Source organism: Anabaena sp. CA = ATCC 33047, from assembly GCF_963870205.1.
Classification (GTDB): domain Bacteria; phylum Cyanobacteriota; class Cyanobacteriia; order Cyanobacteriales; family Nostocaceae; genus Trichormus.
Genome location: NZ_CAWMSA010000005.1, coordinates 143,415 through 186,431, shown reverse-complemented (window position 1 = coordinate 186,431; position 43,017 = coordinate 143,415). Strand labels below are relative to the sequence as shown.

36 protein-coding genes (1 of these 36 cut by a window edge) are annotated in these 43,017 nt (G+C 42.0%); 15 read left to right on the top strand and 21 right to left on the bottom strand.

The genetic code is table 11. The annotated features are described in order from the left end of the window. The first annotated feature begins 148 nt into the window (after positions 1 to 148). From groES to AACS98_RS02355, 4 genes are all read left to right on the top strand, one after another. Positions 149 to 460 carry a co-chaperone GroES gene (gene groES, locus AACS98_RS02370; protein ID WP_066375868.1) on the top strand — a complete coding sequence of 104 codons (312 nt, stop codon included), beginning with the start codon at positions 149 to 151 and terminating at the stop codon, positions 458 to 460. A 79-nt stretch (positions 461 to 539) separates the two neighbouring features. Beyond that, entirely contained in the window at positions 540 to 2,177 is a 1,638-nt protein-coding gene (gene groL / locus AACS98_RS02365) for a chaperonin GroEL (RefSeq protein WP_066375864.1), read from the top strand. 143 nt (positions 2,178 to 2,320) lie between these two features. Then, positions 2,321 to 2,608, top strand: a complete 288-nt coding sequence (locus AACS98_RS02360) for a hypothetical protein (protein ID WP_066375862.1) — start codon at positions 2,321 to 2,323, stop codon at positions 2,606 to 2,608. Beyond that, complete coding sequence (locus AACS98_RS02355; protein ID WP_066375860.1) at positions 2,609 to 3,013, top strand: PIN domain-containing protein; 405 nt, start codon at positions 2,609 to 2,611, stop codon at positions 3,011 to 3,013. Between the two features lie 181 nt (positions 3,014 to 3,194). Here AACS98_RS02355 and AACS98_RS02350 read toward each other — a convergent pair whose 3' ends face one another. After that, positions 3,195 to 4,025 carry a hypothetical protein gene (locus AACS98_RS02350; protein WP_066375859.1) on the bottom strand — a complete coding sequence of 277 codons (831 nt, stop codon included), beginning with the start codon at positions 4,023 to 4,025 and terminating at the stop codon, positions 3,195 to 3,197. A 159-nt stretch (positions 4,026 to 4,184) separates the two neighbouring features. Between AACS98_RS02350 and AACS98_RS02345 the strand changes: the two genes are divergently transcribed. Further along, positions 4,185 to 4,532, top strand: coding sequence for a DUF4351 domain-containing protein (locus AACS98_RS02345; protein WP_084386866.1), 348 nt, complete (start codon positions 4,185 to 4,187; stop codon positions 4,530 to 4,532). 283 nt (positions 4,533 to 4,815) lie between these two features. On the opposite strand, the gene uvrB is transcribed toward AACS98_RS02345, so the two are convergent. Next, positions 4,816 to 6,813 (bottom strand): excinuclease ABC subunit UvrB, encoded by a 1,998-nt coding sequence (uvrB, locus tag AACS98_RS02340; protein WP_066375858.1) that lies wholly within the window; start codon positions 6,811 to 6,813, stop codon positions 4,816 to 4,818. A 258-nt stretch (positions 6,814 to 7,071) separates the two neighbouring features. Between uvrB and AACS98_RS02335 the strand changes: the two genes are divergently transcribed. Then, positions 7,072 to 8,667, top strand: a complete 1,596-nt coding sequence (locus AACS98_RS02335; RefSeq protein WP_066375855.1) for a tetratricopeptide repeat protein — start codon at positions 7,072 to 7,074, stop codon at positions 8,665 to 8,667. 149 nt (positions 8,668 to 8,816) lie between these two features. Here AACS98_RS02335 and AACS98_RS02330 read toward each other — a convergent pair whose 3' ends face one another. Both AACS98_RS02330 and AACS98_RS02325 read right to left on the bottom strand, forming a co-directional pair. Continuing rightward, the gene (locus AACS98_RS02330; protein ID WP_066375853.1) at positions 8,817 to 9,239 is read right to left on the bottom strand and encodes a hypothetical protein; all 423 of its coding nucleotides are present in this window, start codon (positions 9,237 to 9,239) and stop codon (positions 8,817 to 8,819) included. Between the two features lie 167 nt (positions 9,240 to 9,406). After that, positions 9,407 to 11,044: a CTP synthase gene (locus tag AACS98_RS02325; RefSeq protein ID WP_066375851.1), complete on the bottom strand. Its 1,638-nt coding sequence runs from the start codon at positions 11,042 to 11,044 to the stop codon at positions 9,407 to 9,409. Between the two features lie 98 nt (positions 11,045 to 11,142). On the opposite strand from AACS98_RS02325, the gene AACS98_RS02320 reads away from it, so the two are divergent. Beyond that, positions 11,143 to 12,921, top strand: a complete 1,779-nt coding sequence (locus tag AACS98_RS02320) for an N-acetylmuramoyl-L-alanine amidase (protein ID WP_066375849.1) — start codon at positions 11,143 to 11,145, stop codon at positions 12,919 to 12,921. A 79-nt stretch (positions 12,922 to 13,000) separates the two neighbouring features. Here the strand turns inward: AACS98_RS02320 and AACS98_RS02315 are convergent, their stop codons facing one another. From AACS98_RS02315 to AACS98_RS02285, 7 genes are all read right to left on the bottom strand, one after another. Beyond that, positions 13,001 to 13,222, bottom strand: coding sequence for a type II toxin-antitoxin system HicA family toxin (locus AACS98_RS02315; RefSeq protein WP_066375847.1), 222 nt, complete (start codon positions 13,220 to 13,222; stop codon positions 13,001 to 13,003). Beyond that, on the bottom strand, positions 13,222 to 13,461 hold the full coding sequence (locus AACS98_RS02310; RefSeq protein WP_066375842.1) for a type II toxin-antitoxin system HicB family antitoxin: 240 nt from the start codon (positions 13,459 to 13,461) through the stop codon (positions 13,222 to 13,224). Before AACS98_RS02310 ends, AACS98_RS02315 begins: the two co-directional genes overlap by 1 nt. Before the next feature lie 216 nt (positions 13,462 to 13,677). After that, on the bottom strand, positions 13,678 to 14,187 hold the full coding sequence (locus tag AACS98_RS02305) for a DUF2085 domain-containing protein (protein ID WP_066375839.1): 510 nt from the start codon (positions 14,185 to 14,187) through the stop codon (positions 13,678 to 13,680). Positions 14,188 to 14,219: 32 nt separating this feature from the next. Next, positions 14,220 to 16,331 (bottom strand): bifunctional arginine dihydrolase/ornithine cyclodeaminase, encoded by a 2,112-nt coding sequence (gene argZ, locus AACS98_RS02300; RefSeq protein ID WP_066375836.1) that lies wholly within the window; start codon positions 16,329 to 16,331, stop codon positions 14,220 to 14,222. Positions 16,332 to 16,837: 506 nt separating this feature from the next. After that, complete coding sequence (locus tag AACS98_RS02295) at positions 16,838 to 17,563, bottom strand: Uma2 family endonuclease (protein ID WP_232317101.1); 726 nt, start codon at positions 17,561 to 17,563, stop codon at positions 16,838 to 16,840. Between the two features lie 165 nt (positions 17,564 to 17,728). Further along, positions 17,729 to 18,160: an NUDIX hydrolase gene (locus AACS98_RS02290; protein WP_066375833.1), complete on the bottom strand. Its 432-nt coding sequence runs from the start codon at positions 18,158 to 18,160 to the stop codon at positions 17,729 to 17,731. 403 nt (positions 18,161 to 18,563) lie between these two features. Beyond that, positions 18,564 to 19,781 carry a TetR/AcrR family transcriptional regulator gene (locus AACS98_RS02285; protein ID WP_066375830.1) on the bottom strand — a complete coding sequence of 406 codons (1,218 nt, stop codon included), beginning with the start codon at positions 19,779 to 19,781 and terminating at the stop codon, positions 18,564 to 18,566. Positions 19,782 to 19,961: 180 nt separating this feature from the next. On the opposite strand from AACS98_RS02285, the gene AACS98_RS02280 reads away from it, so the two are divergent. The 4 genes from AACS98_RS02280 (at position 19,962) to AACS98_RS02265 (ending at position 23,861) form a co-directional block, all read left to right on the top strand. Further along, positions 19,962 to 20,804, top strand: coding sequence for an acyl-CoA desaturase (locus tag AACS98_RS02280; protein ID WP_066375827.1), 843 nt, complete (start codon positions 19,962 to 19,964; stop codon positions 20,802 to 20,804). Positions 20,805 to 20,913: 109 nt separating this feature from the next. After that, positions 20,914 to 21,615, top strand: a complete 702-nt coding sequence (locus AACS98_RS02275; protein WP_066375824.1) for a serine/threonine protein kinase — start codon at positions 20,914 to 20,916, stop codon at positions 21,613 to 21,615. Positions 21,616 to 21,859: 244 nt separating this feature from the next. Continuing rightward, entirely contained in the window at positions 21,860 to 22,780 is a 921-nt protein-coding gene (locus AACS98_RS02270) for a 3'-5' exonuclease (RefSeq protein ID WP_066375823.1), read from the top strand. A gap of 238 nt (positions 22,781 to 23,018) precedes the next feature. Beyond that, a complete protein-coding gene (locus AACS98_RS02265; RefSeq protein WP_066375821.1) occupies positions 23,019 to 23,861 on the top strand; it encodes a tetratricopeptide repeat protein in 843 nt (280 codons plus the stop codon). Positions 23,862 to 23,918: 57 nt separating this feature from the next. Here the strand turns inward: AACS98_RS02265 and AACS98_RS02260 are convergent, their stop codons facing one another. After that, positions 23,919 to 25,301, bottom strand: coding sequence for a hypothetical protein (locus AACS98_RS02260; protein ID WP_066375814.1), 1,383 nt, complete (start codon positions 25,299 to 25,301; stop codon positions 23,919 to 23,921). A gap of 341 nt (positions 25,302 to 25,642) precedes the next feature. Between AACS98_RS02260 and AACS98_RS02255 the strand changes: the two genes are divergently transcribed. After that, the gene (locus tag AACS98_RS02255; RefSeq protein WP_066375812.1) at positions 25,643 to 27,454 is read left to right on the top strand and encodes an aspartate kinase; all 1,812 of its coding nucleotides are present in this window, start codon (positions 25,643 to 25,645) and stop codon (positions 27,452 to 27,454) included. A 117-nt stretch (positions 27,455 to 27,571) separates the two neighbouring features. Here AACS98_RS02255 and AACS98_RS02250 read toward each other — a convergent pair whose 3' ends face one another. Further along, entirely contained in the window at positions 27,572 to 28,447 is an 876-nt protein-coding gene (locus AACS98_RS02250) for a hypothetical protein (protein WP_066375810.1), read from the bottom strand. A gap of 389 nt (positions 28,448 to 28,836) precedes the next feature. Here AACS98_RS02250 and smc point away from each other — a divergent pair, with 389 nt between their 5' ends. From smc to AACS98_RS02235, 3 genes are all read left to right on the top strand, one after another. Next, positions 28,837 to 32,433 carry a chromosome segregation protein SMC gene (gene smc / locus AACS98_RS02245; protein ID WP_066375807.1) on the top strand — a complete coding sequence of 1,199 codons (3,597 nt, stop codon included), beginning with the start codon at positions 28,837 to 28,839 and terminating at the stop codon, positions 32,431 to 32,433. A gap of 58 nt (positions 32,434 to 32,491) precedes the next feature. Then, positions 32,492 to 33,469: a PRC-barrel domain-containing protein gene (locus AACS98_RS02240; RefSeq protein WP_066375804.1), complete on the top strand. Its 978-nt coding sequence runs from the start codon at positions 32,492 to 32,494 to the stop codon at positions 33,467 to 33,469. Positions 33,470 to 33,734: 265 nt separating this feature from the next. Continuing rightward, on the top strand, positions 33,735 to 34,127 hold the full coding sequence (locus AACS98_RS02235; RefSeq protein WP_066375907.1) for a GxxExxY protein: 393 nt from the start codon (positions 33,735 to 33,737) through the stop codon (positions 34,125 to 34,127). A 467-nt stretch (positions 34,128 to 34,594) separates the two neighbouring features. Here the strand turns inward: AACS98_RS02235 and AACS98_RS02230 are convergent, their stop codons facing one another. From AACS98_RS02230 to AACS98_RS02195, 8 genes are all read right to left on the bottom strand, one after another. Then, positions 34,595 to 35,488: an ROK family protein gene (locus tag AACS98_RS02230; RefSeq protein WP_066375802.1), complete on the bottom strand. Its 894-nt coding sequence runs from the start codon at positions 35,486 to 35,488 to the stop codon at positions 34,595 to 34,597. Positions 35,489 to 35,870: 382 nt separating this feature from the next. Beyond that, the gene (locus tag AACS98_RS02225; RefSeq protein WP_066375801.1) at positions 35,871 to 36,071 is read right to left on the bottom strand and encodes a hypothetical protein; all 201 of its coding nucleotides are present in this window, start codon (positions 36,069 to 36,071) and stop codon (positions 35,871 to 35,873) included. A gap of 101 nt (positions 36,072 to 36,172) precedes the next feature. After that, positions 36,173 to 37,069, bottom strand: a complete 897-nt coding sequence (locus tag AACS98_RS02220) for an ABC transporter permease (protein WP_066375799.1) — start codon at positions 37,067 to 37,069, stop codon at positions 36,173 to 36,175. Between the two features lie 206 nt (positions 37,070 to 37,275). Next, positions 37,276 to 38,643, bottom strand: coding sequence for a thioredoxin-disulfide reductase (trxB, locus tag AACS98_RS02215; RefSeq protein ID WP_066375797.1), 1,368 nt, complete (start codon positions 38,641 to 38,643; stop codon positions 37,276 to 37,278). Positions 38,644 to 38,814: 171 nt separating this feature from the next. Beyond that, positions 38,815 to 39,435: an exopolysaccharide biosynthesis protein gene (locus AACS98_RS02210; RefSeq protein ID WP_084386865.1), complete on the bottom strand. Its 621-nt coding sequence runs from the start codon at positions 39,433 to 39,435 to the stop codon at positions 38,815 to 38,817. Positions 39,436 to 39,644: 209 nt separating this feature from the next. Then, the gene (locus AACS98_RS02205; protein ID WP_066375904.1) at positions 39,645 to 40,520 is read right to left on the bottom strand and encodes a lipid kinase; all 876 of its coding nucleotides are present in this window, start codon (positions 40,518 to 40,520) and stop codon (positions 39,645 to 39,647) included. Between the two features lie 499 nt (positions 40,521 to 41,019). Continuing rightward, positions 41,020 to 41,889, bottom strand: a complete 870-nt coding sequence (locus tag AACS98_RS02200) for a nitrate ABC transporter ATP-binding protein (RefSeq protein ID WP_066375789.1) — start codon at positions 41,887 to 41,889, stop codon at positions 41,020 to 41,022. 169 nt (positions 41,890 to 42,058) lie between these two features. Beyond that, positions 42,059 to 43,017 carry the 3' portion of an ABC transporter ATP-binding/substrate-binding protein gene (locus tag AACS98_RS02195; RefSeq protein WP_066375787.1) on the bottom strand. 1,045 nt of this gene lie beyond the right edge of the window, so 959 of the gene's 2,004 nt are visible here — the last part of the coding sequence; the start codon falls outside the window, past its right edge; the stop codon is at positions 42,059 to 42,061.

The following is a 43,017-nucleotide window of genomic DNA, read 5'->3' as shown; positions in this document are numbered from 1 at the left end:
AATTTTGAATTTTGAATTTTGAATTGATTTGCTCCCCTTCCCTTCCTAGTTCGGAAACCCGTACACCCCGCATTGTTGCCATTGTTGGCTTATCTTCGGTAAATTAGCACTCAGGAGTTGAGAGTGCTAACTCTGGAGAAATTGAAATATGGCAGCTGTATCTTTAAGCGTATCTACAGTTAAACCTTTAGGCGATCGCGTGTTTGTCAAAGTAAGCGCGTCCGAAGAAAAGACCGCAGGTGGTCTGTATTTGCCCGACACCGCTAAGGAAAAACCCCAAGTAGGCGAAGTAGTTGCCCTTGGCCCTGGCAGACGCAACGACGACGGTAGCCGTCAAGAATTGGAAGTTAAAGTTGGCGATAAGGTGCTGTACTCCAAGTACGCTGGCACTGACATCAAACTCGGCACTGAAGAATACGTACTGCTGTCCGAAAAAGATATTTTAGCAGTCGTTGGCTAATCAGTGATGGCAACAGCCGTTACAAATAACCCAATTTAACGACAAAAAACTGACTTAACTACCTGAGATTGAGACAACTATGGCAAAGCGCATTATCTACAACGAAAACGCACGTCGCGCCCTTGAGCGTGGTATTGACATTCTAGCTGAGGCTGTAGCTGTTACCCTTGGCCCCAAAGGTCGTAACGTAGTATTAGAAAAGAAATTTGGTGCGCCTCAAATCGTTAACGACGGTGTTACCATCGCTAAAGAAATCGAATTAGAAGATCATATTGAAAACACTGGCGTTTCTTTGATTCGCCAAGCCGCTTCTAAAACCAACGATGCAGCAGGTGACGGTACAACCACCGCTACCGTTTTAGCTCATGCGATTGTCAAAGAAGGTTTGCGTAACGTAGCCGCAGGTGCTAACGCAATTCTGTTGAAGCGGGGTATTGATAAAGCTACCAACTTCTTGGTAGAAAGAATTAAAGAACACGCTCGCTCTGTAGAAGATTCTAAGGCGATCGCTCAAGTTGGTGCAATTTCTGCTGGTAACGATGATGAAGTCGGTCAGATGATTGCCCAAGCTATGGACAAAGTGGGTAAAGAAGGTGTAATTTCCCTAGAAGAAGGGAAATCCATGACCACCGAGTTGGAAATTACCGAAGGTATGCGCTTTGATAAGGGTTATATCTCCCCTTACTTTGCTACCGATGCAGAGCGCATGGAAGCAATTTTTGATGATCCTTACATCCTGCTCACCGATAAGAAAATCGCTTTAGTACAAGATTTAGTACCTGTTCTAGAGCAAGTTGCCCGTCAAGGTAAGCCCTTGGTTATCTTAGCTGAAGATATTGAAAAAGAAGCTTTGGCAACCTTGGTTGTTAACCGCTTGCGTGGTGTACTGAACGTAGCTGCTGTGAAAGCTCCTGGTTTTGGCGATCGCCGCAAAGCTATGCTGGAAGATATCGCAGTTCTCACCGGTGGTCAAGTCATCACCGAAGATGCTGGTCTGAAGCTAGAAAACACCAAGATTGATAGCTTGGGTAGAGCGCGCCGCATCACCATCACCAAAGACAACACCACAATTGTTGCTGAAGGTAACGAAGCCGGCGTTAAAGCTCGTTGCGAACAAATCCGTCGTCAGATGGATGAAACCGAATCTTCCTACGACAAGGAAAAACTGCAAGAGCGTTTAGCTAAATTGTCTGGTGGTGTAGCTGTTGTGAAAGTTGGTGCAGCTACCGAAACCGAAATGAAAGACAAGAAACTGCGCTTAGAAGACGCTATCAACGCTACCAAAGCTGCTGTAGAAGAAGGTATCGTTCCCGGTGGTGGTACAACCTTAGCTCACCTCGCTCCTGAGTTGGATGCTTGGGCTAACAGCAACCTGTCTGGTGAAGAGTTGACTGGTGCTTTAATTGTCGCTCGTGCATTACCCGCACCTCTGAAGAGAATTGCTGAAAACGCAGGTCAGAACGGTGCTGTAATTGCTGAACGTGTGAAAGAGAAAGAATTCAACGTTGGCTTCAACGCTTCTAGCAACGAATTTGTAGATATGTTCGATGCTGGTATTGTTGACCCCGCGAAAGTAACCCGTTCTGCGCTGCAAAACGCTGCTTCTATCGCTGGTATGGTGTTGACAACCGAGTGCATCGTTGTTGACAAGCCAGAACCCAAGGATGCTGCTCCTGCTGCTGGTGGTGGTATGGGTGGCGGAGACTTCGATTACTAAAGTCTTGACCTAGTTTAAAAAACAGTCGCTTCCGCAAGGGGGCGGCTGTTTTTTTGTCAATTCCTACCTTTCCAGAAAAATTGTAGCTGTTAACATAGGATTTAGATTGCCTAACAACAATATTATTTTGAGGAAGTTTAACTATGACGCTGATTAATTATCAATCTAATTCTCAAAAATTAACCGAAATTGTCAAAACTTTAATTGACAATAATCCGATTTATCAAGAAAACTTAGATAAACAGGAAATGATAGAAGTAATTAACCATACTTTTGATCCTGCTGCTGTTCCTGATTTGGAAAGTATTTCTGAGGAAGAATTAACTAAACGGATTAAGAGAATTTTGTCTTTACATTTAGTATCAGGAATGCTAAATGATTTGACTCCAGAGCAAATGCGACTTTTTGATGAATCTGTAAAACGGGGTTAGATGGGTTATTTATTAGATACTAATATTGTTTCAGCAGCACTAAAACAAAATGTCCAAATAAACTTGAAATTGCAAGAGGTAAGTAGTTTAGATATGGACATTTTGATTAGTGGCATAACTTACTATGAAATTCAAAGAGGACTCTTGAGGAGCAATGCCACTAAAAAACTAGCTTTCTTTCAACAATTTTGCCAAGATTATCCCATTTTATTCTTAGATGATATTAGAATTTTTCAAAAAGCTTCAGAAATTCATGCTGATTTAACAAACAGAGGTCAAATTATTCAGGATGCAGATATTTTGATAGCTGCTACCGCTATCATTCATAATTTAATTTTAGTTTCTCACGATTCTGATTTAACTAGAGTTAAGGATTTACATTTAGAAAATTGGTTAATTTCTTAGGTTAATTATTGATTTAAATATAATTTAAGTTTACTGGTGGTTTAATTGTGGCTTGTGTGTTACCTGCACTTCTGAAGAGAATTGCTGAAAATGCAGGTTATAACATTTATAAATATATGCTGTATTCCTGGATATGGAGACGTTATATATAACGTCTCTATATAATTTATTTAGCGCAGCTTCACATAGAATTGGTATTAGCTGAGACTATTGTTGAAATTTCCTGTAGAATATCATTCTGTTCTATCTTAATAGCTTCTAGTCGGCTTAAAAGTTTGCTGAGTCGGGCTTGTTTATCTTCAGAGTTAACAGTCTCTGCGTCTTGATAATTACCTAGTAGAAAAGTTCCGGGCTTCCAGCTAAACTTAAATAATCTGGTTAATAATTTAAAGGGGGCTGTTAATGTAGCTAGTAAGCCTTTCTCTAAGAGACGACTGAAAGCTTTAAATAATTGCCAAATACTAAATAGTATTAACAAAATAGCGATTAAACCGATAAGAGGATGATTGATACTCCAAGTTAGGAATTTTATCATCCAAGATATCACAGGATGAACATCAATCCAATGTCTGATATTTTCCAATTGATGATTAATTAACGAATTAATACTACGTTCGATTTCTGTTGAAATAGTAGTACCAAACTGCTCTACTTTTTGCAGCTTATCCTCTACAGAATTTACCAAATTCTGTCCTGTAGCTGACAAAGAATCTCCTGCCTGTTTTGCTTTTTCAGAAAGTGCGCCTACGGTGGTGTTAGTAATTTGGCTGACGTTATTAGCTGTCTTACCTAAACTGTCAGTTAGAGATTGTTTGGCTTCATCAGTTAGTTTGCTGAGAACATGATTAGCTTGATCTACTGATTCTGTAACACCATTGATAGATTTATTAGTTATGTCTGTGAAACTGTTAATAGTTTGATGAGTTGTTTCGTTTATGGTATTTATGAAACCTTGTGCCGCTTGTTCAGGTAATTTGATTGTCAGAATTGTGTGAATTTGTAGAATATCCATGTTATTTCTCCTGTGTTTACTTAACATAACTAAATAATTTTTACTTTTGTATCCGTATTAACACTGTTTTTCTTTAAACTTTTATTCATAAAAATAAGTACAATAATCAATATTTCGATAAAGTAATGTAGAGTGGACAAAGCCCACCAAAACCTATATATGGCGAGCAAAGCTGAACAAGTCGCTACAATTTCTGATAGGGAACAAAGACAAAATATTGCTGGTTGTACAGAAATTCTTGCGGGTTTGCGGTTTGAAAAGGATTTGATTCGCCAATTACTACGGGAGGATATTATGCGCGAGTCTGTAATTTATCAAGACATCGTTCAAAAGGAAGCATTGAAATTGATTAGCCGCCAGCTTAGACGGCGTTTTGGTGATATTAATACTGCATTACTTGAACGGGTTCAGAATTTATCTGCTGAACAGTTAGAAGATGTAGGAGAAGCGTTGTTGGATTTTTCGGATGTTGCTGATTTAGAAGTTTGGTTAAACCAGCAAAGTTAGTAGGGTGTGTTACGGCTAATTTTTACAACGAAAATGCTCAACTCTTTACATGGTAGTAATTTATATCTTGCAGCATTCTTAATAGGCGTAAGGTGGGCATTGCCAACAACATAAAATTAAGGGTATTAGCAGCAACCAAGCAATGCCCACCCTACCAAAATTGTCATTAAGTCATAGGTGCAAGATGTCACGTAACACACCCTACTTAATATTTACTGAAAACAGGACTAAAGTCCTTACTACGAACTTTAAAAAGTATGGTAGTTGAGTTGAGTATATAACTTTAGCGTCCTAGGATTTTATCGCGTAATTGTTTGATACGATCGCGCAATTTTGCTGCCTCTTCAAATTCTAGTTTTTTCGCAGCTTCTTTCATCTGGGTTTCTAGTTGCGTAATCAATTCGGGAATCTGTTCTAAAGGTAATTCGCCAATATTCTCCTCGACTGTTTTTAAATCTGCTGCGTTCAATCTTCTAGAAATATCTAAAAATGATAAAATCGCATTACTCGATTTCTTCACAATCGGTTGCGGTGTTATTCCGTGCATCCGGTTATACGCCATTTGAATACCTCGCCGTCTATCTGTTTCTTCAATGGCTTTAATCATGCTGTCTGTTAAATTATCAGCATACAAAATCGCCTGTCCCCGGACGTGACGCGCGGCTCTACCTATGGTTTGAATTAAGGAACGTTCGGCGCGTAAAAAGCCTTCTTTATCTGCATCTAATATTGCGACTAAAGAAACTTCTGGTAAGTCTAAACCTTCTCTTAATAAATTCACACCCACTAACACATCAAAGTTACCATCGCGCAAATCTTGTAAAATCTCTATGCGCTCAATGGAATTAATTTCTGAATGTAAATACCGCACGCGAATACTATGGTCTTGCAAATATTCTGTTAAATCCTCCGCCATGCGTTTAGTTAAAGTGGTAATCAATACCCTTTCTTGACGCTCTACTCTATCTTTAATTTCTCCTAACAAATCATCAATTTGTCCTTCTGTCGGACGCACAAAAATCTCAGGGTCAATTACCCCAGTCGGTCTAATGACTTGCTCAACTATTCTGTCTTCTGAAATTTCTAATTCCCAATTTCCTGGGGTGGCGGAAACAAAAATACATTGGTTGACTTTCTGCCAAAATTCTTCCGCTTTTAAAGGACGATTATCCGCCGCACTGGGAAGTCTAAACCCGTGTTCAATTAAGACTTTTTTCCTGGCTTGGTCGCCGTTATACATCCCGCGAATTTGCGGGACGGTAACGTGAGATTCATCTATTACTAATAGCCAATCTTTGGGAAAATAATCAATTAAACATTCTGGCGGTTCTCCCGCTTGTCTTCCTGCTAGGTGACGGGAATAATTTTCTACGCCGTTACAATAACCTACCTCGCGCAACATTTCTAGGTCATAGCGGGTACGTTGGTCGATACGTTGCGCTTCTACTAATTTCCCAGTCGCTTCTAATTCCGCTTTGCGCTGCTTTAATTCGGCGGCGATATCTTCGCAAGCAATTTCTAACCGTTCCTCTGGGGTGACAAAGTGACGCGCTGGGTAAATATTCACAGAGTCTAAACTTTTGAGAATTTCACCGGTTACTGGGTCAATGTAGCGAATTGCGTCAATTTCATCGCCAAAGAATTCTACTCGAATTATTCTATCTTCGTAGGCGGGGCCGATTTCTAAGACATCACCCCGGACACGGAAACGTCCCCTTCCCATTTCCATGTCGTTGCGGTTGTACTGGACTGAAGTTAATGCTCGCAAAATTTGACGCTGGTTAACTTCCATGCCAATTTGCAAGGGAATTGCGGCTTTTAGGTATTCTGCGGGAATTCCTAAGCCGTAGATACAGCTAATTGATGCTACCACAATCACATCACGCCGTTCAAAGAGCGATCGCGTGGCTGAGTGGCGCAACATATCAATTTCATCGTTAATTGCTGCTGTCTTCTCAATGTAGGTGTCGGTAACGGGAATATACGCTTCCGGTTGATAGTAGTCGTAGTAGCTGACGAAATACTCAACGGCGTTTTTCGGGAAGAACTCCCGCAACTCATTACAAAGTTGTGCAGCTAAAGTTTTGTTATGCGCTAAAACTAAAGTCGGTTTCCCCACCTTCTCAATAACTGCGGCGATGGAAAATGTCTTACCTGTTCCCGTTGCACCTAGTAAGGTTTGATAACGGTTATTTGCTTTAATACTAGCAGCTAACTGCGCGATCGCTTGCGGTTGATCACCTGTGGGACTAAAGGGAGCTTGTAGACCAAATTCTGACATACATTTGTACTAAGAAAGACCCTATATTATGGTAAGACATTAGTCATTAGTCATTAGTCATTAGTCATTGGTCATTAGTCATTAGTCATTAGTCATTAGTCATTAGTCATTAGTCATTAGTCATTAGCTTCCTCATCTCCCTCATCCCCCTCATCCCCCCCTACACCCCTACACCCTTACACCCCTATTTCCCAATCGCTTTACTCTCAACCCAAATCTTAATAAAATATTCTCATCCAAAAACCAGCACAATTGTAGATGGACTGGATTACGCTACTGCGATCGCTACAGTCTGATTTTATTCACAGGATATCATCTGGTCGTCTTCTGCATTGCGAAACAGAAGGTCAATATAGTGAGTTAACTGTCATCTCCGGCGAAAGGTTAAACACTCTCCGGGATTTTTGCTGGCGCATGGCTGAAAAATATAAGCGGGTTTCGCCAGTGCGTGACGTTTTTCTTAGCTATCTCAAAGGTAAGTTGGGTGAGGAGGTTATTAAGGAACGTTTAGCAGATTTAATTACAGAAGTCGATTATGAACAGCGTTTTGGTGGTGATGGTCAAATAGATTTTACTTTAATTGCTGACCCTTCTATTGGGATTGAGGTTAAATCCCGTCACGGTAAAATTGATCGCGTCAAATGGTCTATTAGTGCGGAAGCTGTGGCTAAAAATGCTGTTGTCGCTTGTATTTTTATTCAAGAAGAAGTTAACGAAGCACAATCAGCATATCATTTATTGTTTGCGGGTTTTCTGCCGACTCGCATGATTAAATTAAAAACTGGCAAAATCTCTTTTGGTATCGAACAATTACTTTATGGTGGTGGTTTACGATGCTATTTAGAACAGTTACAATCTTCTATAGTTGATTACCCTTCTCAACAGATAATTCAGCCAGTATTACCACCTCAGTTATCTCAAAATCAGTTATCTAGTCAACTTAACAATAATCTGGCGATTTCTCAAAATCTAGATTATTCTAAGCTGGGTGATGAATGTTTTGCTCAAGGTGAATATGTTGCAGCAATTAATCATTACAACCAAGCTGTAAAACTTAATCAAAGTGATACTGAACTATATTATAAACGAGGTTTAGCTTATTATCAAATAGGAAATTATGAAGCGGCAATTAATGATTATTCTCAGGTAATTAAAACTAATATTTATGATGCGAAAGCTTACCATAAACGAGGTTTGGCTTTAGCTCAATTAGGAGCTTATGCAGCCGCAATTGATGATTATTCCCAAGCTATTAGACTTAATCCTCATGCTGCTATTGTTTATAAACATCGTGCGGAAGCACGTTATTATTTAGGTGATCATCAAGGAGCAATTGAAGACTACACCCAAGCAAGCAAAATTAATCCGCAATATCTAGATACATATAAAAATCGTGGTATTGCTCGTGATATTTTAGGAAATCAGCCAGGGTTTACGCCAGTAATTCCGCTTAATCCCCATGATGCGAATGCTTTTAAAAACCGTGGGAATGCGCGTGCAGATATTGGTGATTATGCAGGAGCAATTGAGGATTATACGCAAGCAATCCAGATTAATCCTCATTTAGCTGATGCTTATTATAACCGGGGAAATGCTCGTTATGATTTAGGCGATGAGCAGGGAGCAATTGAGGATTACACCCAAGCAATAAAAATTAATGTTAATTATGCCGATGCCTATTATAATAGAGGTAATATTTACGCGAATCTGAAAAATACTCCAGGTGCGATCGCTGACTTTCAAAAAGCAGCAGATATCTATCGCCAAGCGGGTAAACTAGAAGCTTTGCAAGACGCAAAAGATAGAATTTTTGAGTTAGAAATCGTAGAATCTATAGATATTTTAAATTTTTAGTTGCTGATTATGTTTGTAGAGACGCAATCATCACGTCTCTACTAAGTAAACTTATGGCAATTTAGTTCGTAGTAAGGACTTCAGTCCTTATTGTAGGACTAAAGTCCTTACTACAAACCTTTAATTATTTACGCTGTGCTATTTAATAACTAAGAAAAAGTATATCCGGTAGTTGTCTGCACGTACTTTAACACTTTTTCATAAGAATCTGGATTGCTGAGGGGGTTAATCACAATGGGGATTGTACCATCAGGCAACCAAAAAGTTATTCTACCATTGGGTTCATGACAAAAGGAACTAATACAATTAAGATTAATTACATATTCATTTCGATCATAGATAATTTTGACCCAGTAGGCATTTTCGGCGGTAAATTCAGTCACTTTTTCTAGATAATCTAGAATCTTTTGATAATCTCCTACATTATTTTGGGGGTTAATGACAATGGGAATGGCACTATCAGGCAACCAGAAGGTAACTCGCCCGTTTTTTTCATAACAAAAAGCATTCACACGGTCAAAATTAATCACATATTCATTCCTCTCATACAGAATCTTTACCCAATACGCCACAACCTCTCCTCAAGTCCCAAGTTCATGATTAATGCTTACCCTGAATATTCCGAAATCTACTGATTTCATAAGTTAGTGTTGTTGTTTGTGGATCGAAAATTCCCAAAATTAATTTTGAATTTGGTAGATGCTGTTGCCTGGGATACCTGTAGGGGATGGTAAATGGTTTAAGATACCTCTACGGGTGTCTGGACATTAGCTGTAGGATGATTCTGAGCGATCGCCGCTTGCATAAAGCCTTTAAATAAAGGATGGGGGTTGCTAGGACGAGATTGAAACTCAGGATGGAATTGACAGGCGATAAAAAATGGATGTTGAGGTAATTCTACAATCTCCACTAACCGTCCGTCAGGAGAAGTTCCACTGATTACATAGCCAGAATCTAATAACAACTGACGATATGTGTTATTAAACTCATAGCGATGACGATGACGTTCATCAACTACTTCTGCTTGATAAAGCTGAGATGCCAAGCTATTGGGGAGAATATTACAAGGATACACACCTAAGCGCATTGTCCCACCTAAATCGATCACATCATGTTGATCTGGCAGTAAGTTAATAACTGGGTATTTGGTGGATGGGTCAAATTCTGCGCTGTTAGCACCGGTTAAACCACCGACATTTCTCGCCCATTCAATTACAGCACATTGCATACCCAAGCATAAACCTAAAAAGGGAATTTGGCGATCGCGGGCGTATTTAATCGCGGCAATTTTACCATCTACCCCACGAGTCCCAAAACCGCCAGGTACAAGCACACCATCAACACCAGCCAGATACTTTTCTGCGGGTTGGGTTTCCAAGTCTTCCGAGTTCACCCACCGGAGACGTAAATCCCCATGAGTGGCAAATGCAGCATGACGTAAAGCCTCAACCACGGATAAATAGGCATCACTCAACCGGACATATTTACCGACAATGGCAATTTCTACAGGATGTTGAGGACTGTACAATCTATCTACCATTGTTTGCCATTTTTCCAGATTAGGCTGGCGTTGTTCCATCTGCAACAAATCTAAAGTTTGTTGTGCCAGTCCTTCCCGTTCTAGAATCAGTGGAACTTCATAGATACTGCTAGCATCTTGAGCAGTAATCACACATTCCACGGGAACATCGCAGAATTCCGAGAGTTTTTGTTTTAAACCCACAGGGATGGGGCGATCGCTCCGGCAGACTAAAATATCTGGTTGAATGCCAATTGATCTCAATTCCTTCACCGAGTGTTGCGTCGGCTTAGTTTTCATTTCCCCTGCCGAAGCAATATAAGGTAGTAAAGTAACGTGCATATACAGGACATTTTGCCGTCCTACCTCTTTGCGTAACTGGCGAATAGCTTCCAAAAATGGCAGGGATTCAATATCGCCTACCGTCCCACCAATTTCTGTAATTACCACAGATGGGTTTGTTTCCTTAGCTACTAACAAAATCCGTTTTTTGATTTCATTAGTAATATGGGGAATTACCTGTACAGTCCCACCATTGTAGTCACCCCGGCGTTCTTGGTTAATCACGGCTTGATAAATTGAGCCAGTGGTGACACTGTTGAGCCGAGACATCAAAGTATCGGTAAAGCGTTCGTAGTGTCCCAAATCCAAATCTGTTTCTGCACCATCTTGGGTAACAAACACTTCCCCGTGTTGAAAAGGACTCATTGTTCCTGGATCAACATTAATATAAGGGTCGAGCTTTAAAATCGACACCGAATAATCTCGTGATTTTAGTAAACGGCCTAGACTTGCTGCTACAATGCCTTTGCCTATACTGGAAACCACACCTCCAGTTACAAAGATAAATTTAGTCATAGTAGTTTGAATTGCTATCAACTGCGAAAAATCTCTACCCAAAGGAATATCTCGTCATTGTCCCACAGTCACATAGTTAATTTTTCTGTGATCCTGCTGTGAAAAAATTTTTAGTTCCAGTTATCTCCAGCTGCTTTATCACCTCCTCTGTAGCATTGGCACAAGCAACACCATCACTAAAAGTTGTTTATCCTCGAACCAACCACCAGACGAGTGCGGAAAAAATCTTCTTTATTGGTACAGCACCACCCAATGGACAAGTTTTCATTAATGGTACGCCAATTACCCGCAGTCGATCTGGTCATTTTGCACCCAGTTTCCCGTTAAAGTTGGGAGAAAATATTTTTCAAATACGTCACCAAAATCAAGTGCTTCAGATTAAAGTGACGAGAATCAGCACTCAGCCTGAGATTCCACAGGGTTTAGCTTTCGCGCCAGGTTCTCTGACTCCAGCCGCCGACATTGCTAGACTACCAGAAGAACTAATTTGTTTTAGCGCAGTTGCACCCCCAAACGCCAGTGTTTCTGTAAAACTAGCTTCTCAGACTGTGGTACTTTCCCCTCAACCACAACAAGCACAACTACCCAGTAATTTGGCAGCGTTGACGGGGCGCAATCAACCTACTACCCAGTCTAACGTGGGAAAATATCAGGGTTGTACTTCTGGTGTTGTTGCCTCAGAAATTAAAAAAGCGGTAGATTTAGGACAGCCAGAATTCCAACTCACACTCAATGGTCAGACGGTAACTCAACTAGGGACTGGTAAGATAACCATCCTATCACCTGCCCAGTTACCAGTGGCTGAAGTCACAGCAGATGCAGGTGTGGCTCGCACTGGCCCTACTACAGATTATTCTCGACTGACTCCTCTACCCAAGGGAACAAGAGCCACTGTCACGGGGAGGGAAGGCGAATGGTTACGTTTAGACTATGGTGCTTGGATTAATAGCAAAGAAACCCGCACCCTTCCGGGAGCAATTCCCCCACGCGCAATTATTCGCAGTGTGGGATCTCGAAAACTTCCCGGTGCAACCGAGATGCTTTTCCCGCTTACAACCCCTGTACCTGTGAGTGTGCAGCAAGGTAATCAAAATTTTACCCTGACACTTCATAACACCACTGCCCAAACTGATATTATTCGCCTGGATGATAACCCCTTAATTTCTCGCCTAGATTGGCAACAGGTAGCCCCAGGACAAATACAATACACCTTTAACCTCAAAAAAAATCAACAGTGGGGATATAAGCTGAGATACGACGGTACAACCCTGGTTTTAGGCTTGCGTCATGCGCCTGTGATCAAGGCAAATAGGCAGAAGCCCCTATCTGGTATCAAGATTTTACTCGATCCTGGTCATGGTGGTAAAGAATCCGGTGCGGCTGGCCCGACTGGATATTTAGAAAAAGATGTGAATTTGATTGTTTCTAAGTTGCTGCGGGATGAATTAGTTAAGCGGGGTGCCAACGTGGTGATGACAAGAGAGACGGATAAAGATGTGTCTCTGGCAGAACGTCAAGCAATTATCAATCAACAAGAACCTGCGATCGCTCTTTCGATTCATTACAATGCTTTACCAGACAACGGCGACGCAGAAAACACTAAGGGTGTGGGTATGTTTTGGTATCATCCCCAGGCGCATAATTTAGCCGTGTTCATGCAAAATTATCTAGTGAAAAAACTCGGTAGACCTTCCTACGGAGTATTTTGGAATAATCTAGCACTCACACGTCCAGCTGTTGCCCCCTCAGTATTATTAGAATTAGGCTTTATGAGTAACCCTAATGAATTTGAGTGGATAACAAATCCCCAGGAACAGAAAAAGTTAGCTAAAGCCTTAGCAGAGGGTATTACAGAGTGGTTTAGAAGCGTGAGGTAGAACAAGTTTGTAGTCAACACTTTAGTCCTGATTTTTTCAGTTAGGGTAACGCATCAAACTGTTTTCATAAGGTGCGTTACTAAACATCAAGAAAAATATCAACATCAACTTGAGCTTGTTTTAAAATACTTCGCAGTGTTCCCTCATTAATCTCCCGATGATGAGGAATAGTTGTTTTTTGATTGGTTTCTGGATTAAACCAAATTTCATGATTTCCTTTAGCTGCACGGTAAAACTCAAAACCCAACTTTCCTAACTTCCGAGTCACTTCTCGATAAGAAAAACCCGCCAGTCTTCCCATCACACTTCCATGATTAAAGGATATTCAAATTGAGAAGGCAAATCTTGCAGATGAAAATCCTGATTTTTTTCTTTCTCTAATTCCAATAATACCTTAGCTACATCTTCAGCAATTTCTATAGCTTCTTGTACTGTTTTCCCTTCTGCAACCAACCCTTGTAAATCATCACTCGTAGCTACAAAATACTCTTGTTCATCTTCAATAAATCTTTCAATTTTGAGTCTGATTAGCGTTTGCATTTACTTAACCTGATCAGATTGAATTAGTTTAAGAAAAATTCCCTAATTTTCATGTTAACTTATCTTTAAACTAGGCTGCAAAAACAAAAAATTTGCGTGTTAAATAAATCAAAAGACATAAATATATCTACTAACTGCGCTGGAATGGGGGAATGTGTAGAGACATTGCATACAACGTCTCTACATTTGTAAAAAAAGGTTTTTAAACGGCATTTTCTAAGCCATTCTCTTTTCCGATTTATGCAAAATCGGCATTGTAAATAAACCCCAAGCCAAACCTGTAATCAAACCAAAAGGCGTAACTAAATAATTATTAAAATCCCACAGACCAAAAATTTGCGCTGCTAATTCCACAGGATACGCCATCATCAACACGCTAGCTAACGCCGCACCATTCCAACCATATTGACTCAGCCAATAAAATCCTTTACCACCAGTCGCAGCATACAGCAAACGAGTAATTAACAAACCTGTGACAGTACCATAGCAGCGCATACACACAGCCATAATAAACGGGGGTGCTAAATCTAAACCCATGTCTGGTTGCGGACATACATGATTACCCATAAAGTAAATGATGTCCGCAATAACCCCAAGTAACCAGACACCAGACGCAGCTAGAAAAGGAGCAACAGGTGGGCCGAATACCATTCCCACCAGCATAAAGTCAGCAATGAAGCTAACCCAGTTAATCTGCAACTCTCTTGTTAAAGCTACTCTTACCATTTCCTTTCTGTGCGTCTTGTGTAGTCCGTTGACTAACCTACCTTAGATACATAGGGGCTTGTCAACTTATCTAACTGTTGAACTAGCAGACTGAGGAATAATCCCACATCTGTCACCACACCCACTGATTCTATTGAACCGCGATCGCTCAGTTTAGTCACGACAGCCGGGTTAATATCCACACACACCATTTTCACACCAGCCGGGGTCATATTCCCCACCCCAATCGAGTGCAGCATCGATGACAACATTAAAATCATCTCCGCACCTCCCAGAAGTTGGGCGTATTCCTCCTGCGCCTTAATTAAATCCATTTGCGTATCAGGTAAGGGGCCATCATCCCGTATCGAACCCGCCAGCACAAACGGAACTTGGTTACGGACGCATTCATACATCACACCACTATTAATTACCCCCGCCTCGACAGCTTTGGTAATACTGCCATGACGACGAATGCTATTAATTACCTTGAGGTGATGGCGGTGTCCACCACGCACGGCGACACCCCGCTTCATGTCTACGCCGAGGGATGTACCCATGATATTTTGTTCGATGTCGTGGACTGCGATCGCATTTCCACCCAGCAAAGCTTGTACATAACCTTCTCGAATTAGTCGCGCCAAGTGTTCGCCACCACCTGTATGAATCACCACAGGGCCAGCCGTGACAACTACTTTACCGCCAGCGTCGCGGATTTTCCGTAATTCCCACGCCACTTGTTCCACCACCAATTCTACCCGGCGTTCACTGGAAACACCAGCCGACATAAAGCTGAATTCTTGGGCGTTGCGTTGTTCCCGCGATTCAGTTTTACGAATGGTGCGGATACCTTGCACATCTACAACTACTTGCTCACCAACTTTGAGGTCGCGTAGGATTTTACACCGGGCATATAAACCATCGGGGGTGTGAGTAATGGCGATCGCCCCATCCATCCGTTGATTATGTACCTTCACCCACTGCCCATTAATCCGCACTTCAGTAGGATAAATCGTACTTACATAGAAATCATCCGGGGCGACACCATCCTGAAGCACAGGCTCAAGCTTGACATCTCGCTCATCTTGTGGTAAGTCTACCGCACCTAAATCAATCAATTGAGAGATGATTTCTTCCATCACCTCATGGGAAGGTGCAGAAACCTTCACCTCGGCGGCGGAGGTGCTTTGGCGTTGTTCTCCCAAGTTAAAATTGAGAACTTGGAAACTACCGCCAGTATCGACAATCAAATCTAAGGCGCGGTTAATTAAACCAGAGTCTAGTAAATGCCCTTCTATCCGAATGATACGGCTTTCTACTGATATGTTGGCATGAAGTTCTGTCCTGACTGGTTCTGTTACCCGCAAAGTCAGACATTTCGCTGCACCACCAGCTTTGAGAAATTCGGTGAGTGGCGTTTCTAAAACTCGGAAACCAACAGCAGCCAGACGGGCTTTTAAACTATCGCTGGCTTTGTTCATAATCACGATGCTGTCTACATTCACCGCATTACAAGCAAAGTTAACAGCATCAGTTTCGGCTATGGCGATGCGCTTCTCGGCGGCTACGCGCATTTCTATTAAGCGGTTGGAATAGGAATCAAACGCGCCTGGATAATACAGCAAATAGCCGTTTGCTAAGGGACAAAAACAAGTATCTAAATGGTAGAAACGCTCATCGATTAACCGCAGGGATAATACTTCAATATCTAGCCATTTGGCGAGATATGGGTGAGAATCTAATTCTGAACGGAAACCGTAACCAGCCCATAACCAACGCCCTTCTCTGTCTAGGAGTGCGTCACCTGCGCCTTCAAAGGGTAAGTCTTTGGGTAATTCATAAACTGTGTAACCGTTGTCTTCAAACCATTTCTTAAAATATGGTTCTTCTCCCTGACGCTCTTTGTGTAAAAAGCGACTGAGAACAACGTTATCCCCCAAGACTAAACCAGCGTTGGCGGTGAAAACCATGTCTGGCCAACCTTTTTCCGGTGTTACTAAATCAACAATTGCGTGTTCTTTCAGGGTGCGGTGTAGTCCTTGCCACTGTTCAACCGCGCGATCGCGTGATGATTTGTGAATATTCCCTTCCATCCAGGGATTAATCACATAGTCTACATCGTAGTGGTCGGGGGGACACATCAAAAAACGAATCAGAGAATTCATAAAAATATTACAAACGTTACAGGTTTAATTTGGACACAAGTATTTACTTTTCCGGGTCAGTATCTTCTGTCACAGCATATCTATCTCAAGATAGTAGGCAGATTGACAAAGGTTTGGCTTTTATTCTATTACCGGAAAAGCCAAAGTAATGGTAACAAACCTATAGAGTGATTAAAGGTTAAGGAGTGATTAGTATAACGCTGAGGCTGGCAGTTACGGTGATTTTAGCGTTATTTAAGTTGAATAATTTCAAGAAAATATGAACAATTTAACCTTCACAGTGGAAGATAATCCTGATCCCGAAGATATTCTTATATTAATCAGCAAAATTATGGAATATAAGCCCAGTATTTAGCAAAATCAGGATACTGCTTATTCCTTAAGCGGTTTCAAAACCAATAGCGTTCAGTTAAGGCGGCAACAAGTTCGTAGTCAGGACTTTATTCCTGAGAAAATAAGGACTAAAGTCCTTACTACAAACCAGCCTCGCTTACTTCCTCTGTTGTTCACTCTCGCCTCATCGCTGCCACTTCTGCTATTGTCAAACTCAATGAGTCGGCAACTTGTTCTACACTTAGTCCCATATCTAGTAACCGAGAGACAGCATTTAACCTAGCTTGTCGTTCAGCGTCAGCCCGTTGTTGATTTGCCTCCTCTGGTAATAAAACTACGTTACCAGCTTGATCATAAAATCTCAGCCAAACCGCATTGTCATCTTCTACTGTGCCGTTCCAAGTTCCTACCCACAACCCTAAACTGGAACTCCACAACCATCCTTGGGGATTAGGGGTGATTGGTTGGTAGCCTTTGTCACTATCTAGATGCCATCCTTGCAGGGAATTCACTTTAAAGGGATGAAAAACAAAATAGTCTTTAGTTTTAAATACTTGTTCGTAAAGACGTTTTTTCATGCCCAAATCTTTGGCTTCTGTTGAATCTGAAAGTAATTCAACAATCATGTCGGGATAACGTCCATTTTCTTCCCATACTACCCAACCTAACCTTGTGGGGTCATTTTCTACATCTAAAACTACAAAGAAATCTGGCCCTTTAAAATCTTGATTTTTCGCTTGCTTACTGCTGTAATAAATAAACATATTACCGCCAACGAAATAGTTAGTTCGTTCTGCCCAATCATGTTTTAGTGAACGAATTAATACATTCATGGTGATACGGTGGCGGTTACTTTCCAAGGGTTCTCCGTCATCAAAAATTAAATCTGTGGGTGGCATGGGAGGTTGCCATTCCAAAGATTTGTTAGTTGTTTCTTCGGATAATTGGGTACTTTCTATTGACACAAAGTCCGCTCCCATGAATCTTAACTTTGGTGTTTATTTTAGCGTAGGCAAAGTCTAGATGAACGGGAATAGGGAATAGGTGAGGTAGGACGGTTGTTGTTAGGAAGCACAAGCTCGTGATTTGGTTTGGATGATTGCTTTTAAGATACGTTTGAGGGAAGCTTTTTTAATTAACTTCATCGCTTGTTTAGCATCTAGCCAACGTCGATATCTTGTACTCGCTTCGGGATAATGACTACTTACTATGTCAACTGGTAATAAATACATTTTGACGCGGTAAATTTTGCCACGTTTGCGATATTTGTAACTACCGAGTTGATTAGCTTCCACCTGTCCAATGACTCCAGCTTCTTCCCAGGCTTCTTTTGCTGCTGAAGCTGGGGGAGTCATGCCGTTGACAATTCCGCCTTTAGGCATTACCCAACGCTGGCGATCGCGTGTCGTAATTAGCAATACTTCTACTCTACCATTTCTGACTCTGTAAGGAATTACCCCTGATTGTTTTAGCACTTTAGTAACTTTTCTGCCCATATTAATACTCTCATTGTGTTGTTGTATACGCTGTTTACTCCAAAATACGGCGAGTCGATACCGGATAAATTTTAATAAAGTTATGTTTTTCTTTATTACATTTGATCAATACCATAAACTAATGTGAATTGTCTGAATAAAATTACGCAAAAAATTTAGCTAGCAGTCAATTGCTGCTAGTTTCTCCGTTAAGTCACTGATGGCAGGACTACCCAAAGACAGACATTAAACCGCGATCGCCCATGAGTGTGTAACAAAAATTACTAAAATATGAAAAATCAATTCAAAATACCCTGCGGGAACGCCAAAGGCGTACAAAATTCAAAATTGTTGATGGTTGATGGTTGATTGTTGATTGTTGACTGAGAAAGAATTTCTTCCTCATCCCCCTCATCCCCAATCCCTACACGGGCTTTTGATCTAATCTTGTGGCTTGTTCTAAAGCTGCCTTTTCTTTGGCTCTGTGGGCGTAAGATTTTAATTGGGTGCGATCGCAACCTGTAAGAAGACTCAAATTTTCTAGACTAATTCCCCGCGTTAACATTTCTACACGCCAAGTATGTTGGGCTTGAGTAATTGCTGGTGGTTGCCCTTGGGGAGTTAATAAACTTGCTGTCCATTTTTCCCAATGCGTCAACACCTCAGATTCCAAAATGGGTTGACTAGCTGCATTCAAAAACATCGCTGTCTGGCTATCTTTACGACTTTTGAGCCATTTAGTTAAAGGATTATCTGTGTAAGAACCGTAGCGTTTACCCAAAATCCATTGATTGACAGGGACTTGTCGCCAGCATCCTGGGGTGGTAATTTGCAGGAAATGACCATTGGTATCGTAAATTTGATGGTTTCGATGTAAATTAACTATTTCTTGAGCAGATAAGCCAGCCGCAAATAATAAGTAAGCGATCGCATAATCTTGTAATCCTGACTTTTTGGCTTGTTGCAGAATTGTGTGAACTAACACCGCCGGTAAATCAGCTATTGCTTGGCTGTTCAAACTGGTTTCTAAGCCATTCGCCTGTGATGACATCGCACCGTGCAGAAATAACCCCACCAAATTCTCTAGAAAATCGTCTCGACTTTCCCATAGTTCATGAAACTCACTGGTGAATTCAATCACGGCATATCCCAAAATCATCCCATTGAGCAAACTAGCTAATTTTTCTGCTGGTAGATAGGTGTGCAAATCTCCCTGTTGAATTACAGTAGCTAGATACTGGGCTACGTAGCGGTTAGCCTCAGTGAATCCTCTGCCCAAAGCACGCCGATTTTCCGCCGGAAATTGGTCAGCTTCTCCGACTACAGAACGAACCAGTTCCGGTATTCTCTCCAATGCCTGTAAAGTGTCACTTGCATAATCTTTCAACGCTTGGTAAACATCACCTGGAGGAGTAGCCCGTCTGACTAAAGATTCCCCTAAATTGGTAAAAGCTGCCGATTCTTCCAGTACAGCTAACAATAAACCGTGTTTGTTGCCAAAATTGCGAAATAACGTTACTTCGTTAACTGCTGCTTTTTCAGCAATTTGGCGAGTGGTAGTAGCACTAACTCCCTGAGCCGTAAACAACTCCAGTGCAGCTTGAATTAGACGTTGACGGGTGGAAACAGGTTGAGAAGTCATAAAAAAATGTAAGTAACACTTGCAGGGAAAACAGGGAACTGTTAGCATAGCAAGTGTAAGTGATACTTGCTCTAGTCTACTGTAATGAATTCGGTTGCCGAGTAGATGAATCCCTTGTGGGCTAAGTAATGCAATAGATACCAGAGCAAATCTTTACATGAACCATCAACAGGAATTTTTATGACCGCAAAAAGTCTAGCCGCATCAGAGGGAGAAGCTTCACTGCACCTCAAGTGGACAAATGTGGCATTTTTTGGGATAATTCACGCCTTAGCACTGTTAGCACCTTGGTTTTTCTCCTGGTCGGCCTTGGGTTTGCTGTTATTTCTACATTGGTTGTTTGGCAGTATTGGTATTTGCCTGGGGTATCACCGATTACTCAGCCATAAGAGTTTTCAAGTACCCAAATGGTTAGAATATGCGATCGCTCTCATCGGTGCATTAGCATTGCAAGGAGGGCCAATTTTTTGGGTGGGAGGACACCGCCAACATCACGCCCACACCGAAGATATCAACTTAGATCCTTACTCTGCCAAGCGGGGCTTTTGGTGGAGTCATCTGTTATGGATTTTATATCCTCGTTCCGAATTTTTTGATGAACAAACCTATCACAAATACGCCCCTGACTTAGCCAAACAACCTTTTTATCGCTGGTTAGACCGCTATTTTCTCCTCTTGCAAATTCCTTTAGGATTGTTGCTTTACGCTGTGGGTGGATGGTCTTTTGTGATCTATGGTATGTTTCTCAGAGCCGTCTTACTTTGGCACTGTACTTGGTTCGTCAACTCTGCAACCCATCTCTGGGGTTATCGCACCTTTGACGCAGATGATAACGCCCGTAATCTCTGGTGGGTTTCTCTCGTCACCTACGGCGAAGGTTGGCACAACAACCATCACACTTACCCCCATGTCGCCAAAGCTGGTTTTCAGTGGTGGGAAATTGATGTGACTTGGTGGAGTATTAAATTTTTACAAACTTTAGGTTTAGCGAAAAAAGTAACTTTACCCCCCGTAGTTAGGTAGAAAGTAGGGGTTTAGCATTGCTAAACCCCCACAGGTTTAGGGGAGACAAGGATGGAATATACTGGTGAAATCTTACGGCTTCATTTCTTAAAAAACAGCCAAAACCAGTATGAATGAGCATCTACAGCGACTGATTGAGAGTATTCATCAAGAATTATTACCTGAGTTGCAAGTTGAGAGTGTCAATCCCTACGATCCTGTAGAAGTTCACTATCTCCCCCATCCTTGGCGACTGGTTGGTAAAGGTAACTATGCGGCGGTAGTTAATCACCCTGAATACCTTGATGTGGTAGTGAAGATTTATGCACCTGAAAGGCCAGGATTTGCAGAAGAAGTAGAAGTGTATCGTCGTCTTGGTTCTCACCCAGCATTTTCTCAGTGTTTATATGCAAAAGACGGTTGTTTAATCCTCAAGCGATTATATGGGGTGACTTTATACGACTGTTTCCAAAGGGGTTTGCGTATTCCCAAACGAGTGATAGAGGATATAGATCAAGCTTTAGATTATGCCCGTCAGCGTGGACTGTTTCCCCATGATGTCCACGGGCGTAATGTCATGATGTATGAAGGTAGAGGTTTAGTAGTAGATATTTCTGACTTTCTGCATCAGGATAAATGCTCTAAATGGGATAACCTCAAACGGGCTTATTATTGGCTATATCGTCCCATCCTTGCACCACTCCGGCTGAGAATTCCTTACTTTATACTTAATTTTATTCGTAAATCTTATCGCTTCTTTACTTTATTAACTGCTAGAACACAGAAATCTGTTGTTTCCAGTTCCTCTGCTTCTTTGAAAACTCGGAGTTAGCTGTCACTCAACACGGGGAGTAGGAAGCGAAGGAAGCGGAGGAGAGAAACTAATAACTAATGACTAATGACTCATAACTAATGACTTAACTGTAGCTCAAGTCTTTGCTTGGCTGAAGATGGCAAGCTAACCAGTCAAAAACCAGCAGGATTAAACTACAAAATCATAATCACGGTGGTTAATTAGGTGTCAGCAAAATGCTAATTTGGGAAACTGTCACCTAAATATCAGGAAAGTTTAACCTATGCCATACTTGAGTGACGCAAGTGCAATGCGTAGCATAGTTGCTGAATATACTCAAGCTACTACTCTTTGGATAGATACCGAAGTAGCAGAATTTAACACCCGTAATCCTAGATTGTCGCTGATTCAGGTTTTAGATGATCCTGACGATATGAGTGGCGATCGCGTTTACCTTTTCGATGTCCTGCATCAACCGCAAATCATAGCTGAGTTTATTGACCAAATTATGCTCAATCCAGCTATCGAAAAAGTATTTCACAATGCTAATTATGATATCAAATTCCTCGGCAATAAGCAAGCTAAAAATATCACTTGCACTTTAGAATTAGCCAAAAAAATTCCCTACCATATTTTACCGTTACCTAACTATCAACTCCAAACTTTAGCTACAACATTATGTAATTTTAACCATATTGATAAACAAGAACAAACGAGCGATTGGGGACGCAGACCTTTAAGTGAGACGCAAATAGAATATGCTTATTTAGACTGTATTTATCTGGCGCAAATCCATCAGCGTTTGCTAGAATTACAATTAATAAGTAACCCAGACCCACAATTAGAAGATGTCGCAGTTCTGAGTGAAAATTTTACAGAAATTGAAGAACAGTGGAAGCTGTTAAACTCAGAATATGAACATCTCAAAGAGCGTTTAAAAAGAGCTATGGAGGCTCAAAACCTATCCGAATCTGCGTTTTATAAACTGAGTAGTTCTAACCGGAAAGTAGTAAAAGTGCAGTTTTTAGAACTGGCAAGTTTGGTACAAAACCAAGGAATTAGTTTAGATTTTCCGGTAACGCTCACACAAAAACTGCAAAAAGATTTAGGGGAAAATCTCGAACAGTTATCTGTAGATATAGAAACCAGTAAATCTCTGCGACTACTTCCTAAAAAGTCTGAGAATGAAAAAGAGGAGGAGTAGAGTAATCGGTAATTGTTAATAATTGAATGACGGTATAATAAATAACCACAATAAAATTTATTTGTTAAAATTCCTGGTTGAGCAAACAGACTACTGTTAATAAAACCTAGAGGATAGCAGGTAGGCGTGTCTATGGGCTGGGTACATCTCAAAACAATGAGCATTCATGTTTAATAAAGCTCATTCACTGAATTTGGTAGTAGCGTTATCCAGTTGTCAAGACGAATGAGAGCAAGTTATGAAACAGTGGTTATTGGAGCAAAAGCGGGTGAAGTTATCTAAAATTTTGACTATAGGTGTGTTCACCGCACTGAGCGCGATTACCATTGTTTCTTGTAGTAACAACAAAGATGTTTTGGTGACAGAAATAGGGGTAAATACTCCTACTCGTCGCCCTGCGAAAAACTCTCAAGCGGGAACAGCTTACTTTGAAGGGCAGAAACAACACTCCCAAGGTAACTTACAAGCGGCGATAGACTCCTATAATAAAGCATTGAGTTTAGATTCTGAATATGCGGCAGCGTACAAAGGTAGAGGATTAGCCTACTTTGATTTGGGTGACAAGCAAAAAGCGATCGCAGATTACAATGAAGCTATCCGTCTAGCTCCCAATGATGCGGAAGCCTTCAACAGTCGGGGAAATGCTCGCGCCTCCCTAGGCGATCAACAAGGCGCAATTACAGACTACAATGAAGCAATCCGCCTGTCACCCAATTACGCCGAAGCCTATAATAATCGTGGGAATGCGCTGTCTGTACAGGGAGACAAAAGCGGCTCTATCGAAGATTTTAACGAAGCAATTCGCCTTAATCCCAAATATGCGATCGCCTACAATAACCGAGGTAACGCCCGTGCGGCTCAAGGCGACTTACCAGGAGCCATCAGTGATTATAACCAAGCTATTCGCCTCAATCGTAACTTTGCCCCTGCGTATAATAACAGAGGTAACGCCCGCGCCGCCCAAGGGGATAAACAAGCAGCCTTATCAGATTTGCGGAAAGCAGCAGAACTATTTCAAGCCCAAAGCAATAATGATTTATACCAACAAGTAATGAATAATATTCAAGAATTGGGGCAGTAAAAGTTATATCTTGCACCATTCTCAATGAGAATAGTGCAAGATGTGACTTAAGTTATATCATACAGCCACACTCACCTGCTGAGAATAATAAGCAGGTTGGGCATATACGCTAATAATGCTATCACCAACTACAAAAAACTCACCTTCTCGCTCATATTTAGAAAACTGTAAATCAGGATATTTCCGAGCAATTTCCCTTGCTGTCAGGGCTGGTACAGACATTTCTGGCGGTAGCTTACCAGTCACACCAATGTAAAAGACTAAAGGAGAAATTCTTTCTTGATAAATTTTGTCTGCATATTCTTCTAGCTTAACTTTAGCATCAGTTAAAGCTGTCACCATCGCCTCTTTACTGACACTATTACCAGAGAATTGTTTATGCAACAACTCTACTAAATTTCTAGCACCAACTTTAGATAACATTGCTGTGACTATGCCGTAATTTTCGATGCCTAAAAAGTCATCAAAAATTACTTTCATAAACTCATCGACTTTGGTGATTTTGACACGGGATGATAAGAGTTTATGTCTAAAGGCGATATTTTCTGTCAAAGCTAGACTAAAATTAGGTTTAGTGAAAATTTCGCCAGTGTCTCTGTCATATACCTGATACATTCTATCTAAAAATTTGTTGGCAGAATAAAACTTGCTCAGATTCAAAATGTCTTTACTGCCAATATCAATTTTGTAAATAGTCTGTACATCAATCGTACCATCAGCTAATGCTTGTTCACGAGTTGTATAGGCGTTAGTAGTGGGGAAATTTAGATAAACATTGCCAGAAAGATAATGAGTTTTTAATTCATCTAACTGGGGTGGCATAAATGTATCTGATTCTCCTTTGAGATGCGCCGTAATAATACTAGAAATTACCTTGACTTTTGCTAATTCATCAAACCAACCATCCAGCCGAGGACATTTGATAGCATGGTTGACTAGGGGGATATTCTCCAGGTTAAGACTGTATTCCCGATGAAAATCAAATTCTGCTGCGTCTAAAACATCTTGGAGTAATTCAAAAACTTTTTTGCTGCTAATTTTGATTTTTAAACAAGCAACATTCAGCTTACCGTTGCTAACGATGGTATAATTATTGAATGTATGTAAGTCATTAACTAGCAAACCTGCCACTTCTAAAATCGGGGTTTTATCCTCTGATTTGATTAGCTTAACTTGCCGTTTAACTAGCATATTGACTGTGGCAGTATTGCGGTTAAACTCAAACTTATCTAGGCGCACATATTCGGCATTATCTATATATTCTGTTCGTAACCAAGGCTGAATAATTTCTCCTTTGGCATCCCTGACACCACGAACCCGTTTGACACCTGTTCTGTGATAATTTTCTCGCAGATGTTTGATATTGATAATGATGTGGTTGCGGTGTTTTGTCAAAATTTCGATGAGTTCTAGCAGAGAGATTTTTTGTTGATTTGCCATGCTGCTATTCTCCTGATTTAGCGTCGAAATTAATGACTTTTGTTGATATTCCTACCTATATAGTACATTTGTATTAACAAAATGTCAAGCTTGTAGCTCTTGTGGTGCAGGCTAGAAGCCCACACCAGACGGGCTAGAGAGCTTATCCTACATTGGTGCGTGAGGCGCGATGCTGACTCTTGAAGGTGCAATCATCTCCTCTGGCGCGCCTCACACACCCTACAAATAAGTCAGTTATTGTTCTGGTTAATTTTAGGTAAACTAAGTAACGGATAAGTCTGCCAAGTTTCCGCCGAGTGAGGAAGCATTGACAGCAGCAGGCATAGGAATGAAGAGAATTTATGGCACTTATAGTTCAGAAATACGGTGGTACATCTGTCGGTTCAGTCGAACGTATTCAAGCTGTGGCACAGCGTGTATATAAAGCTGTGCAAGCGGGAAACTCTCTGGTAGTAGTGGTTTCCGCTATGGGGAAAACCACCGATGGACTCGTTAAGTTAGCCAATGAAATTTCTCGGAATCCTTGCCGCCGGGAAATGGATATGTTGCTTTCTACCGGGGAGCAAGTCACCATTGCTTTATTGAGTATGGCATTGCAGGAACTCGGACAACCAGCCATTTCGATGACTGGGGCGCAGGTAGGCATTGTGACAGAAGCGGAACACACCCGCGCCCGGATTTTAAACATTGAAACTGAACGCCTGATGCGTCATATTCAGGCTGGTAAAGTTGTTGTAGTGGCTGGTTTTCAGGGGATTTCTAGCAATGGCGAACTGGAAATTACTACTTTAGGGCGTGGTGGTTCGGATACCTCCGCCGTGGCTTTGGCTGCTGCTTTACAGGCGAATTTTTGTGAAATTTATACAGATGTACCGGGTATTTTCACTACAGACCCGCGCTTAGTTGCTCAAGCGCAGTTGATGAATGAGATTACCTGTGATGAGATGCTGGAGTTGGCAAGTTTGGGGGCGAAGGTTTTACATCCCCGTGCGGTGGAAATTGCCCGTAATTATGGTGTACCTCTGGTAGTTAAGTCGAGTTGGACTGATGATCCTGGGACTTGGGTAACGACACCCCAACCTCAAGAGCGATCGCTGATTAATTTAGAAATTGCTCGTCCTGTAGATGCGGTAGAATTTGATACTAATCAGGCGAAGGTGGCTTTGTTGCGTGTCCCAGATAAACCAGGGGTTGCAGCTAGGCTATTTGGGGAAATTGCCCACCAAAATGTAGATGTAGATTTAATTATTCAATCTATTCATGAAGGTAATAGTAATGACATTGCTTTTACCGTAGCGACACCGATATTAAAACGAGCCGAAGCCGTAGCAGAAGCGATCGCCCCAGCTTTGCGGAGTACATCTAACCCCCACACCGACGAAGCAGAGGTTATGGTAGAGCAAGACATTGCTAAAGTCAGTATAGCCGGGGCGGGGATGATTGGGCGACCTGGGGTAGCGGCGAAAATGTTCGCCACCTTAGCCGCAGCAGGGGTAAATCTGCTGATGATTTCTACCAGTGAAGTCAAGGTGAGTTGTGTGATTGAGGCGGCAGATTGCGATCGCGCCGTTGCTGCACTATGTAACGCCTTTGAAATCGTTTCCTCACCTACCTCCACACCCTCCCCCGCCTCAGTTTCCGCCCATCCTCCGGTGCGTGGTGTCGCCTTAGACTTAAATCAAGTGCGGCTAGCAATTCGCCAAGTACCAGACCACCCAGGAATGGCGGCTAAGTTATTTGGGACTTTAGCACAGCATAACATCAGCGTAGACATGATTATTCAATCCCAGCGTTGTCGGGTAATTGATGGAGTGCCGAAACGAGACATCGCCTTTACAGTTCCCCGCTTAGATGGAGAAACCGCCCAAAAATTGCTGACGGAAGTCGCCGCCGAATGTGGCTGGGGTGATGTAGTCTTAGATAGTGCGATCGCCAAAGTTAGTATAGTTGGTGCTGGAATGGTAGGACATCCAGGGGTAGCAGCTAAAATGTTTGAAGCTTTAGCCCAACATCAAATCAATATCCAAATGATTGCTACTTCCGAAATTAAAATTAGCTGTGTCGTAGCACAAGAACAAGGTGTAGAAGCACTGCAAGTCATTCATGCCGCTTTCGGGCTAGCTGGTAATCAAAAATTTGTCGTACCAGCGTAGTGGGGGCTGGGGACTTATCAATTCAAAATTCTCTCATTCAAAATTCTTGCATTAAAGAATTCTTGAATTATTGAATTTTTGAACCAATCTCCCCTGCTCCCCTGCTCCTCTGTTTCTTCAACTATTCCTAAAATGCCCATCCTCCATTTTGGCGATAAGTTCGGCAATGCGACGCTCACCACACCAGACTAAATCTAGTTTTCGCAGTTGTTCTACACTGATGTCATGCTCTATTTGGGTGAGGTTGTAGTCTTCAATTTCTTCCATTGCAATCAACAAATCATGTATAATTACTAATTCATCAAACTGGGGATTTGACTCCTCATCATTAATAATGGCTGTGACTCGTTCCTGTGGTAATCCGGCTAAAGCAGCAAAAATAAATTTTGTCGGGAAATCTACATCTTGAAGTGCAGGGTTGCGCTTGACTAAACCAGCTATCAGCACCCCCAAATAAGCGGCTGCTTGCGAATTACTTAACCAATGAACGTTTTGCGCGGCAATTGCGGTTAAATTGGCAAAAAATGGACATCCTAATTGTTTTTCAATCGCCTTTGTGATATCGGGAACGGGTGAGGTTTGTAATTGTGCCGCCAATAAAACTTGTTGTTCTGGGGGTAACTGATTAAGGATAATTTCCTGAGCGCGATCGCTGATGATAATTTCGTCATCAATGCCAAAGCTGAAGTCTTTACCCGGTTTTAAGCCCGCATTCACTAATATTTGCCACAGATGATTTTCGGCTTGTTGCTGCACTTGTTCATAGTATGATTGCCCGAAAAAATTTTGTAAAAACCATCTGTGACTATCACCATCACATTCGCGCAGAACTTGGTTAACCAGTAAATTAGTGAGTTTTGCTGCACCTAAAACTTTTGTCCAATAAATAATTAATCTTTGTATAGCAGTTGAATCACGCTGGTTTAGTGCCTTCAGCAATTGACGTTTGGCTTCATTTTGGTTTTTATCTCGTCTCAAGCTGTACAGTTTCACCTAATTATTGTGGTTTATGAATGGTAGAGATTACAACTCTTTTAGCGAATTCATCAATGAGATGTCATGAGTGGTATCTCTGAAGATTTGATACATAAAATTACAATTTAGCCAAAGCATAACATAATCATCCGTGCCTTCCTACTAAGGTATTAACTAATTTGCTATTGGCAGTTCTCTAAAAATCGGAAATCATAAAGTCATGGCTATGTCAAGATTAATACGTTACTTTATACTATTGATGCCAAAATTAGTTGTAGGCGACCCCTACACTTTTCTCTTTACCCTCTAAAATGTGAAAATCCAGAAGTTTTTTGTCTAACCTATTGCTAAATTTTGATTAATTGATACACTTGTTCTTCATAATCTGAGTTAAGTAGCACCCAGCTATGGTGCATATTAAGCGCGTAGAACTTACCAATTTTAAATCCTTCGGTGGCACTACTTCTGTCCCTCTGCTACCGGGGTTCACTGTCATTTCTGGGCCTAATGGTTCGGGTAAGTCTAATATTCTGGATGCTTTGCTGTTTTGTTTGGGGTTGGCTAGTTCTAAGGGGATGCGGGCTGATCGTCTCCCGGATTTGGTTAATAATACTCAAACGGCTAAAAGTCGGGCGGCGGTTGAGGCTATTGTGACGGTGACTTTTGATTTGTCGGGGGAGGATTTCTCACGCAGAGGCGCGGAGGCGCAGAGAGAGGAGTTAGAGGAGGATTCCCAGTCTGCGACGGAATGGAGTGTGACGCGCAAGTTACGGGTGACTCATCAGGGAACGTATACGTCTACTTATTACATTAATGGGGTGTCTTCGACTCTGACGGAGTTACATGAGGCTTTGGAGAATCTGCGGATTTACCCGGAAGGTTATAATGTGGTGCTGCAAGGGGATGTTACCAGTATTATCTCGATGAATGCTAAGGAACGTCGGGAAATTATTGATGAGTTGGCTGGTGTGGCAGCTTTCGATCGCAAGATTAATCAGGCTAAGGCTACTCTTGATGAGGTGAAGGAAAAGGAAGATAGTTGTAAAATTATTGAGCATGAGTTAAGTTTACAGCGCGATCGCCTGTCTCAAGATAAGGCGAAGGCGGAAAAGTATCAAAAACTGCGGTCTGAGTATGTTCAAAAGCAGTCTTGGGAGGCGGTTTTATCTTGGCGTTCCCTACAAGCCCAACAGGAATCTTTAGCCACGGCAATTCAAACGGGCGATCGCAATTTCGCTGAACTGACTTCTCAATTGTCCAGTTTAACTACCGAAATTGCTGAAAAGAATGATTTGCTAGCACAACTTAACGCCCATGTCAAGGCTTTGGGGGAAGAGGAAGTTTTGGCGGTACAGTCTACCCTCGCTACCCAAGAAGCTGAACGTAAGCAATTACAACGTCAACAAGCGGAGTTAACTGAGAAGGAAAAAGAAGCGGCGAGGCGGTTGGCGCAAACTCAGGCGGAAATTCAACAACATCAGCAGGGTTTGGCGGAAATCGTCCAAACACAGGCTGTAGAACAGCAATCTATCGTTTATTGTCAGCAACAACGGGACGAAGCACAACAAGCTTTGGATAATTCCCGTGCTGTGGCTACAGAAATTGCTTCGGCGGCGGATGAATGGGTACAGCAGCAAGCGGCGTTAAGTCGTCAAATTGAAAGTTTGCTGCAAGTTCTTGAACCCCAGCGTACTGAACAAGCACAATTGCAAGAACGCAATAATCAATTACAGCAGTTAATTGCAGAAGAAACGCAGTTAATCGAGAGTTTAGAACCGGAGTTAGCTGCAAAACAAGCGGAGTGTAACAACTTAGAAACTGAGTTTAATAGTTCTAGTCAACCTATCCAAGATTTAGCGCAAAATCTCGCCGCGACAGAACAAGAGTTACAAATTCAGCAGGAGACACAAAAGCGGCTATTACAAGAACAACGGGAAAAACAACGCCAGTTAGATAAAATTGAGGCGCAAGCGCAAGCACAGCAAGAAGTTCAAGGAACTCAAGCCAGTAAGGTGATTATTCAGTCGGGAATGCCTGGGGTTTGTGGTTTGGTGGTACATTTGGGACGAGTAGAACCCCGGTTTCAGTTGGCGTTGGAAATTGCGGCTGGGGCGCGTTTGGGACATATTGTAGTTGAAGATGATGGTATTGCTGCCGCCGGAATTGAGTTACTCAAACAAAAACGCGCCGGGAGAGCGACTTTTTTACCGTTAAATAAAATTCACGCTCCTAAATTTACCCAAGATGCTACGCTGCGGTTAGCGCATGGGTTTGTTAACTATGCTGTGAATTTAGTAGAATGCGATCGCCGTTATCGGGATGTGTTTAATTATGTTTTCGGTAACACTGTCGTCTTCAGCACTTTGGAACAAGCACGGAAGAATTTAGGTTTATATCGTATCGTCACCTTAGACGGTGAGTTGTTAGAAACCAGTGGCGCAATGACTGGGGGTAGCACTAACCAGCGTTCAGCGTTACGCTTTGGTACAGGTGAAGCGGCGGAGTCTGAGGAAGCTGTAGCTTTAAAACAGCGTTTGCAGGATATAGAGAGAATTTTAGACCGTTGTGGGGAGGCGATCGCCACTTTATCTACTAAAACCAAACAACTCACCCAAGAACTCACAGAAGCCCGTCAAGCCAGACGGGAACAACAGTTAAAATTAGAGCAGTTGCAGAAGGATATTAAGAGTTTAACCGCCCAGTTAACAGGAACGCGATCGCAACTCACCCACAACACCGACAAGTTTACCACCGCTCAAACCCGTCTGGAAATTTTAGACAGAGAATTACCAGCACAAGAAACTCAGTTACAGCAATTACGCCACACCCTCGCCGAGTTAGAAGCTTCCCAAACTCCCAGCGAATGGCAACAAATTCAGGCGACAATTAAAACTCAAGAACAGCAATTACAACAACGGGAAACCACCTTAAGAGAAGCTGAACAAAGATTAAAAAACCTAGAAAATCAACAGCAACTCTTACAACAACGCATCCAAGAAGCAGAACAACGCACCAGTGAATATCAAACTCAACAAGCATCTTGTAGAGACGCGATAAATCGTGTTTTAGAACAAATAACCAATTTAAATGAGCAAATTAGCCAAACTCGTCTGAATTTAAGCGAACTTGAAAACAACTTAGGAGAAGAGAAACAAAAACGGGACGCACTAGAACAGGAAATGCGATCGCATCTTCACCGTCAGCAACAGTTAGAATGGGAAATTCAAAAACTGCAAGAAACCCAACAAAAGCGACGGGAAGATTTAGCAGTGTTACAAAATCAATTACAGGAATTAGTTCCCGAACTGCCGAATCCCTTGCCAGAAGTGCCGGATAAGGTAGACTTAGAAGAACTACAGAAAGAATTGCGAGCGATCGCCAAACGTTTACAGGCAATGGAACCTGTGAATATGTTAGCCTTAGAAGAGTATGAGCGTACCCAAAACCGCCTCGAAGAACTCAGCCAAAAATTGCAGACATTAGAAGCAGAACGTACCGAACTACTCTTAAGAATCGAAAACTTTACCACCTTGCGACAAATCGCATTTAAAGAAGCCTTCGATGCTGTAAATGAAAACTTTCAATCCATATTCGCCACCCTTTCCGACGGTGACGGCTACCTGCAACTAGATAATCCTGAAGATCCCTTTAACAGTGGCTTAAATTTAGTTGCCCACCCCAAAGGTAAACCAGTCCAAAGACTTGCGTCAATGTCTGGGGGAGAAAAATCCCTCACCGCCTTAAGCTTTATCTTTGCCCTGCAACGCTACCGCCCCTCACCATTTTACGCCTTTGACGAAGTAGATATGTTTCTAGATGGTGCAAACGTCGAAAGATTATCTAAAATGATCAAGCAACAAGCCCAACAAGCGCAGTTCATAGTTGTGAGTTTGCGCCGCCCGATGATAGAATCAGCCGAACGTACCATCGGCGTTACTCAGGCCAGAGGAGCTTATACCCAAGTTTTGGGAATTAAGTTACAATCCTCAAATACATCTGCTTGAGTTTTTGTTAATAATAGTGTATAGATAAACCGGATTCGAGATCAGGACTCCGTATAGAATGACCTCTGAACAAATAATTAGGCGTTCCGACATATTAAATACCCAGGTGATTACCCGTGACAATGGCAAACGATTAGGTATCGTCAGTCAAGTATGGGTAGATATTGATCAAAGAGAGGTTGTGGCTCTTGGTTTGCGAGACAGCCTGATCTCTATCTCTGGTCTACCACGATATATGTATCTTAGCAGTATCAACCAATTTGGGGATGTCATCCTGGTTGATAACGAAGATGTGATTGAAGATATAGAAGTCGAAGCCCTCAGCAACCTGATGAACTGGGAAGTCATCACCGAAACAGGAGAAGTTTTAGGGAGAGTGCGGGGCTTCAAATTCGAGGGAGAATCAGGTAAACTACAGTCCATAGTCATCGCATCTTTAGGCGTACCCCAAATTCCCGACCAGTTTTTGAGTACCTACGAGATTTCTATAGAAGAAGTAGTTAGTACAGGCCCCAGCAGACTAATTGTATTTGAAGGAGCCGAAGAACGAGTCAACCAGTTAACCGTCGGTGTTCTCGAACGCTTGGGTATTGGTAAAGCGCCCTGGGAACGGGAAGCCGAAGAAGAATTTGGCTACTCTGCACCCCGCACCGTTGCACCTTCCAATCAATTACCCAGTGGTGTACCATTACAACCACCCCAGCCCAGAGTCCGCACCCCTGAACCCGTAGTAGTAGAAGAAGAATGGACGGAAGACTATATTGAAGAAGAAAGGCCACAGCGTCAAGTCATGAGGGCGAGACAGTACGAGTCCATTCAATACGAAGAAGACGAAGAAGATAACTGGAGCGAAGCCACAGGGAGAGACAGATATCAAGAACCACCAGCCCAGCCCTACAAGCCCTACAGCAACGATTACGACGATTATGATGATGTAGAGGGTGATGCTTGGGAAGACACACCACCGCAACCAGTGAATATTCCCAAGAAAATCAAAGAAAGACAGCCAGAATACGAAGAAGAAGGCGGATATTAAAGTTTCACCCCTCCTCAGCCACGAGGAGGGGTAATTTTTTGGGGTTGGTAATTTATTGCAAATTGGTGATGTTGTTTTACTTACGAATCACCTCTTAGAGGTGCGATCGCTATTCAAAATTATCATTACTGAATTAAATGTTAAGTACGTGTGTATAAAGAAAGTTACTTGAGTATACTGTATAAAAAAGTAAAGATCAGAAAAAATGAACCACGAAGGCACGAAGGACACGAAGGAAGAGGAAAGAAGAGAAGAAGAAAGAAGGATGAGAAGGTTTGATGATGAGGTGGAGAGGTTGGCTTATGCTGTGATTGGTGCTGCTATTGAGGTACATCGGGTATTGGGAGCAGGTTTTTTGGAGAGGGTATATCACGAGGCGTTAGCTATGGAGTTTCGCTTGCGTGGTATACCTCATCAATCTAAATATTTGGTAGCTGTAAAGTACAAGGGACATCGGATAGGTGAGGGAGAATTAGATTTTTTGATTGGTGATTCGCTGGTTGTTGAATTAAAAGCTGTAGAAAAGTTTTCACCTATTCATGAAGCACAAGTTATTTCTTATTTAAAAATGACTAATTGCCCTCTTGCTCTTCTTATTAATTTTAACGTTCCCATTCTCAAAGAAGGCATTAAGCGAATCATCTTATCATCTTCTTAACTCCTCCTCTTCTTCCCTCTTCCTTCGTGTTCTTCGTGTCTTCGTGGTTTGTTTTTCTTTTGTCGTACCTATTACAGATAACATCTGCAAAAGGTGATGACTTACTGAGAAAAAATGTTATCAAATGATTGTCAGGGTTAGTTAAAATTGCTAATCTTTAATCTTCAGTAGTAAATCTTAAGGAATATCATGATTAGCTGTTCAAATTTTGAATAAGTTGACTTCAAAGACCATAACTCATGTGGGCAATAATGCGTTGCTATCACAGCAATGGGAACTCCTGCCAAGCTACCTCTAGCTTTGCCATAGATGGCTGATGACGGGTGAATTTATGGCAGCATTTGCCGGACAATAGCCATAATCTCCAAAATCTCCCCTTCCCAATCAAAAGTGTTCCAGTTCATCAGCAAAGTAGGACTGGCGTTAGTAACATCAGTAGATATGCAAACCGCCTTCTGTACCACCTGTTAAATACAAAACTTTTGCCACGCTAATTTAGCCGCGCCTACCATACCGGCAGAGTTACCTAATTGTGCAGGGATAATCTGCAAACCCATGCGCGAGGTTGGCATCACTCGCTTGTCAATTTCTGCCTGAACTGCTGGAAAGAAAAATTCAAAACTTGCACTCACACCACCACCAATCACGATCGCTTCTGGTGTTAAAATGTAAATCATACTGGCTAAACCCGTGCCTAAATCACGCCCATATTCTTCCCAAAATGCTAAAGCGTCCACATCTCCAGCTTTCGCCAGCCTTCCCAACTCCGCAGGTTCTTTACCAGTCCGGCGACGAATGGCTTTAATTGATGTGTATTGTTCTAAAGAGCCTTGATTACCACTCTTACATACAGGGCCATCCGGTTGCAGGGTAATTAATCCCAGTTCTCCGGCCGCGCCTCTATGTCCCACAAACAATTTACCATCCAGAATAATTGCACCACCAACCCCAGTCCCCAAGGTTAAGAGAATAAAATTCTGAAATTGCCGACCTGCTCCTAACCAAGCCTCTCCTACACCTGCACAATTAGCGTCATTATCAATAACGGTGGGTTTGCCAGTTTTGGCTTCCAACCAATCAGCTAAAGGTACATTCTGCCATCCTGGTAAATTAATCGCAATTTGGGCAATACGTCCTGTAGCATCAGCCGGGCCTGGAGTACCGACACCAATAGCCATAGTTTGATTATCTACATCAATTTGGGCGATCGCATCCACCATGACCGCCAAAACCGCTTCCGGTGTCGCCGGTTGCGGAGTGGCAACAGTCAAAGATTGCAAACAATGACCATCTGGAGTAAACCGCCCCAATTTTATCGCCGTTCCCCCCACGTCGATCCCAATAACTTGAGAATTCCCCACTTTTAATTCCTCACACCACAAACTATCAGCTAGCTGTGACTAAGCTGATGAAAATAACCCATCTTAGAGGATGTTTGTCAAGTCATCAACGATACTAAAAACCCCTCTCCAAACCTCTCCCCTACAAGGAGAGAGGCTTTAAAACCCCCATTCCCTTGTAGGGAAGGGGGGCTGGGGGGGTTAGGTTTGAGAGACTTTGGTGTTAATGATAATACTTTTCAAACATCCTCTTAGGGTGATTCAGAAAAGCATACAGCAGTTTTCGGCTAATTAGACCACCGTGTAGAGGCTAATTAGACTAAAGTGTAGAGACTTACCATGCTTAGTCTCTACAAGGTTTTCAAACTTTCTTTTGTGGTTCATTTACCAGAAAATCGCTGTATTAGCTTTTCGATGTTTTCGCATCAAAAAATTCTAAACTATCGCTCTTTCGCGGAGTGACTCTTAAATCACTCACAGTAGGACGAAAACTTGATTGTTTATCCCAAGCGGTTATCGGCGCACCTTTTAAAATCCCAGCCAAAGCTACAGAAAGCATAAACCCACCAGCCGCCGCCGCAATTAAAGAAATGTTATCTTTCACTCTAATCTCTCAGTTATGAATACAATGAATGTTTAGCTTCAATTCAGCATTCAAAAACAGCACTCTTAATTTTGAATTTTGAATTTTGAATTTTGAATTGTTTATTTCCGGTTTCCATTTTCTCCCCGTAATCGAGGATTGACAAATTCATTTAACCCCTCACCTAGTAGTGATAACCCTACCACCATGAAAGTCATCGCCAAACCAGGGAATAGGGTAGTCCACCACACACCTGTAGGTAAAGCTTCTAGTGCTAGTTTTAAATCATGACCCCATTCTGGCACTTCTTCCGGTAAGCCTAGCCCTAAAAAGCCTAAACCACCTAATACTAAAATGGCATCGGCGGCGTTGAGGGTAAACAGTACAGGTACGCTTTGAATGACGTTGAAAAACAGATAACGAGACAGTACAATCCAGGTAGAAGCCCCCATTGCTTGCGCCGCTTCAATAAATACCTCTGTTTTAACGCTGACGGTGTGGTTGCGAACTACTCGATAATATTGGGGAATGTATGCAATACTAATTGCGATCGCAGCGTTTAATATTCCCCTCCCCACCACAAACGCCAGTGTCACAGACAGCAACAACCCCGGTAAGGTATAGATACTATCCATGAGAAACAGCAACACCTTATCTAACCTACCGCCCAGGTAGCCACTCAGCATCCCCAAAGGTACGCCAAAAATCATACTCAGTGCTGTTGCCAAAATCACCACTTGCAACGCCGCCTGTGCGCCGAATATCGTGCGAGAAAACACATCATGTCCTAAGCGGCTAGTTCCAAACCAATGTTTAGCAGAAGGTGCTTCTTGAAGCGGGTTTGAGAGAAATTCTTTTGGATCTTGTAGCCATCCCCAAGCCTGAAATACAGGCGCAAAAAAAGCCAGGAAAATAAAAAACAGGGTAATAGCTAACCCTATTACCATTAATTTTTGGGAAAGGCTGCTTTTTTTAGCAAAACGTAACAATAACGGTAGTTGACGTTTAGTGACGGTCATTATGTGAGTCTGCATTGAGCAAGATACCCTGACCATTTTACATATTAGTTAGGGAATTGGGGACTGGGAAAGTTGTAGGGTGGGCATTGCTTGCAAGTTGCTAAGAGCCTGAGTTTTATATTGTTGGCAATGCCCACCTATTATTATGATGGTTGGGGAGAAAGTATCGGTCAAAAAACTCTTCCCCAATCTTTAATCCCGAATCTCTACAAATTACTCTCGATTATCTGGCGATATTCGCTCTTTTGTTTCACACCTTTGACTTCTTTCACGAGTTCTTTATTCTTGAAGAATTGAATAGTCGGTGTTCCAGTCACGCCAGCATTTTCGGCAATTTCGCGGTCTTTGTCAATATCAATTTCGACAAAGTGGATTTTACCGTCAAACTCATCCACGACTTTATTTAATATAGGCTTGAGAGTATGACAAGGGCCACAACCAGGGGCGACGTATTTCACAACTAACAGGCGATCGCTTTCGTGGAATAATTTCCTTAAAGCATAACTCCCTTCATGGCGTGTTGCCGTCAAATCAAATTCCGCCGCTTGTTCTGCTTCCGTTTTCTTAGCGGTTGGCTGAGGTTCTAATTCATTGTTAATTGGTTTTTGGTGGAATTCTTGAATTAACCCATGAGCAGACAGCCAACGTTCCGCCAACAACGCCGCCGCACAGCCACTACCAGCCGCCGTAATTGCTTGGCGATATTCATGGTCTTGCACATCACCAGCAGCAAATACACCTTCTACACTGGTTTCTGGAGAACCATGTCGAGTCACAATGTAACCCACCTCATCTAGTTCTAACTGTCCCTGAAACAAAGAAGTATTAGGCTTGTGACCAATAGCGTAGAATAAGCCCTTAGCTGATAGTTTGCTTTGTTCGCCAGTTTTGTTATTGCGAACTATTACCCCTTCCATGAAACCGTTACCAAATATATCTACGGCTTCCGTGTTCCAATGGACTTGGATTTTAGGGTTACTCAAAACCCTGTCTTGCATGGCTTTAGAAGCCCGCATCTGATCAGAACGCACTAACAAGTTAACTTTTGAGCCATACTTAGTTAAATAAATTGATTCTTCCGCCGCCGAGTCGCCAGCACCAACCACTGCTAATTCTGCACCGTGGAAAATTGGCGTAGCACCATCACAAATTGCACAAGCAGAAATTCCCCGACTCCAGAATTGATGCTCACTCGGTAAACCTAAACGTTTTGCTGTCGCACCAGTGGCAATAATGATAGTATTTGCCTTGACTTCCCTTTCTGGCGATCGCACCGTAAAAGGACGCTGACTTAAATCCACTGCAATCACATCTTCAGTATATAACTCAGCCCCCCAACGTTCCGCTTGCGCCTTCATTCTATCCATTAATTCCGGCCCGGTAATTCCTTGGGGAAACCCCGGAAAGTTTTCTACCTCCGTCGTCGTCATCAGTTGCCCACCTGGCAAACCCCCAGCTTGAAAACCTTCAAATACCACAGGCTTTAAGTTAGCTCGTCCAGCATAAATTGCCGCCGTGTAACCAGCAGGCCCAGAACCGATAATTACTAAGTTTTCTACAGTTGGGTTAGTCATAAACTTATACAAACTCATAACGACTACGTTTAGTATAGCATGACGACATTAATCTCATGAGCAACCACTGGCTAGTAATTCTTCCTGATGTTACATAAATCTGAATGAATAGATAAGTTAAGTAGATGCACCTTAAGAAAAACAAGCCCCTGAGTTTTTAGCTAGGGGCTTTTATCTAAAAATAGATGGTAATAAGCTAGGTGCTAACCACAAGGCATAACCGATAAATCCAAATAGCATGGTAATTAAGATAGTGAGGCCATAGCTGATCCAAATTAATAAGCCATCGGATTCAATGGTAGCGACTGCTAAAAGTAAAATTCCGACTGTGGGGATGGGATTAGTTAAGGGAACTGGTAACATCAGTAATAATGTTAACCAAGAGATACACAAGCCATTGATCCGCCAAGTCAAATCATAATTAGCGATTTTTGTCAAGCGGGGACGGGCAATTTTTTCTAAGACTTTGGTAACACGGCGCAGGTTTTGTAGAAGTACCTGAGCAAAGGAGCGAGGGAATTTATAGCGGGCGATGCGTTTAGGTAGCCAAGGCGATCGCCGACCGAGTATCATCTGTACAGACAAGCATAAACAAGCCGCACCAAAAGGCCCTGTTAACCCTGGTGGCATAGGCAACAAAAAGGGCAGAACTAATAACGTAATGACTAAACTAAAACCCCGTTCAGATGTTTCCGCCAGAATTTCACCAAGAGACAGAGGTTCTTGGGCTAGACGTTGTAGCAATAACTTAATATCTTGAGAAAATCTCAGGTGTATTTGGTGTGAGTCCATCTGAGTTTTCACAGTACCCCGCTTGACTTACCTAAAAGACACTTCAAGTTAAATACAAATGCACCCGGCACTATTCCTGAATATATCAAATTTTTGAGTAACATTGCAGAGATAGTCATTAGTTATTAGTCATTAGTCATTGGTCATTGGTCATTAGTCATTGGTCATTGGTCATTCTCTCCTCGCACCCCTACACCCCTACACTTCTGTTACACTGGTGGAACAAAAACAGCCACAGCTTTCGGGATGACGCGGAAATGAGCAGGGGTGTAAGTGGTAATTTCGCCATCGGTGTTGATAGGACGGGGTTTACGAGTGTAGACTTCAATTTCTTGTCCATGTAAAGCGCGGACATTTTGCCGATGAATATGTCTACCTTTGCGGATAGCAGGTAGCAAGGGTATAATTTGCCACCACTTTTTAATTTCTAAACTATAAAGGTCAAGTCTTTGGTCATCAATTTTGGCATCATGGACTACAGCCATACCACCACCATAGTAGCGACCATTGCCGACAGCGATTTGTACTGTTTTGACGCGATATGATTGACCATTCATGCGAATTTCGGCACTAAAGGGGCGAGACTCCCAAATTACTTGTAATGCAGTCGCAGCATAGGCAAAGACACCCCAGCGTCGTTTAATTTTTTTCGTCAATTTTTGCGTAATTTTGACACTCAAACCCAAACTAGCAACATTAAAAAAATGTTTACCATTTACCCAACCTAAATCAATGCGCCGCAATTCACCATGAGCAATTATTTCACAGGCTTCCTGTAGAGAGTTAGTAATTCCTAAAGTTCTAGCTAAATCATTAGCAGTTCCTAAAGGTAAAACTCCCAAGGGTAATTGAGTTTCTACCAAAGCATCTACTACCGCATTGAGAGTACCATCACCACCGCCAACTATTACTAAGTCAACTTGATTTTTATATTGATGTATAATTTGAGCTAAATGTGAGGGGTGTTCTGTTGATTCTTCAATTAATTGAAAGCCGAGATTTTTTAAGCAATTAATCGCTTCTAAGAGACGTTTTTGACCGTGGCGAGCATGATGATTTATTAACAGCAGTGCGCGGTTATTCATGGGGCGTACTTTTTGAAGGCAATATGAAGAATTATCCACAACCATCTACACTGCTCACTTTTTACTTACATACTAAAACTTTTTTGTTGCTTAAGTAACAAAAAAACTTATGACAGTCATCTGGCGTAATCTAGCTTAACTTGATTATCTTTATATGTGTCTACGACTGGGTATCAAAAAGAAAACATAGAAGGAAAGATAGTTTTAATTAATTAATCTTGTTGTGATTATCTAAAATTTAGATTCAGAATACTTTTTATATGTCAATCCACCTTGAGAAATATTTACATTTATTTATAGTGATGAAATTATAATTTACATAGATAAAACCTCATAATTAAGAATTGTTGAAAAAACAACTAAACACCGATGATTTATCGGCGTTTATCTATAGTTGATTGATTATAAAAAGAAAAGGGCAAAAGATAAACAGCAAAATGACCAAATTTTACATTTTATCTTTTACCCTGATCCCAATTGTGGTCATCTGGGAACACTGTTAACCGACATCATCGTGGGCAAACCGGTTAAAGAGGAAATCAAGCGCATAGTTACGCAGCTTGTAATATTGTGGATCTTCCATAATGCGGGCGCGATCGCGTGGACGAGAAAAAGGAATTTCCATCACCTCACCAATCTTCGCGTGTGGGCCATTAGTCATCATCACTAACTTATCTGCCAAAAACAACGCCTCATCGATATCGTGAGTAATCATCAACACCGTACAGCGATTTTCATTCCAAATTTTCAGCAGTTCTTCCTGTAACTCCTCCTTAGTAATCGCGTCTAACGCGCCAAAAGGCTCATCTAAAATCAACACCTTGGGACGAATAGCCAAAGCGCGAGCAATAGAAACCCGTTGTCGCATACCGCCGGACATTTGGGTAGGTTTCTTCTCCATCGCATCAGATAAACCCACCATTGCCAAATGTTCCCGAACAATAGCCCGTTTTTCAGCTTCCATCTTGTTGGGGTAAACAGCATTAACAGCTAAATAGATATTTTCAAAAGCAGTACGCCAAGGTAACAAAGCATAATTTTGAAACACCACCATTCTATCGGGGCCAGGCTTAGTAATTGGTTGACCCTCCAATAAAACTTGCCCAGTAGTAGGAGTAGCGAACCCCGACACCATATTTAGCAGAGTAGATTTACCACAACCAGAGTGACCGATAACACAAATAAACTCACCCTGTTCCACATTCAAGTTAACACCATCAAGAACAGTAAAAGGGCCTTTCTTAGTCGGATATACCTTAGTAACGTCTTGAATTTCTAAGAAACTTCTATGACCCTGATTACCAACACCTAAAGCTCTTCCCTGTCTATCTCTAGTAAATTCAGTAACATTTGAATTACGGCTTGCCATAGTATTAACCGAGTAATAGATTGAAAACTTGACTTAATTCCGAAAAAAACATGGAATAGAGAGCATCCGAAATTGGCGACCATAAACCTCCGCGTACCTCCGCGTTTACCTCCGCGTACCTCTGCGTTTAAAAATCAACTCAAACCTCGCGACACTCTCTCATCCTCATTTACGCCACTCGTCTAGTTGGAGAGTCAAGAATAACCTCCGCAACTGAAACATCACGCTTAATCCTCAAACTGTTGAGATAAGCAAGAGGATCATCAGCATTAAACGGAGTACCATCAAATAACTGAATAGGTTGACGAGTATAGCTAACATCCAAACCTAACTCTCTAGCAGCAGTGCTGAAAACACGCACACTGCAAACTCTCTCCACAACTTCTACCCAGTTTCGAGGGAAGGGAGTATCACCCCAACGCGCCAATTGACTCATAATCCAAATTTGTTCAGTACGGCTGGGGCGATTAATTGCCGACTCAGAATAGAATTGATGGTGAGCATACTGCCGCAGTGGATGGTCTAAACTACAGGCAACCGAATCGGGGTCTTCCAGTTGGATATACTCTAAATCAGTGCTGACGTAATCTCGACCTGCAACAATACGTCTAATTTCTTCGGCGTTGTTCGGGTCTGCACAATATTGGCAAGCTTCCAGCAAAGCTTTAGTTAGAGCAATATAAGTATTAGGATAAGCTTCCGCCCAATCTTCGCGCACACCCAGAACTTTACCGGGATGTCCCAACCAAACTTCTAAGTCTGTGGCGATAGTAAAGCCCACACCTTCCTCAGTCGCGCGGTAGTTCCAAGGTTCACCAACACAGTAACCGTCAATGCTAGCAGCTTGTAAGTCAGCGACCATCTGGGCGGGAGGGATAGTTTTCATGTCCACATCTATATCAGGGTCAATTCCCCCAGCCGCTAGCCAATAGCGTAGCAGTAAGTTGTGCATTGATGCGGGATGTACTACCCCCATGATGTGGCGTTGGTCACGGGTACGCAACAGATAATCTTTGAAGTCAGATAAAGTACGCACACCTTGGTCATAGAAGCGTTTCGCCAAGGTGATGGCGTTACCGTTGCGGGTCATGGTGAGGGAGGTGACAACGGGGAGGGGTTGATTGTTAT

Excerpts from the sequence above, each read along its gene's own strand:
- groES (WP_066375868.1), top strand. The coding sequence starts at position 149 with ATGGCAGCTGTATCTTTAAGCGTATCTACAGTTAAACCTTTAGGCGAT.
- groL (WP_066375864.1), top strand. The coding sequence starts at position 540 with ATGGCAAAGCGCATTATCTACAACGAAAACGCACGTCGCGCCCTTGAG.
- AACS98_RS02360 (WP_066375862.1), top strand. The coding sequence starts at position 2,321 with ATGACGCTGATTAATTATCAATCTAATTCTCAAAAATTAACCGAAATT.
- AACS98_RS02355 (WP_066375860.1), top strand. The coding sequence starts at position 2,609 with ATGGGTTATTTATTAGATACTAATATTGTTTCAGCAGCACTAAAACAA.
- AACS98_RS02350 (WP_066375859.1), bottom strand. The coding sequence starts at position 4,025 with ATGGATATTCTACAAATTCACACAATTCTGACAATCAAATTACCTGAA.
- AACS98_RS02345 (WP_084386866.1), top strand. The coding sequence starts at position 4,185 with ATGGCGAGCAAAGCTGAACAAGTCGCTACAATTTCTGATAGGGAACAA.
- uvrB (WP_066375858.1), bottom strand. The coding sequence starts at position 6,813 with ATGTCAGAATTTGGTCTACAAGCTCCCTTTAGTCCCACAGGTGATCAA.
- AACS98_RS02335 (WP_066375855.1), top strand. The coding sequence starts at position 7,072 with ATGGACTGGATTACGCTACTGCGATCGCTACAGTCTGATTTTATTCAC.
- AACS98_RS02325 (WP_066375851.1), bottom strand. The coding sequence starts at position 11,044 with ATGACTAAATTTATCTTTGTAACTGGAGGTGTGGTTTCCAGTATAGGC.
- AACS98_RS02315 (WP_066375847.1), bottom strand. The coding sequence starts at position 13,222 with ATGGGAAGACTGGCGGGTTTTTCTTATCGAGAAGTGACTCGGAAGTTA.
- AACS98_RS02310 (WP_066375842.1), bottom strand. The coding sequence starts at position 13,461 with ATGCAAACGCTAATCAGACTCAAAATTGAAAGATTTATTGAAGATGAA.
- AACS98_RS02305 (WP_066375839.1), bottom strand. The coding sequence starts at position 14,187 with ATGGTAAGAGTAGCTTTAACAAGAGAGTTGCAGATTAACTGGGTTAGC.
- argZ (WP_066375836.1), bottom strand. The coding sequence starts at position 16,331 with ATGAATTCTCTGATTCGTTTTTTGATGTGTCCCCCCGACCACTACGAT.
- AACS98_RS02295 (WP_232317101.1), bottom strand. The coding sequence starts at position 17,563 with ATGCCACCCACAGATTTAATTTTTGATGACGGAGAACCCTTGGAAAGT.
- AACS98_RS02290 (WP_066375833.1), bottom strand. The coding sequence starts at position 18,160 with ATGGGCAGAAAAGTTACTAAAGTGCTAAAACAATCAGGGGTAATTCCT.
- AACS98_RS02285 (WP_066375830.1), bottom strand. The coding sequence starts at position 19,781 with ATGACTTCTCAACCTGTTTCCACCCGTCAACGTCTAATTCAAGCTGCA.
- AACS98_RS02280 (WP_066375827.1), top strand. The coding sequence starts at position 19,962 with ATGACCGCAAAAAGTCTAGCCGCATCAGAGGGAGAAGCTTCACTGCAC.
- AACS98_RS02275 (WP_066375824.1), top strand. The coding sequence starts at position 20,914 with ATGAATGAGCATCTACAGCGACTGATTGAGAGTATTCATCAAGAATTA.
- AACS98_RS02270 (WP_066375823.1), top strand. The coding sequence starts at position 21,860 with ATGCCATACTTGAGTGACGCAAGTGCAATGCGTAGCATAGTTGCTGAA.
- AACS98_RS02265 (WP_066375821.1), top strand. The coding sequence starts at position 23,019 with ATGAAACAGTGGTTATTGGAGCAAAAGCGGGTGAAGTTATCTAAAATT.
- AACS98_RS02260 (WP_066375814.1), bottom strand. The coding sequence starts at position 25,301 with ATGGCAAATCAACAAAAAATCTCTCTGCTAGAACTCATCGAAATTTTG.
- AACS98_RS02255 (WP_066375812.1), top strand. The coding sequence starts at position 25,643 with ATGGCACTTATAGTTCAGAAATACGGTGGTACATCTGTCGGTTCAGTC.
- smc (WP_066375807.1), top strand. The coding sequence starts at position 28,837 with ATGGTGCATATTAAGCGCGTAGAACTTACCAATTTTAAATCCTTCGGT.
- AACS98_RS02240 (WP_066375804.1), top strand. The coding sequence starts at position 32,492 with ATGACCTCTGAACAAATAATTAGGCGTTCCGACATATTAAATACCCAG.
- AACS98_RS02235 (WP_066375907.1), top strand. The coding sequence starts at position 33,735 with ATGAGAAGGTTTGATGATGAGGTGGAGAGGTTGGCTTATGCTGTGATT.
- AACS98_RS02220 (WP_066375799.1), bottom strand. The coding sequence starts at position 37,069 with ATGACCGTCACTAAACGTCAACTACCGTTATTGTTACGTTTTGCTAAA.
- trxB (WP_066375797.1), bottom strand. The coding sequence starts at position 38,643 with ATGACTAACCCAACTGTAGAAAACTTAGTAATTATCGGTTCTGGGCCT.
- AACS98_RS02210 (WP_084386865.1), bottom strand. The coding sequence starts at position 39,435 with ATGGACTCACACCAAATACACCTGAGATTTTCTCAAGATATTAAGTTA.
- AACS98_RS02205 (WP_066375904.1), bottom strand. The coding sequence starts at position 40,520 with ATGAATAACCGCGCACTGCTGTTAATAAATCATCATGCTCGCCACGGT.
- AACS98_RS02200 (WP_066375789.1), bottom strand. The coding sequence starts at position 41,889 with ATGGCAAGCCGTAATTCAAATGTTACTGAATTTACTAGAGATAGACAG.